Here is a 55,704-nt window from a genome sequence, read left to right as displayed (position 1 = left end):
TTCGACGACGTGCTGCCGGCCGGCGAGGTCGGCGCGGTCGAGGCGCCGGAGCAGGACGCGATGCCGATCACCCCGGCCACGACGGCCGCCGACGTCGTCCCCGGTGGGGTGGCGCACGCCGCCGACTCCGGGGCGCAGGCCGACGGGCAGCCGCCCGCGGACCCGTCGGCGGGCGACGGGGAGCCGCCCGCGGCTCCGTCCCGGCCGCGCCGCCGCCGGGCCGCCAGCCGCCCGGCGGGCCCGCCCGCCTGAGGACCGACCCCCCTCCCCGCCGTGCGGGGAGGGGGTGCCCGGGGGCACGTCGACCCGTCGACCGACCTCGGGTACGCTGGACGGGTTGCTGCGCCACCGCGCAGGCGCCTCCGGGTGCCGCCGGGAGGGTGTGGGCAACTCGTCCAAGCACCCGGCGCCCGTTCCGGTCGTGCGCGCCGGACACAGAGCTTGACGTGAAGAAGCGAACGAGGAGTCAGTGGTGTACGCAGTGGTGAAGGCCGGTGGCAGCCAGCACAAGGTGGCCGTGGGCGACACGTTCACGATCAACCGCCTGCAGGGTGCGGCGGGCGACTCGGTCGCCCTCCCGGCCATCCTGCTGGTCGACGGGGACACCGTCACCAGCGACGCGGCGGCGCTGGCCAAGGTGACCGTGACCGGTGAGATCGTCGAGCACGGCAAGGGTCCGAAGATCCACATCCACAAGTTCAAGAACAAGACCGGGTACCACAAGCGGCAGGGGCACCGTCAGCCCCTGACCAGCGTCGTGGTCCGCGACATCTCGAAGGGCTGACGCCGACATGGCACACAAGAAGGGCGCCTCGTCCTCCCGCAACGGCCGCGACTCGAACGCGCAGCGCCTCGGCGTCAAGCGCTTCGGTGGACAGGTCGTGAAGGCCGGCGAGATCATCGTCCGCCAGCGCGGGACCCACTTCCACCCGGGCCTCGGCGTCGGCCGCGGCGGCGACGACACGCTGTTCGCGCTCGCGCCCGGCTCGGTCACCTTCGGCACGCGGCGGGGACGCAAGACCGTCTCCATCACCGCGGTCGAGGTCTGATCCCCAGTAGCAGTTCCGCTCACGAGCGCACGGGCCGACCGGCCCGTGCGCTCGTGGCGCTTGACAGGTAGGTAGGAGGCGGCGCGGACCCCGGTCCGCTCGGATCACATGGCCGCTTTCGTCGACCGCGTCACCGTCCACGTCGCCGCCGGTAACGGCGGGCACGGCGTGTCCTCGGTGCACCGCGAGAAGTACAAGCCGCTCGGTGGGCCCGACGGGGGCAACGGCGGGGACGGCGGCGACGTCGTCCTCGAGGTCGACCCCAACGTGCACACCCTGCTCGACTTCCACCACCGGCCGCACCAGAAGGCGGCCAACGGCCGCCCCGGCGCGGGCAGCAACCGGCACGGTGCCCGCGGGGAGGAGCGCGTGCTCCGGGTGCCCGAGGGCACCGTCGTGAGCACCCCCGACGGCCGGGTCATCGCCGACCTCGTCGGCGCCGGCACCCGCGTCGTCCTCGCCCACGGGGGCAAGGGCGGGCTGGGCAACGCCGCGCTGGCCAACGCCCGCCGCAAGGCCCCCGGCTTCGCGCTGCTCGGCGAGCCGGGCGAGGCCTTCGACGCCGTGCTCGAGCTCAAGAGCATCGCCGACGTCGGCCTGGTCGGGTACCCGTCGGCCGGCAAGTCCTCGCTGGTCGCGGCGATGTCCGCGGCCCGGCCGAAGATCGCCGACTACCCGTTCACCACGCTGGTGCCCAACCTGGGCGTGATCCGCTCGGGCGACACGGTCTACACGATGGCCGACGTCCCCGGGCTCATCCCCGGTGCGTCCACCGGCAAGGGCCTCGGCCTGCAGTTCCTCCGCCACGTGGAGCGGTGCGCCGTGCTGGTGCACGTCGTCGACATGGCGACGATGGAGCCCGGCCGCGACCCCGAGACCGACATCGAGGCGCTGGAGCACGAGCTCGCCGAGTACGGCGGCGACGAGCTGGACCTGGTCGGCCGGCTGCGGATCGCCGTGCTGAACAAGATCGACGTCCCCGACGGCCGGGAGCTGGTCGACCTGGTGCGCACCTCGCTTGAGGAGCGCGGGCTGCAGGTGTTCGCGGTCAGCGCCGCGACGGGGGAGGGGCTGGCCGCCTTCGGGTACGCGCTGGCCGCCGCCGTCGAGGAGCACCGGGCGTCGCTGCCCGCACCCGAGCCGGTGCGGGTCACCCTCACCCCGCGCGCGGTGGACGACAGCGGCTTCACCGTCGAGCGCGACCCCGACGATGCGGACGCCTTCGTCGTGCGCGGCGTCAAGCCCGAGCGCTGGGTGCGCCAGACCGACTTCACCAACGACGAGGCCGTGGGCTTCCTCGCCGACCGGCTCAACCGGCTCGGCGTCGAGGTGGAGCTGGCCAAGGCCGGTGCGCACGAGGGCGACGCCGTCACCATCGGCGACGTCACCTTCGACTGGTCCCCGACGCTGCCCGCCGGCAGCCTCACCGTCGAGGAGTCCGCCGGCCTGGGCGGCCGCGGCACCGACAACCGGCTGGAGAGCAACGAGCGGATCGGCGCCTCCGAGCGGCTGGCCGCCAAGCGCGCCCGCCGGGTGCCGTTCGAGGTGTCCGAGGGCGGCTGGACCGACGAGGACCTCGAGGACCTGCCGGTCGACGACGACCCGGCCGACGACGAGGACATCGAGGGCGGCCAGGGCGCGGAGGACGAGGCCCGCACCGGACCCGCGGACGGCTCCCGGTGACCGCCCTCGCCGCCGCCCGTCCCGGGATCGCCGCGGCCGGGCGGGTCGTGGTCAAGGTCGGCTCCTCGTCGCTGACCACCCTGCCCGGGGGCCTGGACGTCGAGCGGCTCACCGCGCTGGTCGACGAGCTGGCCGAGGTGCGTGCCTCCGGCCGCGAGGTCGTGCTCGTCTCCTCGGGGGCGATCGCCGCCGGCCTCGCGCCGCTGGGGCTGGACGGGCGCCCGCGCGACCTCGCCACCGCCCAGGCGGCGGCCAGCGTCGGTCAGCTCCGCCTGGTGCAGACCTACGCCGACGCCTTCGCCCGGCACGGGATCACCGTCGGGCAGGTGCTGCTCACCGCCGACGACCTGACCCGCCGCAGCCACTACCGCAACGCCCACCGGACGGTGGAGCGGCTGCTGTCGCTCGGCGTGCTGCCGATCGTGAACGAGAACGACACGGTCGCCACCGACGAGATCCGGTTCGGCGACAACGACCGGCTGGCGGCGCTGGTCGCGCACGTCGCGCAGGCCGGGGCGCTGGTGCTGCTCTCCGACGTCGACGGCGTCTACGACGGCGACCCGCGCACCGGCCCCGCGCAGCTGGTCGACACCGTGCGAAACCCCGCCGACCTCGCGGCGGTCACCCTCGGGTCGGCCACCCGCAACGGCGTGGGCACCGGGGGGATGGCGACCAAGGTGGAGGCCGCCTTCATCGCCGCGCACGCCGGCGTGCCCGTCGTCGTCACCTCCACCCCGCAGGCCGGCGACGCGCTGGCCGGCAACCGCGTGGGCACGCTGTTCGCCCCGATGGGCAAGCGGCCCAGCGCCCGGCAGTTCTGGCTGCGCTACGCCAGCCGCCCGCGGGGCCGGCTGATCCTCGACGAGGGCGCGGTCGTCGCCCTCCGCGACCGGCACGCCTCGCTGCTGGCCGCCGGCATCACCGGGACCGCCGGGGAGTTCCTCGCCGACGACCCGGTCGAGCTGGTCGGTCCCGACGGCGTCGTCGTCGCCCGCGGGCTGGTCGCCTACGACGCCCGCGAGATGCCCGCCCTCCTGGGCCGCAAGACCGGTGACCTGCCGCCGGAGCACCGCCGGGAGGTCGTGCACCGCGACGAGATGGTGCTGGTCGGACGCCTGCGCTGAGCGCCGTGGCCGGGCTGAGACACTGCCCGGGTGACGATCCGCCCCATCCGCGAGCTCGGTGATCCCGTGCTGCGCACCCCTTCCGACCCGGTCCGGGCCTTCGACGGCTGGCTGGCCGCGCTGGTCCGCGACCTCGAGGACACCGTCGACCACCCCGGGCGGGCCGGTGTCGCCGCGCCGCAGATCGGCGTGAACGTGCGCGCCTTCTCGTACAACATCGACGGCGTCATCGGGCACATGGTCAACCCCGTCATCGTCGAGCGGTCCGAGGAGATCCAGGACGGCGACGAGGGCTGCCTGTCGGTACCGGGGATCTGGGCGCCGACGGTCCGGGCCCTGCGCTGCGTGGCCGAGGGCTTCGACGTCGACGGCAAGCCGCTGCGGCTGGAGGGCGAGGGGCTGATGGCCCGCTGCCTGCAGCATGAGGTCGACCACCTCGACGGCAAGGTCTTCCTCGACCGGCTCACCGGCGACGCGCGGAAGGCGGCGCTGCGGGCCCTGCGCGACCGCTGAGCCCGACGGGCGTGCTCCGTCGTAGGCCCCGCGTACCCTCGCGGACGTGTCCGACGTCTCCGGCCTGCCGCTGATCGGTGCCGCCGCGCTGCGTGCGCGGTCGGCCGCCCGGGTGCTGCGCACCCTGCCCACCGACACCAAGGACGCCGCGCTGACGGCGATGGCCGAGGCGCTGGTCGAGCGGACCGAGGAGATCCTCGCCGCGAACGCCGCCGACGTCGACGCCGCACGGGCCGACGGCACGCCCGAGGCGATCCTCGACCGGCTCCGGCTGGACCCCGCCCGCGTGGCCGGGGTCGCCGACGCGCTGCGCCAGCTGGTCGCGCTGCCCGACCCGGTGGGCGACGTCGTCCGCGGCTCGCGGCTGGCCAACGGCCTGGAGCTCAAGCAGGTCCGCGTGCCGCTCGGCGTCGTCGGCATCGTGTACGAGGCCCGGCCCAACGTCACCGTCGACGCGGCGGGGCTCTGCCTCAAGAGCGGCAACGCGGCGCTGCTGCGCGGCTCCGCGTCGGCCTTCCGGACCAACACCGCGCTGATCGCCGTCCTCACCGACGCCGGCGAGAAGGCCGGCCTGCCGGCCGGGTTCGTCGAGCTGCTGCCCGCCGACCGGGCTTCGGTGGGGGAGCTGCTGAGCGCCCGCGGGCACGTCGACGTGGTGATCCCGCGCGGTGGGGCCTCGCTGATCCAGCGGGTCGTGCGCGAGTCCCGGGTGCCGGTCATCGAGACGGGCGAGGGCAACTGCCACGTCTACGTGGACGCGTCCGCGGATCCGGCGATCGCCGAGGCGGTCGTGCTCAACTCCAAGACCCACCGGGTGAGCGTCTGCAACTCCGCCGAGACGCTGCTGGTGCACAAGGACGTGCCCTTCCTCCCGCGGCTGCTGGCCGCGCTGGCCGGCGCCGGCGTCACCCTGCACGGCGACGACACCGCCCGGTCCGCCCACGACGCGGTCGTGCCGGCCACCGACGAGGACTGGGCGACCGAGTACCTGTCGATGGACATGGCGGTGCGGATCGTCGACGACCTGCCGCAGGCCCTCGACCACATCGCGCGGTGGAGCACCGGCCACACCGAGGCGATCGTCGCCGACTCCGCCCGCGCCATCGCCGACTTCACCGATGGGGTGGACGCCGCCGCCGTGCTGGTCAACGCCTCCACCAGGTTCACCGACGGCGGGGAGTTCGGCTTCGGCGCCGAGATCGGCATCTCCACCCAGAAGCTGCACGCCCGCGGCCCGCTCGGCCTGCCCGAGCTGACCTCCACCACCTACGTCGTGACGGGGTCCGGGCACACCCGCTGACCCCGCCCGCCCCACCGAGGAGCCGCATGCCCCGCCCGCCGTCCCAGTCCCCGAACTTCTCGTCGGTCGCGGACGTCAGCAAGCGGCTGTCGACCGCCGGCTACCTGCCCGACGCGCAGATCGCGACGACGGTGTTCCTCGCCGACCGCCTCGGCAAGCCGCTGCTGGTGGAGGGCCCGGCCGGCACCGGGAAGACCGAGCTGGCCAAGGCGCTGGCGGCGGCCACCGGGTCGGAGCTGATCCGGCTGCAGTGCTACGAGGGCCTGGACGAGGCCCGCGCGCTGTACGAGTGGAACTACAAGAAGCAGCTGCTGCGCATCCAGGCCTCGCAGGCCGAGGGCGGCGCGGACTGGGACACCGTCCACGACGACATCTTCGGCGAGGAGTTCCTGCTCTCCCGGCCGCTGCTGACCGCGATCCGCCGCACCGAGCCCACCGTGCTGCTCATCGACGAGACCGACAAGGCCGACGTCGAGGTGGAGGGCCTGCTGCTGGAGGTGCTGAGCGACTTCCAGGTCACCATCCCGGAGCTCGGCACGATCACCGCGACCCGCCGGCCGATCGTCGTCCTCACCTCCAACGCCACCCGAGAGCTGTCCGAGGCGCTCAAGCGGCGCTGCCTCTACCTGGCGCTGGACTACCCGAGCGCCGAGCGGGAGCGGGAGATCGTGCTCTCGCGCGTGCCCGACCTCGCCCCGGGGCTGGCCGACCAGCTGGTCCGCACGGTGCGGGCGCTGCGCGGGCTGGAGCTGAAGAAGTCGCCGTCGATCTCGGAGACCCTCGACTGGGCGCAGACGCTGCTCGAGCTCGGCCTGGACACCCTCGACGAGCCGGCGATGGCGTCGACCCTCGGGGTGGTGCTCAAGCACGCCAGCGACCAGACCCGCGCCGCGGCCGAGCTGCGGCTGAACTGATGGAGGCGCGGGTGGTTCCCGGCGGGCGCTCCGGCGGGCTGGCCGGCCACCTGGACGGGTTCGTCCGGGCGGTCCGCGAGGCCGGCATCCCGGTGGGCATCAGCCAGGCGGTCGATGCGGCGGAGATCCTCACCGTCGTCGACCTGCTCGACCGCGAGCAGCTGCGCCACGGGCTCGCCGCGGTGCTGCTGCAGCGGGCCGCCCAGCGTCCGACCTACGACGTCCTGTTCGACCTGTGGTGGCCGCTCGGTGACCGCCCGGCCGCCGACCCGGAGGACGGCGACGGCACGGGGGAGCCGGGGCAGTCCACCCTGGACGTCCCCGACGACGCCGACCTGGCCGCGCAGATGCGGGCCGAGCTGCTCCGGCTGCTGCAGGACGGCGACCCCGAGACGCTGCGCCGGTTCGCCCGCGACGCCGTCGACCTCCTCGGGCAGGGGCAGCCGACCCCTTCGGGGCAGTCGTACTTCAGCTACCGGGTCATGCGGGCGCTGTCACCGGACACGCTGGTGGCGCAGCTGCTCGCCGGGCTGCTCGGCGACTCCGGCCGCGGCGGGCTGGCCGAGCAGGTCGCCCGGCAGACCGTCCGCGACCGCCTGGCGGCCTTCCGCGCCGCGGTCGAGGCGGAGGTGCGGCGGCGGACGGCGGCGGAGAAGGGGCGTGACCGCGTCGCCAAGAACGCGGTGCGCCCGCTCGCCGACCAGGTGGACTTCCTGCGTGCCCAGGCCGCCGACCTGGCCGAGCTGCGCCGGGCGGTCGCGCCGCTGGCCCGCCGGCTGGCCGTCCGGCTCTCCGCCCGCCGGAAGATGGGGCGCCAGGGCCGGCTGGACTTCCGCAAGACCGTGCGGGCCTCGCTCGGCACCGGCGGTGTCCCGGTGGTCACCCACCACCGGCCGCGCAAGGTGCACAAGCCCGAGCTCGTGGTGCTCTGCGACGTCAGCGGCTCGGTGGCCGGGTTCAGCCACTTCACGCTGATGCTCACCCAGGCGTTGCGCGAGCACTTCACCGGCGTGCGGGCCTTCGCGTTCGTCGACTCCACCGACGAGGTGACCCGGTTCTTCCGGCCCGGGGTGGACGTCGCCGACGCCATCGCCCGGATCGGCCGCGAGGCGCAGGTGGTCGGCTTCGACGGGCACAGCGACTACGGCACTGCGCTCGAGGTCTTCGCCGACCGCTGGGCCTCGGCCATCGGCCCGAAGACGTCGCTGCTCGTGCTCGGCGACGGGCGGACCAACTACCGGCAGCCGGGGGTCCCGGTGCTGGCCGGCCTCGTCTCGAAGGCCCGGTCGGCGCACTGGCTGAACCCGGAACCGCGCCGGCTCTGGGGCAGCGGCGACTCCGCGGCCGACCGCTACGGCGAGGTCATCGACATGGTCGAGTGCCGCAACGCCGCCCAGCTGGCGGACTTCGTCACCACGCTCTGAGCTGCCACCGGTAGACGTGCCGACGTGTCGACCTACCGGCAGGTCGACACGTCGACGAGTCGGTACGGGACCCACGGGCCAGCCGGGCGCACGGCTGCGCCCGCCCGGCCGACGGCCCGGTCGGACGGTGCCGCGGGGGCCGGGGCCGGTCCTCGCGGGGCCGCCCCCGGTGGCCCCCGGTTACGCTCGGCCGGTGGCAGGACGACGAGTGGGCGTGATGGGCGGGACGTTCGACCCCATCCACCACGGCCACCTGGTCGCCGCCAGCGAGGTCGCCGGCCTGTTCGGGCTCGACGAGGTCGTCTTCGTGCCGACCGGTGAGCCGTGGCAGAAGAGCGACCAGTCGGTCAGCCCGGCCGAGGACCGGTACCTGATGACGGTCATCGCCACCGCGTCGAACCCGCGCTTCTCCGTCAGCCGGGTCGACATCGACCGGGGCGGTCCCACGTACACCTTCGACACGCTCACCGACCTGCAGGCCCAGCGGCCCGGCGCGGAGCTGTTCTTCATCACCGGTGCCGACGCGCTGGCCCAGATCATGACCTGGCGCGACGGCGCCCGGTGCTTCGAGCTGGCGCACTTCATCGGGGTGACCCGCCCGGGCTACCCGCTGGGCGACTCGCACCTGCCCGAGGGTGGCGTGAGCCTGGTCGAGATCCCGGCGCTGGCCATCAGCTCGAGCGACTGCCGGGCGCGCGTGGGCCGGGGGATGCCCGTCTGGTACCTCGTGCCCGACGGCGTCGTGCAGTACATCGAGAAGCGCGGTCTCTACCGGGACGCGCCGCGTTCCGCTCCGGGGGAGGTCGGCGACGGCCGCCCCGCCGGGGACCGGCCCACCTACGACCGCCCACCCCCCGCCGCGACGGGGAACACCCTGCCCCGCGACGGCGCTCCTGCTGAATCCACGACTTCCCACCTCCAGGAGGTGCCCCGATGACCGCCTCGCCCGAGGCCCGGGAGACCGCTCTGCTGGCCGCCCAGGCGGCTGCGGACAAGCTGGCCGTCGACGTGTCAATCGTCGACGTCAGCGAGCGGCTCGCCATCACGGACGCGTTCGTCCTCGCGTCCGCCCCCAACGAGCGGCAGGTCCAGGCCATCGTCGACGAGGTCGAGGAACGGCTCCGGGAGCACGGCGTGAAGCCGGTGCGCCGCGAGGGCGTCGCCGAGGCGCGGTGGGTGCTGCTCGACTTCGTCGACGTCGTGGTGCACGTCCAGCACGCCGAGGAGCGGGCCTACTACGCCCTCGAGCGGCTATGGAAGGACTGCCCCACCATCCCCTTCACCGACGCCGCCGCTCCCGTTCCCGGCGGGTCGACCGACGCCGGCTCCCCGTCCGTCGCGGAGACGGCCGGCCAGTGACCTCGCCGGCCCTGCCCGAGCTGCCGGTGACCCGATTGCTGGTCTGGCGGCACGGCCGGACCGCGTGGAACGCCGCGGGTCGCTTCCAGGGGCAGCTCGACCCGCCGCTGGACGACGTCGGGCGGGCGCAGGCCGGTCACGCCGCACCGCACCTGGTGGCGGCCGCCCGCCTGGCGGGGCGGTCCACCGCGGTGGTGGCCAGTGATCTGGTGCGCGCCGCCGACACCGCCCGGGCGCTGACCGACCTGCTCGACGTGCCGCTGCAGCTGGACCCCCGGCTGCGCGAGCACGGCATGGGCAGCTGGGAAGGGCTGACCCGCGACGAGGTGGCCGGCCGCTTTCCCGAGCAGTACGCCGACTGGCTGGCCGGCGGCACGGTGCGGGGGCGCGGTGGCGAGGAGACGGCGGCGGTGGCCGAGCGGGTGCTCGGCGCGCTCCTCGACCTGCCCCCGGTCGAGGTGGCGGTCGTGGTGACCCACGGCGGCACGAGCGGCCGGCTGATCGAGCGGCTGCTCGAGCTGGGGCCGGACCACCGGCGCGTCTTCGGACCGCTGGGCAACTGCGCGTGGAGCGAGCTGGCCCGCCAGAGCGGCCGGTGGCGGCTGCTCCGGCACAACTCCTCGGCCGGACCGCTGCCCGAGGGCCTCGCCGTCCCACCGGCGGAGCGGCTGCGGGCCGACCGCCCGGCGGGTGCCCCGGCGGACGCCGGCGCCGGACCGACGCAGGACGCCGACGCCGTCTGAGCCGGGTCGGCGGGGCGCCAGGGGCTCCGGTCCGGCTCCATGCCCCGGCGGCCGCTAGCCTCGCCGGGTGCCCGTCGCCGTCCTCACCGATTCGACGGCCTACCTGCCCCGGGACCTCGCCGCCGAGTACGGCGTCCACGTGGTGCCGCTGTACGTCGTGCTGGCCGGCCGCTCGGGGCGCGAGGGCGAGGACATCAGCTCCGCGGACGTGGCGAAGGCGCTGTCGTCGCGAGGGCAGCGGGTCTCGACCTCCCGCCCGACGCCGGGTGACTTCCTCGCCGCCTACCGGGCCGCGCTCGACGCCGGCGCCGACCGGCTGGTGTCGGTGCACTTGTCCGCGGAGCTCTCCGGTACCTGGGACGCAGCCCGGGTCGCCGCCTCGCAGGTGGGCGAGCACATCGTCTCGGTCGTCGACTCCCGCTCCGCGGCGATGGGCACCGGGTTCGCCGTCCTCGAGGCCGCCCGCGCGGCCGCGGCGGGGGCGGAGCGCGACGAGGTGGCCCGGATCGCCCGGGAGGCCGCGGCGCGCACCCGCACGCTGTTCGTCGTCGACACCCTCGAGCACCTGCGCCGCGGCGGCCGGATCGGCTCCGCGGCCGCGGTGCTCGGGTCGGCGCTCGCGGTGAAGCCGGTGCTGCACGTCGTGGACGGGCGGGTGGTGCCGCTGGAGAAGGTGCGCACCTCGGCCCGTGCGCTCGGGCGCCTGGTGCAGCACGTCGTCGAGCACGCCGGGGACCGGGAGGTCTCCCTCGCCGTCCACCACCTCGCCGCGGCCGAGCGGGCGGACCGGCTCGTGTCCGAGCTCCGCGAGCGGGTGCCCCGCCTCCGCGAGCTGTACGTGAGCGAACTGGGCGCGGCGATCGGCGCGCACGTCGGCCCCGGCGCGGTCGGCGTCGTCGTCGCCACCGGCGCCGAGGCCCCGGACGAGCCGGGAGCCGTTCCCGGGGAGGACGACGACCGGACGCACTGAGCGGGAGCGGGCTGGACGCATCGGCACAGGGTGCACCGGACAGGGGCCGCAGGGCCGTCCGGCGTCCACAGGGTGGGGCGGCATCCACAGATCCGGCGGATGGGCTCCGGCGGGGAGGGGGCCTTCCTAGCGTCCCCGGGGTGCGCCTCCACCTCCGCCGCGACGACGACGCCGACGTCATCCGCGCCCGCCTGCGGGCCGTCCTGGCGGAGCCGCGCACGTCCGCGGGCGGCTGGCTGCCCGACGACGACGGGGACGGAGCCGGATGGTCGGCGCCGGCCGACGACCGGGTGACCGTGCCGATCGAGGCCGGGGGCGACGCGGAACGGCCGGAGGGTGTCGGCCGGCACCGGGCACCCGGCACGACGGTGCGCTGGCATCCCGGCCGGCCGGGCACCCGGGCGATCTGGGCGGCCGCCCTGGCGGCGGTGCTCCTGGTGCTCGGCTGGACGTGGTGGGAACGGCCCCGGGTGGAGCCGGCAGCCGCGGCGGTACCGACCACGCCCGGCAGCCCGGCGTCCCTCTCCACGCCACCCGGTGACGCGGCCGGGGAGGAGGGCACGGCGCCCGGGACCCCCTCGGGGACGGCCGCCACGGTGGTGGTCTCCGTGGTGGGCCAGGTGGCGCGCCCGGGCCTGGTCACGCTGGCCTCCGGGGCCCGGGTGGCCGACGCGGTCGCCGCGGCCGGCGGCATGCTGCCCGATGCCGACCCCGCCTCGGTGAACCTGGCCGCTCCGCTGACCGACGGGCAGCAGGTCGCCGTGGGCGTGCCCGGGGCGGTCCCGGACGGCGCCCCGGCCGGCGGTGCTCCCGCCGGGACCGGTGGCGGCCGGGTCGACCTCAACACGGCCGGGGTCAGCGAGCTCGACGCGCTACCGGGCATCGGACCGGTCCTCGCCCAGCGGATCGTCGACCACCGCGCCCGCACCGGCGGCTTCCGCAGCGTCGAGGAACTGGACGACGTCCCGGGTATCGGCCCGACCACCGCCGCGGAGCTGGCCGAGCTGGTGGGCGTGTGAGCGGCGCACCGCGCCGGGCGGCCCGTCGGGCGCCGGATCCGCCGCCCGACCGGTGGCGGTGGCTGGACCTGCGGCTGTGGCCGCTCGCCGGGGCGGTCTGGGCGGTGGGCCTGGCCGCTCCCTTCCTCGCACCGCCGGTCCTCCTCGCCCTGGCGGGCACCGCTCTGGCCGCGGCGGCGGTGCTCGCCCGTGCTCGCGGCCACCGGGCCGCCGTGGTGCTGGTCGTCCTGGCCGGGATCGCGGCCGCCTCCGTCGTCGCGGCGGCGCGGGGAGCCGCCCGCGACGCCTCACCGCTGCGGGCGGCGGCCACGGCCGGCGGGACGGCGGAGGTGGTGCTGACCGTGCGCAGCGACCCACGGCTCCTGGCCGGGCCGGGCGCCCCGCGGGTGGTCCTCGACGCCCGCGCCACCGGGTACGCCGACGGCGCCGGGGTCCACCGGCTGCACGACGCCGTCCTGGTCTTCGCGCCGGCCGAGGGCTGGAGGAGCCTGCTCCCGGGCCAGGAGCTCCGCGTGCGGGCGGGGCTCGCGCTGCCGGAGCCGGGCCGGGACGTCGTCGCGGTGCTGTCGGCGCGCGGGCCACCGGAGCGCCTGGCGCCGCCGGGAGCGGGCCAGCGGGTGGCGGGCGCGCTGCGGGAGTCCCTGGTCGCCGCCTCCACGCGGCTGCTGGGGGAGCGGGTCGGTGGATTGCTGCCCGGCCTGGTGGTCGGCGACACCCGCGCCATGGATCCCCTGCTCGAGGAGGAGTTCCGCGCGGCCGGGCTGGCCCACCTCACCGCCGTCTCGGGGGCCAACGTCGCGATCCTGATCGCCGGCGTCCTCCGGCCGTTGCGGCGCCGCGCCGTCGACCGGCGGGTGCAGGCCCTGGTCGCGCTGCTCGCGCTGGTCGGCTTCGTCGTCCTGGCCCGGCCGAGCGCGAGCGTGCTGCGGGCCGCGGCCATGGGGGCCGTGACGCTGGTCGCCCTCGCCTCGGGACGGCCGCGGGCGGCCCTGCCGGCCCTCGGTGCGGCGGTGACCGTGCTCCTCGTGGCGGAGCCCCGGCTGGCGCGCGACCCGGGCTTCGCGCTGTCGGTCGTCGCGACCGGGGCGATCGTGCTGCTCGCCCCGGCCTGGGCCCGGCGGCTGCGCCGGCGCGGCTGGCCGGCGCTGGCGGCCGACGCCGTCGCCGTCAGTGTGGCCGCCGGCCTCGCCACCGCCCCGCTCCTCGCCGGGCTGACCGGGACGGTGAGCCTGGTGTCCGTGCCGGCGAACCTGCTGGCCGCCCCCGCCGTGCCCCCGGCGACCGTCCTCGGGCTGCTGGCGGCACCGGCCGGCCTGGCCGCCCCCTGGCTCGGGGACCTCCTCGTCCACCTCGCCGGCTGGCCGGTGCGCTGGATCGTCGTCGTCGCCGAGCGCGCCGCGGGAGCGCCGGACGCGGTCGCCGGCTGGCCGGCCGGGACGGTCGGCGCGCTCGCCCTCACCGCGCTGCTGCTGGCCGCGGTATGGGCGCTGTGGCGGTTCCCCCGGCTGCGCCCCCTCGGGCTGGCGGCGCTCGTCGGGGTCGTCGTCGTGGGCTGGCCGCTGCGCCAGCAGCTGGACGGCTGGCCGCCGGCCGACGCGGTGCTCGTCGCCTGCGACGTGGGCCAGGGGGACGCGCTGGTGCTCCCGCTGGGCGCCGGGCAGGGTGTGCTGGTCGACGCCGGGCCGGAGGTCGTCCCGGTCGACCGCTGCCTGGACCGGCTGGGCATCGACGAGCTGCCCCTCGTCCTGCTCTCGCACCTGGACGCCGACCACGTGGGCGGCCTGGCGGGTGCGGTGCACGGCCGCACCGTCGGGGTGGTGGCCACCGGCACGCTGTCGCCGGCCGACGCGCGGGCCACGGCGGTCGACGCGCTGGTGCGGCGCGCCGGGGGCACCCGCGTGGTCCTCGTCCCGGGCGACCACCGCACCCTCGGCGGCGTCGAGCTGGAGGTGCTCGCACCCGACCCGCGACGGGCCACCGCAGGGGCCGAGGCCAACGACCTGTCGCTGGTCGTCCGGGTGACCGCGCCAGGAGGCCTGCGGCTGCTGCTCACCGGGGACCTGGGTGCCGAGGCCGAGACCCGGCTGCTGCGCGAGGGGGTCGACCTGCGCGCCGACGTGCTCAAGGTGCCGCACCACGGCAGCGGGGACGCCGACCCGGCCTTCCTCGCCGCGACCGGGGCCGGCACCGCGCTGATCTCGGTGGCGGCGGACAACACCTACGGGCATCCGGCGCCCCGGCTGCTCCGCTGGCTGGCCGAGGCCGGCATGCGGGTGCACCGCACCGACCGGGACGGTGACCTGGCGGTGGTGGGCCGGGCGGGGGAGTGGGGCGTCGCGGCCCGCGGCAAGGAGGCCGGTGCCCCCGCCGGGGCGGCGGGACCGACCGCCCCGGCGGCGCCCGCCGGGTCCCGGACGGGCGGCGGGAACCGTCGGCCGCGCGTGGCACCATGCAGGCGTGCCTGCCGCTGCCGTCGAGCCCACGTCGCGCCTGCGGGTGGTGATCGGCGAGGAGGAGCTGCTCCGCTCACGTGCCGTCGGCGCCGTGCGCACGGCCGTCCTCGGTCGCCACCCCGACGCGGAGCTGCACGAGCTGGCCGCTCTCGGGCTGCCGGTGGGGCAGCTGGCCGACGTGCTGGCACCGTCGCTGTTCGGCGGGCACCGGATGGTGGTGGTCACCGGGGTGCACGAGTCGGCCGGCGCGCTTGCCGACTCGCTCACCGCCTACGCCAAGGACCCGGACCCCGACCTGACGCTGGTCATCGTCCACTCCGGGGGCAAGCGCAACGAGGCGCTCGTCAAGGCCTTCAAGGCCGCCGGCGCGGCGGTCGACGAGTGCCCGAAGGTCAGCTCCGTCGGCGACCGCATCGCGTTCGTGCGCAACGAGGTGCGCCGGCTGGGCGGGCGCATCGCCCCCGAGGCGGTCACCGCGCTGGTCGACGCCATCGGCGCCGACCTGCGCTCCCTGTCGGCCGCCGCGAGCCAGCTCGTCTCCGACTTCGGCGGCAGCATCGACGCCGACGACGTCGCCCGGTTCCACCGCGGGCAGGCGGAGGTCACCGGCTTCACCGTCGCCGAGCGGGTGCTGACCGGCGACCGGGCGGGCTCGATCGAGATGCTGCGCTGGGCGCTGGACCGCGGGGTCGCGCACGTCCTGATCGCCGATGCGATCGCCGACGGCGTGCGCACCGCCGCCCGGGTGGCCTCGCTGAGCTCGACCAACCCCGGGGACCTCGCCCGCACGCTGAAGATGCCGCCCTGGAAGGTGAAGAAGGCGCAGGCTCAGGCGCGCGGCTGGAGCATCGAGGGCCTGCAGCTGGCGCTCGGCGTGGCTGCCGACCTCAACGCCGACGTCAAGGGGGTCGCCGCCAGCGCGGACTACGCGCTCGAGCGGGCCATCCGGCGGATCGTCACGATCCGCGCCGAGACCGGCCGCGGCCGGCCGGCCCGCACCGGTCGCTGAACGACGGGCGGGTCCCGGCGGCCGGCGTGTCGCGCCCTGGCTGCAGGAAATGCGACGAGCCCCCGTCCCGGCGGGACAGGGGCTCGTTCGGGACCGCGCCGACGGCGCGGCATCACCGGCTCAGAGGCCGGCGACCTGCTTGGCCAGCCCCGACTTGCGGTTGGCGGCCTGGTTCTTGTGGATGACGCCCTTGCTGGCGGCCTTGTCCAGCTGCTTGGCAGCGGCCTGGTAGGCGGCGCCCGCGGCAGCGGCGTCCCCGGCCTCGGCGGCGCTGCGGACGCGCCGGACGGCCGTCTTCAGGGCGGACTTGACCGCGACGTTGCGCTGACGCGCCTTCTCGTTGGTCTTGATCCGCTTCAACTGGGACTTGATGTTCGCCACGCGTGAGCCTCGGTGTCTCGACAGGAGGGAGTACTTCTGACAGTGCGTCCGGGCTTGCGCCACAGGACCGGCCTGCAAAGATACCAGCGTCCCGGCGCCGGCCCCAACCCGCCGTCCGGGGACGTCGGGCACACCCCGGACGCACCCGGCGACGCGCCCGCCTTCGGCCCGGGGGCGGGACGTGGGACGATGGCGGCACTGTGACGACTCCTGCTGCCACCGATCCGGCCCGCATCCGGAACTTCTGCATCATCGCCCACATCGACCACGGCAAGTCGACGCTGGCCGACCGGATGCTGGAAGTCACCGGAATCGTCGAGGGCCGGAACATGCGCGCCCAGTACCTCGACCGCATGGACATCGAGCGCGAGCGCGGCATCACCATCAAGGCGCAGAACGTCCGCCTGCCGTGGACGCCGCGGACCGGCGAGGACACCAGCACCGAGTTCGTGCTCGACATGATCGACACCCCGGGCCACGTGGACTTCACCTACGAGGTGTCCCGGTCGCTGGCCGCCTGCGAGGGCGCCGTGCTGCTGGTCGACGCCGCGCAAGGCATCGAGGCCCAGACGCTGGCGAACCTGTACCTGGCGCTGGAGAACGACCTCACGATCATCCCGGTCCTCAACAAGATCGACCTGCCGGCCGCCCAGCCGGAGAAGTACGCCGCGGAGATCGCGCACATCATCGGCTGCGACCCCGACGACGTCATGCGGGTCAGCGGCAAGACCGGGGTGGGCGTGCCCGAGCTGCTCGACCGGATCGTCACCGACATCCCCGCTCCGACGGGCGTGGCCGAGGGGCCGGCCCGGGCGATGATCTTCGACTCGGTCTACGACATCTACCGCGGCGTCATCACCTACGTGCGCGTGGTCGACGGGCGCATCTCGGCCCGCGAGAAGATCAAGATGATGTCCACCGGCGCCACGCACGAGCTGCTGGAGATCGGCGTCATCTCGCCCGAGCCCAAGCCGGTCGGCTCCCTGGGCGTCGGCGAGGTCGGCTACTTCATCACCGGGGTGAAGGACGTCCGCCAGTCCCGCGTCGGCGACACGGTCACGCTGTCGAGCAAGCCGGCGGCGGAGTCCATCGGCGGCTACCGCGACCCCAAGCCGATGGTCTACTCCGGCCTCTACCCGATCGACGGCAGCGAGTACCCGCTGCTGCGCGAGGCGCTGGACAAGCTGCTGCTCAACGACGCCGCGCTGGTCTACGAGCCGGAGACCTCGGCGGCGCTGGGCTTCGGCTTCCGCGTCGGCTTCCTCGGGCTGCTGCACCTGGAGATCGTCCGCGAGCGGCTGGAGCGCGAGGCGGGCATCAGCCTGATCTCGACGGCGCCGAACGTCGTCTACCGGGTGATCATGGAGGACGGCACCGAGCACACGGTGACCAACCCGAGCGACTGGCCCGAGGGCAAGATCGACCGCGTCTTCGAGCCGATCGTCAACGCCACGGTCATCGCGCCCAGCGACTACACCGGCGCGATCATGGAGCTCTGCCAGGGCCGTCGCGGCCAGCTCGGCGGGATGGACTACCTGAGCGAGTCCCGCGTCGAGCTCCGCTACACGCTGCCCCTCGGCGAAATCATCTTCGACTTCTTCGACGCGCTGAAGTCCCGCACCCGCGGCTACGCCTCGCTCGACTACCAGGAAGCCGGCGAGCAGGAGTCCGCGCTGGTCAAGGTGGACATCCTGCTGCAGGGTGAGGCCGTCGACGCGTTCAGCGCGATCGTGCACAAGGACAAGGCCTACAGCTACGGCGTGATGATGGCCGGCAAGCTGCGCGAGCTGATCCCGCGGCAGCAGTTCGAGGTGCCCATCCAGGCCGCCGTCGGCTCCCGGGTGATCGCCCGCGAGACGGTGCGCGCCATCCGCAAGGACGTCCTCGCCAAGTGCTACGGCGGTGACATCACCCGCAAGCGGAAGCTGCTGGAGAAGCAGAAGGAGGGCAAGAAGCGGATGAAGATGGTCGGCCGCGTCGAGGTCCCCCAGGAGGCGTTCGTCGCCGCGCTGTCCACCAACGAGTCCACGGCCTCCGCCAAGCCGAAGTGACGGCGCGGCTCGACGCCGTCTGCGTGTCCGGCCCGGACCTGCTGCCGCTGCCCGGCCGCCGGCCGGACCGCAGCGGCATCGCCAAGAAGCCGGTGGCCGGCCGGGTCGCCGTCGGCGAGCTGGGACTGGATGGCGACGTCCAGGTCAACCGCAAGTACCACGGCGGCGAGGGGCAGGCCGTGTACGCCTACGCCCAGGAGGACGCCGACTGGTGGTCGGCCGAGCTGGGCCGCGACCTGCCGGCCGGGATGTTCGGCGAGAACCTCCGGACGTCGGGCCTCGACCTCACCGGCGCCCTCCTCGGTGAGCGCTGGCGGGTCGGCACGGCCCTGCTGGAGGTCACCGCGCCGCGGATCCCGTGCGCCAACCTCGCCCGGTTCTGGGACGAGCCGCAGCTGGTCAAGCGGTTCACCGCCCACGGCGCCAGCGGGGCCTACCTACGGGTGCTGGAGACCGGGGAGATCGGGGCCGGGGACGACGTCGAGATCGTGGCCCGCCCCGAGCACGAGGTGACGATCGGGCTCACCTTCCGGGCCTTCACGACGCAGAAGTACCGGCTGCCGCAGCTCACGCCCGCACTGGCGTTCCTGCCGCTCAGGAACCAGCCGGCGATCGCCGCGAAGATCGAGGCCCGAGCCGTCCGCGGCTGAGCCGACCGGCGCGCTAGGGTCCGCCGCGACGGCGGGGGAAGTCCTGCCGCGACGGGAGGTCGCCATGCTGCTGCGCCGATCGGGCGTGCCGCTGCTCGCGCTGGCGCTGTTCGCCGCGCCGGTGCTCGGCGGCTGCGGGTCGGACGAGCCGGAGGAGTCGGCGACCGACCTGCTCGACCGGGCCAAGCAGACCCTCGACGAGGCCGAGAGCGCGCACTTCGTGCTGGACAGCGAGGGGGCGCCGACGACCGGGACCGTGCTGGTCGGCGGGGAGGGCGACATCGCCCGCCCGGCTTCCTTCGACGGCACGCTGCAGGTGCTCGCGCTCGGATCGACCCTCGACCTGGCGGTGGTGTCGGTCGACGGCACCGTCTACGCGCAGCTGCCGTTCACCAGCGGCTTCACCGAGATCGAGCCCGCGCAGTTCGGGTTCGGCGACCCCGGCGACCTGCTGGATCCCGAGACAGGCATCTCCCAGCTGCTGGCCGAGGCGGGCTCGGCCGAGCTGGGGGAGGAGCGCCGGGTCGACGGCGAGGTCGTCCGCGAGGTGACCGCCGAGCTGCCCGGCGACCTGGTGGAGCAGGTGCTCGCCAGCGAGGACCCGTCCCAGCCGGTGCAGGCCCGGTTCTCCGTGGCCGCCGACAGCGGTGAGCTGCGCCGGGCGGAGCTGACCGGCCCGTTCTTCGCCGACGGCGAGGACGCCACCTACATCCTCGAGCTCAGCGACTTCGGGGCCGATGTCGAGATCACCGCACCGGCCACCGGCTGAGACGCCCGGCGCCGCCTTCCGGCAGGCCCCCGGCCTGGCGGCGATCGCCCTCGCCACCCTCGCCGTCCTGGTCACGGCGGCCGACACCTACGTCGTCGTCCTCGCGCTGCCCGACATCCTCACCGGGGTCGGGGTCGGCCTGGACGAGCTGCAGAAGGCGACCCCCATCGTCGGTGGCTTCCTGCTGGGGTACACCGCCACGCTGCCGCTGCTGGGCCGGCTGGCCGACCTCCGCGGGCGGACGCCGGTCCTCATCGGCTGCCTGCTGCTCTTCGCGCTCGGCTCCCTGCTGACCGCGACGGCGGAGACGCTCGGGCTCGCCGTCGCCGGGCGGGGGCTGCAGGGCATCGGCGCCGGTGGGCTGGTGCCGGCCACGCTGGCGCTGGTCGCCGACCGCTGGCCGCCGGAGCACCGGTCGCTGCCCCTGGGGGTGGTCGGCGCGGTGCAGGAGGCCGGAGCCGTCCTGGGGCCGCTCGCGGGCGCCGCGGTGCTCGCGGTGGCCGACTGGCGGGCGATCTTCTGGCTCAACCTGCTGCTGGGTCTCGGCCTGGCCGGTGGCGTGCTGCTCACCGGGCGGGTGCGCCGGCCGGACCCGGTCGGCCTGGCGCTCGCCGGAGCAGCCGCCGTCGCGCTCGCCCTGCTGCTGGCCGAACCCGCGGCGCTGGCCGAGGACGTCGACCTGGGGCTGCTCTACGTGCCCCTGGTCGACGGCCGGCCGTGGACCACGCCGCTGCTGCTGGTCACCGTCCTCGCCGCCGCGGCCCTGGTGGTCCGCGGGCTGGTGCACCCGGCGGGCGCCGTCCTGCCGCTGCGTGGGCTGGGCCGGCTCGCCCGCGAGGTCGACGTCCTCGGGTCGGTGCTGGCCGTGGTGGCGCTCGGCGCGCTGGTGTGGGCCTTCGCGGCCGCCGACACCTCGCGGGAGGTGGTCGCGCACGGCTGGCTGCTGCTGCCGCTGGCCGCCGTCGCCGGGGTGCTGTTCGTCCTGCACGAGCGGCGCACGCCCGACCCGGTCCTGCCCCTGGCCGCGCTGCGGCCGGTCGGCGCCTGGGGCGCCCTGGTCGTCAACCTGTTCGTGGGCGCCGCGCTGGTCGCCGCGCTGGTCGACGTCCCGCTGTTCGCCCGCGCCACGACGGAGGCGGGGGACCAGCTGGGCGCGGCGCTCGTGCTGCTGCGGTTGCTGATCGCCGTGCCGGTCGGTGCCGTCGCCGGGGGCTGGCTGTGCCGGCTGGTGGCGCCGCGCCTGGTCGCGGGAACCGGGATGGCCCTCACCGCGGCGGCGTTCGTCGCCATGACCGGGTGGGACGAGCGCTCCTTGGACGGCGCCTGGTCGACCGTCGTCCTGCTGGCCGCCGGGCTCGGGTTCGGGCTGGCCATCGCGCCGGTGAACGCCGTCCTGCTGGCGGTCACCCCGGGTGCGGTCCACGGCAGCGCGGGCGCGCTCGCCGTCGTCGCCCGGACCGTCGGGATGCTGGCGGGGTTGTCGCTGCTGACCGCGGTGGCGCTGCGCCGGTTCACCGCCGAGGTGTCGGCGATCGGCACGCCCATGGAGCTGTGCCCGGCCACCCCCGCCGACTGCGCGGCCTACGACGCCGCGACCGAGGCCGCGGTGCTGACCCAGCTGCACACGGTCTTCGCCGGGGCGGCGATCGCCGCCGGGCTTGCCGCGGTGGCGTCGCTGGTGCTGCTGCGGGGTCAGGTCAGGAGTTCAGCGCGAGCCTGAGGTCGTCCCGCAGGGCGGGGACGTCCACGCCGCGGTCGTGCAGCACCTTCGCGGCCAGCCCCTCGCCCTCGCGGATCAGACCCAGGGCGATGTGCCCGTCGGTGATGCTCCGGGACTTCATGGCGATGGCCTCGCGCAGGGCGAGCTCCAGGACCTTCTTCGCGCGCGGGGAGAAGGGGATGTGGCCCTCGCGCACGGATCCCCGCGGCCGGTCCAGCGCGCCGGGGCCGAACGTGGCCTCGACGGAGCTGCGGACGGCGTCGAGGTCGATGCCCACGGTGCTGAGCGCCTCCGCGCCGAGCCCGCCGCCCCCCACGGCGGTGACGACGGCCGCGGCCACGTCGTCGTGCGTCAGGCCGTGCCGGGCGAGGGTCGCCGCACTGCGGGTGCCCTGCCGCAGCAGGCCGAGCAGCAGGTGCTCGGTGCCGACCCAGCCGTGGTGCAGCCGGCGGGCCTCCTGCTGGGCGTCGACGACGGTCGCCCGCGCCTCGGTGGTGAACCGCTCGAACATGGTCAGTCCTTCCGCCGGAGCGGCCCGCGGCCGCTCGCGTACTTCTTGTGCACGGCCTGCCGGCTGATGCCGAGCAGCTGGGCGATCTGCTCCCAGGTCCAGCCCTGGTCGCGGGCGTTCTGCACCTGGAGGGCTTCCAGGCGCTCCACGAGCACCCGGAGCGATCGGACGGCCGTCAGGCCGACCGCGGGGTCCTTGCTGCTGGCGGCGCCGGCGACCTGCGCTGTGTCTGCCATGGCCGTCAACCTAGGTTGCGCCGATGGAATTGTCAACATGCGTTGACGAATGAGGTGGTGGGAGACTTGCCCCGGGCCGCGACACGGCTCCCGGACGAGCGGGGCCGTACCCGGTGTGCGACAAGACGGCGCCAGAGGGGTTCGCCATGTCATGGCTGGTGCTGATCGTGTCCGGGGTGCTCGAGGCGGTGTGGGCCACGGCCCTGGACCGTTCGGAGGGGTTCACCCGCCTCGTGCCGACGGCGGTCTTCGTCGTCGCCCTGGCGGCGAGCATGGGTGGGCTCGCCTTCGCCATGCGCGAGCTGCCGCTCGGGACCTCGTACGCCGTGTGGGTGGGCATCGGCGCCACGCTGACCGTGGTCTACGCGATGGTCACCGGCGCCGAACCGGTCTCGCCGGTCCGGTTGCTGCTGCTGGCCGGGATCGTCGGCTGCGTCGTCGGCCTCAAGGTCGTGGAGTGAGCCGAAGAAGCACGAGAGGGCAGTTGTGGTCGCTCGCGCCGGAGCGCCCCCGCGGGTTGGCGACCACAACTGCCCTCTCGGGACAGTGCCCCTCGGTCAGAGGGTGAAGACGATCTTCCCGTTGGTGCGCCCCTCGAGCATCCGCTGGAAGCCCTCGCGGGCCTCCGTCAGCGGCAGCTCGACGTCGATCTGGGGGCGGATGCCGGTGACCCGGCACATCTGGATGAGGGCCTCGAGCTCGGACTTCGTGCCCATCGTCGAGCCGATGACCGACAGCTGGGTGAAGAAGACCCGGTTGAGCTCCGCGCCCGGGTTGAAGCCGGTGGTCGCGCCGGAGGTGACCAGCACGCCGCCGGGCTTCAGCGACTTGATGCTGTGGCCCCAGGTGGCCTCGCCGACGGTCTCCATCACGCCGTCCACCCGCTCGGGCAACCGCGCGCCGCTCTCGAAGGCCTGGTCGGCGCCCAGCGCCAGGGCGGCGGACCGCTTCTCCTCGCTGCGCCCGGTGACCCACATCCGGTAGCCGGCCGCGCGGCCGAGCACGACGAGCGCGGTCGCGACGCCGCCGCTGGCGCCCTGCACCAGGACGGTCTGGCCGGGGCGCAGCCCCGACTTCACGAACAGCATCCGGTAGGCGGTCAGCCAGGCGGTGGGCAGGCAGGCGGCCTCGGCGAAGGACAGCTCTTCCGGCTTCGGCAGCAAGTTGCGCCGGGGGACGGCGACCTTCTCCGCCATCGAGCCCTGGTGCACCTCCGACAGCAGCGACCGCTTCGGGTCCAGCGTCTCGTCGCCCATCCAGTCCGGCGTCGAGATGACCCCGTGGACGACGACCTCGTTGCCGTCCTCGTCGATGCCGGCCGCGTCGGTGCCCAGGATCATCGGCATCCGCTCGGCGGGCAGGCCGATGCCCTGCAGGCTGAACAGGTCGTGGTGGTTGAGCGAGACCGCCTTCACCTGGATCGTCGTCCAGCCCTCGGGCGCCTCGGGCTCGGGGCGGTCGCCGACCTCCAGCACGGAGAGCGGGTCCTTCGGGGCAGGGGTGGAGACGAAGGCAGCCAGCATGATCGGAACTTAGCCGAGTAGCCGCGCTGCTGCCGCACGTGCGGTGTCCAGGGCGTGGGGGTCGTTCCCCGCGGTGGTCGCGACCAGGGCTCCCTCGTACAGCAGGTGGATCGACGCCCCGGTCTGCTCCGGGTCGGCCGCACCGGCCTCGGCGGCGAGGGCGACGAGGCGTTGCCGCATCCACTCCTTCTCCGCGCGGATCACCGGTAGCGCCGGATGGTCGGTGCCCCCGACCTCGGCGTAGGCGTTCACGAACGCGCACCCGCGCTCCTGGCCGTCCAGCCATCGCCCGGCCGCGTCGAAGACGCTGCGCACCCGGTCCACCGGGGACCGGTCGGTGGCGAGTTCCTCGTCGAGCAACTGCTGCCACCGCTGCGCGCGGTGCGCGAGGTAGAGGGCGACCAGGGCGTCCTTGGAGCCGAACCGGTCGTAGAGGGTCTTCTTGGTCGTGCCGGCCGCCTCCGCGATGGTGTCGACGCCGACCGCGCGGATGCCCCGGGCGTAGAACAGGTCGGAGGCCGCGGCGAGCAGCCGTTCTGCGGCCGGCGTGAGCGACGTCGGTGGCGTGCGGGGCATGTGCCCTCCTCGTCAGTGGTCCACTGCGAGTATACCGACCGGTGTGGTTACCTCGGCCGGTGAGCCGGCATCGCCCCGACACCGTCGCCGCCGTGGTCCTGGTCGTCTGCTGGTCCTCCGGTTTCGTGGGCGCCGAGTTCGCCACCCGCGGGGCCCCGGTCACCACGGTCCTCGCGTGGCGCACGCTCCTGGCCGCCCTGCTGCTCGGCGGGTGGGCGCTCGCCCGGCGCGACCGCGTGCGGCCCGGGTCCCTGCTCCGCCAGGCGTGCCTGGGGCTGCTCGTCCAGGCGGTGTACCTGGGCGGGGTCTTCGCCGCCGCCGGCGCCGGGGTCTCCGCCGGGACCTCGGCCCTGGTGGCGGCGCTCCAGCCGCTGCTGGTGGCCGCGCTCGCCGGACGGTTCCTGGGCGAGCGGACGTCGGGACGACAGCGGGCCGGACTGCTGATCGGCGCCGGCGGCGTGGCCCTCGTCGTGGTCGGCGACCTCGGTGCCGGTGGCGCGCCACCCCTGGCCTTCCTGCTGCCGGTCGCCGCCCTCGCCGGCCTCTCGGCGGGCACGCTCCTGGAGCGCCGGTGGGGATCGGCGGAGTCGCTGGTCGTCTCCCTCGCCGCGCAGTCCGCCGCGGCCGCCGTCGTCTTCGGGACGGTCGCGAGCGTCAGGGGGGAGCTCGCCCCGCCGGGTGGCGGCGCGTTCTGGGGCGCGATGGTGTGGCTGGTCGTCCTCTCCACGCTCGGCGGCTACGGCAGCTACCTCTTCGTCGTGCGCCGGGCGGGGGCGACCCGGGCCAGCACCCTGCTCTACCTGACGCCCCCGGCGACGGCCGCATGGGCCTGGGCCATGTTCGGCCAGGCGCCCGGCCCGACGGCCGTGCCGGGCGTCGCCGTCTGCGCGGTCGGTGTGACGCTCGTGCTGCACCGCGCACGAGCAGCTGCTCCCGGGCGATCACCGGACGCCGAGGACCCGCGCGCGCGGCAGGAACGCGCCGATCCCGCCCGCCCGTGACACCTCTCCGACCCCAGCAGGCACCCGGGCCGATGGGTGCCATCAGCAGGAGGGCCTCGTCCTCCCGAGCCGTCGACGGGTCGGTGCGGGTGTCGCGCGACCCGTCGCGGTGGAGGTCAGCCGCAGACGATCCGCTGCTGGCGGAGGTCGTTCTCGGCGGGGTCCCCGTTGACCAGCGGGGCCACGACCACGCCGGGGACGGCGAGCACGACCCGGCCGGTCACCCGGGCGCCGCGCACGTCGAGGTGCTCGGTGCAGTCGCCGCGCTGGAAGACGAGCCGCTCGACCGGGCCCGTCCCCTGCCAGCGCAGGGCGACCAGCGCTGTGCCGGTCCGCTCCGGCAATCCTTCGGGGGAGGAGCAGGCGACCCGAAGGCGCCCCACCGCGGACGCCGAATCCACACCGTCGAGGCGGGCCCGCACCTGGTCCTCGGTGGTGCACTCGTAGAGGATGCCCTCGCCGCCGTCGGGGACGATGCCGCCGATGAAGAAGTCGGCGATGCCGAACGGCTTCTGGTCCGGTGGGTCGAAGACCTGGAAGGCGCTGTGCAGCGTCCACCCGGTCCGCGGATCCGTGCCGTCGAGCCCCGTGGTGGCGAAGCCGATCCGCTCCTCGGTGGCAGCAGCGGCGCCCGTCGCCGTCGCCCCGGACACGACCGCCAGCAGCACGACGGCGAGTGCCCGCCGAGCCGTCCTCGTCCTCATCCCGACCTCCTCGGTGCCGGACCGCGGGATCTCCGGGTCCGTCGCGGCGGCAGCGTGGCAGCGCGGCCGGACCGTGGGCGAGGGCCTGTCGCGGGCGAGAACCCGGGTCTCCGGCGTGCCGCGGCGACACGCCGTCAGCGGAGGACGACCACGAACTCCCCGCGCGGGACGAACTCGCCGATGACCGGGGCCCCGGGCACCTCCCCGCCCAGCAGCAGGCCGCCGGAGGTCTGCGCGTCGGCCAGGAGCAGCGCCTCGTCCTCCGAGACCGCCGACAGGTCGGTGTGCGGGCGCACCCAGTCCAGGTTGCGCCGGGTGCCGCCGGAGACGAACCCGTCGGCCAGCGCCTCGCGCGCGCCGGCCAGGTAGGGGACGGCAGCGGCGTCGACCACGGCGGTCACCCCGCTGGCCCGCGCCATCTTGTAGAGGTGGCCGAGCAGCCCGAAGCCGGTGACGTCGGTGCCGGCGCGGATCCCGGCGGCGACGGCGGCCTGCCCGGCGTCCCGGTTCAGCGCGGTCATCGAGGCGACCGCCTCCTCCGACACCTCGCCGGTCGCCTTCATCCGGCTGTTGAGCACCCCGACACCCAGCGGCTTGGTGAGGGTCAGCGGCGTCCCGGCCACGGCCCCGGAGTTGGTGATGATCCGGTCGACGTCGACCACGCCGGTGACGGCCATCCCGTACTTGGGCTCGGGGTCGTCGATGGAGTGCCCGCCGCCGACGTGGCAGCCGGCCTCCTGCGCCACCTCCAGCCCGCCGCGCAGCACCTCCGCGGCGAGCTCGGCGGGCAGCACGTCGCGCGGCCAGCCGAGCAGGTTCACCGCGACGACCGGGGTACCGCCCATGGCGTAGACGTCGGAGAGCGCATTGGCGGCCGCGATCCGGCCGAAGGTGCGCGCGTCGTCGACGACCGGGGTGAAGAAGTCGGTCGTGAGCACCAGGCCCTGACCCCCCGCGATCCGGACGACCGCGGCGTCGTCACCGTCGTCGAGGCCGATCACCAGCTCGGCGTTGGGGGCGGACGGGCCGGTCGCGGTCAGGCCGGCGACGACGGCCTCCAGCTCACCGGGCGGGATCTTGCAGGCGCAGCCGCCGCCGTGGGCGTACTGGGTCAGCCGGATGGTCGGGGTGGCGGTCGTCACGGCGTCGAACGTAGTCCGGCCGGCGCTCGGCCGCGGCCGCCGGGCAGCACCACCAGCCGCGGTCGCCCCGGCTCCTGCTCCGGCGTGCGGCGGGCACGTCCGGCCGGGTGCCGGGACCGCGCGCCGGACGACGCCTCGGTGGGAGGAGGCGCCCCGACCCCGGTCAGCTCGCGCGCCGCCGCGACCTCGCCGGTGGGCTCGGCGCTCTCGATGCGGTCCTCCCGGAACCAGCGGGCGGCCTGCCGCTCCCGGCACCACGCGACGAGGAACCAGTGCTCGCCGCTGCGCGCCAGGAGCTGCGGCTCCACCTCGCGGTGCGAGGACCGCCCGCGGCCGTCGCGGTACCGCAGGGCCAGGACCTGCCGGCCCGTCACCGCCCGCTCCAGCAGCCCGCGCACCTGCGCCGAGCGGCCGGCCTCGGCGCTGACCCACAGGCTCGTGGCGAGCAGCTGCGCCCGCCGCCGGGCATCGGGTTCCAGGACGGCCAGCACCTTCTCCAGGGCGCCGCGGCCCGCCTCGGCGTAGGGGCCCTCGGGCGAGGAGGCGAGGGCGACGGCGACCGCCGCGGCCTCCTCGGGCGTGAGGGTGACCGGCGGCAGCGTGGCGGGGGAGCGGGACCCGGTGCGCTTCACGGGTCGTGATGCTCGCACTCCCCACCGACAGTTCCGGGGAGACCGGCGGGGACGTAGTGTTCCCGGCGGAGGCGTCAGGGTGTCTGGTGGCCCCCGCGGCCTCTAAAGCCGACGTGGCCGAGCATCTCGGCCAGGCGGGTTCGATTCCCGTCCGCCTCCGCCACTTCCCGCACATACGCTGCGGGCGATGAACCAGGACCCGCAGCGCGCCGACCCCCGCCGGCAGGTGCCGCGCACCGACACCCTGCTCGCCGATCCGCGGCTCACCGCGGCCGGCGCGCGGCTGGGCCGGGACCTGGTGAAGGGCGCCGTGCAGCGGGTGCAGCAGCGCGTCCGGGCCGGCGAGGTCGCCCCCGGCGACGCCGCCGACGCCGTGCTGGCCGGGCTGCCCGCGACGGCGTCGAGCCTGCGCCCGGTGCTCAACGCGACCGGCGTCGTCGTGCACACCAACCTCGGCCGGGCGCCGCTGTCGCCGGCCGCCGTCGAGGCGGTGGTCGCGGCCAGCGGCACCACCGACGTCGAGCTCGACCTGGCCACCGGCCGGCGGGGTCCGCGCGGGGAGGCGGCGCTCGCCGCACTGCTCGACGCCGTGCCCGCGGCCGAGGCCGCGCTCGTGGTCAACAACTGCGCGGCCGCCCTCGCGCTCGTCGCCACCGCCCTCGGCCAGGGGCGCGAGCTGGTGCTGGCCCGCGGCGAGCTGGTGGAGATCGGTGACGGCTTCCGCATCCCCGAGCTGCTGCAGGCCACCGGCGCCCGGCTGCGCGAGGTCGGGACCACCAACCGCGTCACCCTCGCCGACTACACGGGCGCGCTCGGCCCCGGCACCGGCGCGGTGCTGAAGGTGCACCCGTCGAACTTCGTCGTCCGCGGCTTCACCCGGGCCGTGGACGCGGCGGAGCTGGCCACGGCCCTGGCGGGCACCGGCGTGCCGCTGGTGGCCGACGTCGGCTCCGGGCTGCTGCGACCGCACCCGCTGCTGCCCGACGAGCCCGACCTGCAGACCACGCTCGCCGCCGGCGCGGACCTGGTGCTCGCCAGCGGCGACAAGCTGCTCGGCGGGCCGCAGGCCGGCCTGGTCCTCGGGCGGGCGGAGCTCGTGCAGACGCTGCGACGGCACCCGCTCTACCGCGCGCTGCGCGTGGACAAGACGACGCTGGCCGGGCTGGAGGCGACGCTGCGCGGTCCGCTCCCGCCCGTGCAGGAGATGATCGCCGCCGGGGCCGAGGGGCTCCGGGCCCGCGCGCACGCCCTCGCCGCCCGGCTGTCGGCCGCGGGCATCCCGGCGGACGCGGTCGACGCCGACTCGCGCGTCGGCGGCGGCGGGGCGCCCGAGCACCCGCTGCCCGGCGCGGCGGTCTCCCTGCCGGAGGCGTTCGCCGGGCCGCTGCGCCTGGGCGCGACCCCGGTGGTCGGCTACGTCGAGGACGGCCGGACCCTGCTGAACCTCCGCAGCGTGCCGCCGGCCGCCGACGACGACCTCGCCGCCGCCGTGCTGGAGGTGGCCCGCCGGTGGACGTGATCGCGACCGCCGGGCACGTGGACCACGGCAAGTCGGCGCTGGTCCGGGCGCTCACCGGCATGGAGCCCGACCGCTGGGCGGAGGAGCGCCGTCGCGGGCTCACCATCGACCTCGGCTTCGCGTGGACCACGCTGCCCTCGGGACGCCGGCTGGCGGTGGTCGACGTCCCGGGGCACGAGCGCTTCGTGGGCAACATGCTCGCCGGTGTCGGCTCGGTGCCCGCCGCCCTCGTGGTCGTGGCGGCCGACGACGGCTGGTCGGCGCAGACCGCCGAGCACGTCGCCGTCCTGGACGCCCTGGGCGTGCGGCATGCGCTGCTCGCCGTCACCAAGGCCGACCTGGCCGACCCGGCACCGGTGCTCGCCGACGTCACCGAGCGGCTGGCCGGGACGTCGATGGGTGCGGTGCCCGGGATGGCGGTCAGCGCGGTGACCGGCGCCGGGCTGCCGGAGCTGACCGGTGCGCTGGAGGAGCTGCTCGGCGGGCTCCCGGCGCCGGACCGCACCGCGCCGGTCCGGCTCTGGATCGACCGGGCCTTCACCATCAAGGGCGCCGGCACGGTGGTGACCGGCACCCTCGCCGGCGGCTCCGCGGCCCCGGGCGACCGGTTCCTGCTCGGCGACCGCGAGGTGACCGTGCGCGGCGTGCAGTCCCTCGGCGAAGCCGTCGATCGGGCCGACGCCACCGCGCGGGTGGCGCTGAACCTGCGCGGGATCGCGGTGGAGGAGCTCTCCCGCGGCGACGCGCTGCTCACCCCGGGCGCCTTCCGGACCACCGACGTCGTCGACGTCAGCCTGACCTCCGAGCCCGGCGAGCGGTTGCCCGCCGAGCCGGTGGTGCACGTCGGCTCGGCCACGGTCGGTGCCCGGCTCCGCCCGCTGGACGGCGCGGCGGTGCGGCTGCGGCTGGACCGCCCGCTGCCGCTGCGCGTCGGGGACCGGCTGCTGCTCCGCGACCCCGGCGCCCGGCGGGTGCTCGGCGCCGACGTGCGCGACGTCGACCCGCCGGAGCTGCGCCGCCGCGGCGCCGCCCGCCAGCGGGCCGCCGAGCTGTCCGCCCAGCCGGACGGCGCGGCCGGGGCGGTCGCGGCCCTGGCGCGTCGCCGCGTCGTGCGCGCCGAGGACTTCGCCGCCATGGGCTGGCCGGTGCCGCCCGGCGCCACCCGGCACGGGCCGTGGCTGCTCGCCGCGGGGCTGGCCGACGAGCTCGCGGCCCGGGTGCCCGACGTCGTCGGCCGCTACCGGCGGCTGCGCCCGCTGGAGCCGGGGCCGCCGGCCGAGGTGGTGCGCCGGGCGCTCGACCTGCCCGACGCCGAGCTGGTGCCCGCCCTCGTCCGGGCGCCGCTGGTGCTGCGGGCCGGCCGCGTGGTCGACGGCGACGCGGACCTCCCGCCGGCGGTGCAGCGGGCGGTCGACGGGATCCGCGCCCGGCTGGCGGCCGACCCCTTCGCCGCTCCGGAGGCGCCGGAGCTCGGAGCCGCCGGGCTCGGCGTGCGGGAGCTGGCCGCCGCTGTCCGCAGCGGGCAGCTGGTGCGGATCGGCGAGGCGGTGTACCTCGCACCGGGGATCGCCGACGTCGCCCGGACGAGGCTGGCCGAGCTCCCGCAGCCGTTCACACTCAGCCAGGCCCGCCAGGCGTGGGGCACCAGCCGCCGGGTCGCCGTGCCGCTGATGGAGTGGCTGGACGGCCAGGGCGTCACCCAGCGGCTGCCCGACAGCACCCGCCGGCTGCGGTGACCCGTCCTCAGCGGTAGGGGTCGGTGATCTCGCGCAGCGCCGTGAGCGAAGCCCGCAGCTGCCCCCAGCGCCGCTCGCCCAGGTGCCTGCGCCACTCGTCCTCCACCTCGGCGACGACGGCCGCGGCCACCGGCTGGGCCGCCGTCCCGCGTTCGGCGAGGCGCACCAACCGGGCGCGCGCGTCGGTCGGGTCGGGCGTGCGCCGGACGTAGCCGGTGCGCTCCAGCTGGTCGACCAGGTGACCGGCGGTCTGCTTGGTCACCTGCGCCGCCTCGGCCAGCTCGGTCAGCCGGGTCCCGGCGGGGCCGATCCGCTGCATCAGGCGGGCCTGCGCGGGGGTGAAGTCGTCGAAGCCCGCCCGTGCGAGCGCCTCGAAGACCCGGTTCTCGAGCGCGCGGTAGGGGATGAAGAGGAGCAGCCCGAGGTTCAGCTCGTCCTCGGTCGGACCGGGTTGGGCCGTCATCGACATCCTCGTTGACCGAAGTCAGATCATCGAACTACATTGGTTCGAGGATCGTACTAGTTCCTGGGGAGCGCGTCATGGGACCGCAGCCGACCCGAAGCATGGACGTCGACGCCGTCTGGGCGGCGACCGACCGCCAGCGCCTCGACCTCGCCGACCTGCTGGACGAGCTGACCGACGAGGAGTGGGAGCACCCGTCGCTCTGCGCGGGCTGGCGGGTGCGCGACGTCGCCGCCCACCTCGCACTGGCGCAGACCGGACCGGCTCGTGCGACCGCCGATCTGGTCCGCGCCGGCGGCAGCCTGCAGCGGATGATCCACGACAGCGCCGTCCGGTCCGCCGCGGTGCCGCGGGAGCAGGTGGTCGCCCGGATCCGCGGCATGGCCGGCTCGCGACGCAAGGCCCCCGGCATCAGCCACCTGGAACCGCTGCTCGACGTGCTCGTGCACGGCCAGGACATCGCGCTGCCGCTCGGCCGTCCCCGCGCCATGCCCGTCGATGCCGCGGTGACCGCGGCCACGCGCGTGTGGGACCTGCCGTGGCCGATGTCCACCACGTTCTCCGCCCGGCGGCGGCTGCGGGGCCGGCGGCTGGTGGCGACCGACGTCTCCTGGTCGGCGGGGGAGGGTGACGTCGTCGAGGGGCCGATCGAGGCGCTGCTCCTGCTGCTCACCGGCCGGACGGCCGCAGCGCGGGATCGGCTCTCCGGCCCCGGCGCGGCCGGGCTCCGCCAGGCGCGCCGCGCACGGTAGGACCTCGCTTCCCGGCGAAGCAGGATCCGAGCTGCCGGGAAAGTCCTGTGAGCACGGTCCGTCTCTGCCCAGCCTGACTGGGCAGAGACGGACCGAGCCGGGAACCGTCCCCGCTCAGCCGGCGGAGGGCACCCAGCGGGCAGGGCGCTTCTCGCGGAACGCGGCGATGCCCTCCTGCCCCTCCTCGCCGGCGAAGAACTGCGCCGAGAGGTCGAGCACGTCGTCGAACCGCAGCTCCGGCTGCCGGGCGCGCAGCAGCCGCTTGGTCGCCGCCAGCGCGGCCGGGGCGCCGGCGGCCAGTGCGGTCAGCTGACCGGCGAGCACCCCGTCCACCTCGTCGTCGGCCGCCACGAGGTCGACCAGCCCACCGGCGGCCGCCGTCGTCGCGTCGAAGACCTCGCCGGAGAGCATCAGCCGGTGGGCGACGTGGGTCGTCATCCGGGGCAGGACCACCGCCGAGATCACCGCCGGCACCAGCCCGAGGCGCACCTCGGAGAACGCGAAGGTCGACGACGACGCCGCGACGACGACGTCGCAGGCGGCCAGCAGCCCCACCCCGCCGGCGCGGGCCGGGCCGCGGACGACGGCGACGACGGGCTTGGCCGCGGACCACACCAGCGACAGGAGCTCGGGGAACTCGCGCACCCCCTGGTCCTCCGACGAACCGCCGGAGGCCTCGGCGAGGTCCATGCCGGAGCAGAACACCCGGCCGGTGTGGTCGAGCACGACCACCCGCACCGCGTCGTCGGCCAGGGCCTCCTCGAGCGCCGTCCGCAGCTGGGCGCGCATCGCCCGGGACAGCGCGTTGCGGTTGGCGGGGGAGTCGAGGGTCAGCGTGGCGACGCCACCGGACACGGACACCTGGAGCACTCGGTCGGAGGTCACGTCCGGCATCCTGCCGCGCCCGGGCCCGCGCGCGGCACACTGGGAGCAGATGAACACCGTCCTGCCGCTGCTGAACGACGCGGGCCCGCCCCCCGGGTCGCCGGGCCCCGACCGGCTTCCCGAGAGCGCGCGTGCCGACCTGGCCACCACGCCGTTCGGGCTCTACGTGCACGTGCCGTTCTGCGCGACCCGCTGCGGCTACTGCGACTTCAACACCTACACCTCCGAGGAGCTGGGCCCGGGGGCGAACCGGAGCGAGTACGCCGGCACCGCGATCGCCGAGCTGCAGCGGGCCGTCCGGACCCTCGGGCCGGACCTGCCGACGGTCTCCACCGTCTTCGTGGGCGGCGGCACCCCCACCCTCCTGCCGGCCGACGACCTCGCCGCCGTCCTCGACGCGGTCCGGGACCTCTTCCCGGTGGCCGACGACGTCGAGGTGACCACCGAGGCCAACCCCGAGACGGTCTCGCCCGCCTCGCTCACCCGGCTCCGCGAGGCCGGCTTCACGCGGGTGAGCCTGGGCATGCAGTCCGCCGCCCCGCACGTGCTGGCCGCGCTGGACCGGCGGCACACCCCGGGCCGCGCCGTCGAGGCCGCGCACGAGGCCCGCGCCGCCGGGTTCGAGCACGTCAACCTCGACCTGATCTACGGCACGCCGGGGGAGACCGACGCCGACTGGGCCGCCTCGCTGGACGCCGTCCTCGCCTCGCCTGTGGACCACGTCAGCGCCTACGCGCTGATCGTCGAGGAGGGCACGAAGCTCGCCCGCCGGGTGCGGCGGGGCGAGCTCCCGATGCCCGACGACGACGTCCTCGCCGACCGCTACGAGCAGGCCGACGCCACCCTGAGGAGCGCGGGGTTCCGCTGGTACGAGGTGTCCAACTGGGCCACCTCCGACGCGGCGCGCTGCCGGCACAACGAGCTGTACTGGGCCAACGCCAACTGGTGGGGGATCGGCCCGGGGGCGCACAGCCACGTAGGCGGGCTCCGCTGGTGGAACGTCAAGCACCCCGCCGCCTACGCCGACCGCCTGGCCCGGGAGGAGAGCCCCGCCCAGGACGCCGAGCTGCTCGACGACGCCGACCGCGCCCTGGAGGCGGTCATGCTCGGCCTGCGGCTGCGCGACGGGCTGCCGCTGACGGCGCTGACCGCGACCGGCCGCACCCGCGCCGCCGAGGCGGTCGCGGAGGGCCTGCTGGAGGCACTGGCGCACGCCGCCGGCCGCGCCGTCCTCACCGATCGGGGCCGGCTGCTGGCCGACGCGGTGGTCCGCGACCTGACCGACTGAGCCCGCGCCGCTCCCGGAACCTCACCCGGACGGGCGGGGTCGCCGGGCCGGTTCTGGGCTATGGTCCCCGTTCCGGCAACGGCGCCGGGGGAATCGAGGGGGTGGTCGGCGGTGTTCCTGCCCGGAGTACGCCCGGCCCCGGCCCCACCGTTCGCCCTGTCCGGCGGTGTGCGGCTCGCCCTGGCGATGAACCGTCGCGCTCGCGGACTGCGCGGGCTCGACGTCCTGCGCCGCAGCCAGGACCGGGCCCCGCCGCAGCGCCGCTGACTCCAGCCGGGAGTCGCTCCCGCCCGTCCTGACGCGCCACCGACCGGTGACCGCGTCCTTCCGCGTTGCCAGAAGGAGATCCGCATGTCCGCCAGCACCGATGCCATGACCGCCTCTTCGGCGGACCGCTTCCGCACCCTGCTCGAGACCCAGCGCACCGACGCTGTCCGGCAGCGGGAGGAGGCGCTCGCCGAGTGCGCCACCTCCGTGCCCGACCCGGTCGCCCAGCGCCGCAGCGCCGACCTTCAGGTGACGATCGAGGAGATCGACGCCGCCCTCGCCCGGATCGACGCCGGCACCTACGGCCGGTGCACCGGCTGCGACGCCGCCATCCCCGAGGAGCGGCTGGAGCTGCGCCCGTTCGCCCGCACCTGCGTGGCCTGCACCGCCGCCGCCTGATCCACCGGTCGCCGGCCGGACCTGACATCCGTCAGATCCGACCGGCGACGTCCGGCACTACTGGCCCGGATCCGGCCCCGGCAGGCTCGGGAGCATGGAATCCGCACCCGCCCTCGAGATCCGCGGGCTGACCGTCCGCTACGGCAGCACGGTCGCCGTCGACGACCTCTCGCTCACCATCCCGCGAGGCCAGACCGTCGCCCTCCTCGGGGCCAACGGTGCCGGCAAGTCCACCGTCGTGAACGCCGTCCTCGGCCTGCTCAACCCGGCGGCGGGGTCCCTGCAGCTGCTCGGCCGGGACCCGCGGGACGCCGTCCGCGCCGGCAGCGTCGGCGCGATGCTGCAGCACGGCGGCCTGCCCACCGAGGCCCGGGTCGGCGAGGTCATCGACCTGGTCCGGCGCAGCTTCCCGACGGCCTGGCCGCTGGACGACCTCGTGGTCACCGCCGGCATCGACGGCCTGCTCGGCCGCCCGGTGGACGCGCTCTCCGGTGGTCAGCGGCAGCGCGTCCTGCTGGCGCTCGCCCTGGCCGGCGCCCCGCCGCTGCTGCTCCTCGACGAGCCGACCTCGGCCATGGACGTCGAGGGACGCCGCGCCTTCTGGACGACGATGCGCGGGCTGGCCGACCGCGGGCACACGGTCGTCTTCGCCACCCACCACCTCGACGAGGCCGATGCGGTCGCCGACCGGGTGGTCGTCGTCGCCGGTGGCCGGGTGGTCGCCGACGGCACCACCGCCGAGGTCAAGGCCGGCGTGAGCGGCCGCACCATCTCCTTCACCGCCGCGCCGGACCGCCGCCTCGACGGCATCCCGGCCGTCACCGCCGTCAGCCGAGAGGGCGCCACCGCGACCCTGGTGACCGCCGACGCCGACACGACCCTCCGGGCGCTGCTCGCCGACGGCGGGCTGCCCGACCTGGAGGTGCGCGGCGCGACGCTCGAGGACGCCGTCCTCTCCCTCATCTCCACCCGCGGCACGACCCCGATGGGAGCCACCCGATGAGCCCGCTGTTCGCCTTCCAGCTGCGCCGCGTCGCCCGGAACAGGCAGTTCGTCTTCTTCACCGTCCTGCTGCCGGCGCTGTTCACCGTCTTCCTGACGGAGATCATCGGTGGGCAGATGGCCGGCGCGGCCGAGCGTCAGGACGTCGCGGCGTCGATCATGGTCTCGATGATGGCCTACGGCGCCATCGGTGCCGCCCTGGGTGCGACCATCCGGATCTCGTTCGACCGGGCCTCGGGCTGGCTGCGCCAGCTGCGGGTCACCCCGGTGCCGCAGACGGAGGTCTTCGCCGTCGACGTCGTCGTCGGCGTGCTGCTCACCCTGCCGAGCCTGCTCGTCGTCGCCCTGGTCGGCCGGTTCGTCAGCGGGGTCCAGTTGGACCCCGGCACCTGGCTGGCCCTGGTGGCCGCGCTCTGGGCGGGCTCCAGCGCGTTCGTGGCGCTCGGCATCCTCGTCGGGCTGGCGCTGGACGAGAAGGCCGCCGGTGGCGCGATCGGCATCCTCGGCGTCGTGCTGGCGGCGCTGGGCGGGCTGTGGTGGCCGGTGGAGATGCTCCCCGGGGCGATGCGCGGCCTGGCGTACACGCTGCCCTCCTACTGGTACGCCGAGCTCGGCCGTGGCGTGGTCAGCGGGGGGTGGGCGATCGCCGCCGTCCTGGTGCTGGCCGCCTACACCGCCGGCTTCGGGGCGCTCGCCGTCCTGGTGGCGCGCCGGCGGCCGCTGTACGCCGTCGCCGGCTGACGTGGCTACCGTCCCCCGCATGGAGGAGCCGAGCCGCTGGCAGCAGCTGGGCTGGGCGCTGCCGTGGCTGCTGTTCCAGCTCTTCCCCGTGCTGGACCTGATCGCCACCCCGCGGCCGGCCGGCGTGCGGATCGCCGCGGCACTGCTGCTGGCCGTCTTCACCGCCGCCTACCTGACGGTGTTCGCCCGCGCCTTCGCGCCCGGCCGCTCGCCCGCCTACCGCGAGCTGGTGGTCGTGGCGGTGCTGGGCATCGGGCTCGGGTTCTGGCTGGGGACGCCGTGGGCCGGGCTGATGATCTACCTCTCGGCCGCGGTGGCCGTCACCCTGCCCGACCGCTGGATCTGGCCGGCCGTGGTCGGGGCTACGGCGGTGTGCGCCACGGTCGCCGCGCTGGAGGGCGCGCTCGGCAACGTCTTCTTCCTGCCGCTGCTGTGCCTGCTCACCGCGTTCGCGCTGCGCGGCACCCGCTACCTGATCACGGTCAACTCCGAGCTCACCGAGGCGCGCGAGGAGCTGGCCCGCCACGCCGTGGCGGGGGAGCGGCTGCGCTTCGCCCGCGACCTGCACGACCTGCTCGGCCACAGCCTGTCGCTGATCGCGCTCAAGAGCGAGCTGGCCGGCCGGCTCGCCGAGCGCGACCCGGTGCGGGCCAGGCAGGAGATGGCCGACGTCGAGGCCGCCGCCCGGCGCGCGCTCGCCGAGGTGCGCGACGCCGTCAGCGGGTACCGCCAGGTCAGCCTGGCCCAGGCGCTGGTCGAGGCCCGCTCGGCGCTGTCGGCCGCCGGCATCACGTTGCGCGCCCCGGCGCCCGGCGAGCCGCTGCCCGGGCCGGTGGACGCGGTCCTGGGCTGGGTGGTCCGCGAGGCGACGACGAACGTGCTGCGGCACAGCGACGCCCGCACCGTCGTCGTCGGGCTGACCACCAGTGCCGACCAGGTCGAGCTGACCGTCACCGACGACGGGCGGGGCAGCACCGCGCCGGCCGGGGACGGGCTCAGCGGGCTGGCCGAGCGGGTGGCGAGCGCCGGCGGGCGCCTGGCGCACGGCCCGGCCGACGGCCGCGGGTTCCGCCTCGCCGCCGTGCTCCCGACGGCCGCACCGGTCACGGCCGGGCGCGCCCCGGAGCAGGCGGTGTCCCCGTGATCCGGGTGCTGCTCGCCGAGGACCAGACGATGGTCCGCGGGGCGCTGCGCGCGCTGCTGGAGCTGGAGGAGGACATCGAGGTCGTCGCCGAGGTCGGCCGCGGGGACGCCGTCGCCGCCGCCGCGGTCGAGCACCGGCCCGACATCGCGCTGCTCGACATCGAGATGCCCGGCGCCGACGGGATCACCGCCGCCCGGGAGCTGCTCACGGCGCTGCCGTCGTGCCGGGCGGTGATCCTCACGACGTTCGGGCGGCCGGGCTTCCTGCGCCGGGCGATGGAGGTCGGCGCCGCCGGGTTCCTGGTGAAGGACGCCCCCGTCGCCGAGCTGGCGCAGGGCATCCGCGCGGTCATGGCCGGCGAGCGGGTCATCGACCGCGATCTCGCCGCCGCCGCGCTGGCGATCGGTGCGACGCCCCTGTCCACCCGCGAGGCCGACGTGCTGCGCGCCGCGGCCGGGGGCGCGACCGTCGCCGACATCGCCGGCCGGCTCTTCCTCTCGGAGGGCACGGTGCGCAACTACCTGTCGTCGGCCATCGGCAAGACCGGGGCGCGTACCCGGGTGGAGGCGGCGCGGGTGGCCGAGGAGAAGGGCTGGCTCTAGGTCAGCTGCCGCGCGGGCCGGGGACCGGGGGCTGCGCCGGGATCGAGGCGGTCGCCGGCCCCGTCTGCGTCTGCACCGGCGTGAGCGCGTCGAGGTCGAGCACCCGCACGTGGATGACGGTGCGCTGCTGCAGCGCCGCCCGCAGCGCCCGGTGCAGCCCGTCCTCGAGGTAGAGCTCCCCGTGCCACTGCACCGCGTGCGGGAACAGGTCGCCGTAGAAGGTCGAGTCGTCGGCCAGGAGGGCGTCGAGGGCCAGCTCGCGCTTGGTCGTCGTCAGGGTGTCCAGCCGGACCTGCCGGGGCGGGATCATCGCCCAGTCGCGGGGGGCGAGCCCGTGGTCGGGGTACGGGCGGCCGTTCCGCACGCCTTTGAAGATCAGGGGACCGACCTCCGTTCTCAGCCCCGTCCGGGGGCACCGACCGACCCCACCCTAGCCGCCGCCGGGACCGGCCGTGACCGGTCGCGCGGCAACGGCCGTCCGCCCCGCGAGCCGTGCGACGGCACCGTCGGGCGGACGTATGCTGGCTTGGCACTCTGTCCGTGCGAGTGCCAGGCCGGGGCCGGCCCGCCGTCGCGGGTCCGGCATCCCGGGGGTGCTGCACGGCGCGTCGACCGGTACGGGGAGGTGTCACCGTGGCGCACGACGAACGCCGCCTGGAGGTGCTCCGGGCCATCGTCCAGGACTTCGTCTCCACCAACGACCCGGTGGGCAGCAAGGCCCTCGCCGAGCGGCACGACCTCGGCGTGTCCCCGGCGACCATCCGCAACGACATGGCCGTGCTCGAGGAGCAGGGCTACATCACCCAGCCGCACACCAGCGCCGGCCGGGTGCCCACCGACAAGGGCTACCGGCTGTTCGTCGACCGGCTCTCCGCGGTCAAGCCGCTCTCGGCCGCCGAGCGGCGCGCGATCGAGCGGTTCCTCGACGGCGCCGTCGACCTGCACGACGTGCTCGGCCGCACGGTCCGGCTGCTCGCCCAGCTCACCCGCCAGGTCGCCGTCGTCCAGTACCCGACGCTCTCCCGCAGCGCCGTCCGGCACCTGGAGGTCGTGCAGGTCGCGGCCGGCCGGCTGCTGCTGGTGCTCATCACCGACACCGGGCGGGTGGAGCAGCGCGTCGTCGACTGCCCGGCCGACGTCGACGCCGGTGCCGTGCCGGAGCTGCGGACCCTGCTGAACTCCGCGTTCGCCGGGGTGAAGCTCGGCGAGGCGGGGGACAAGGTGTCCGGCCTGATGGAGACCGCGCCCCCGCACCTGCGGGGCCTGGTCGCCACCGTCGGCGCGACGCTGATGGAGACCCTCGTCGAGCCCAGCGAGGACCGGCTGGTCATCGGGGGGACGGCGAACCTCGCCCGCGGCAGCGCGATGGACTTCCCCGGCACGATGCAGCCGCTGCTCGAGGCGCTGGAGGAGCAGGTCGTCGTCCTGCGCCTGATGGGCGAGGTGGACGCGAGCACCGTGCTGGTACGGATCGGTGAGGAGAACGCCCACGAGGCGCTGTCGGGCGCCTCGCTGGTCACCGTCGGGTACGGCTCCGCCGACCGGTCGCTGGGCGGCCTCGGTGTCGTGGGGCCGACCCGCATGGACTACCCAGGGAACATGGCCGCGGTCCGTGCCGTGGCCCGCTACGTCGGCCACCTGCTGGCCGAGAGCTGAGGACGAGACCTTCTATGGCAACCGACTACTACGGCGTGCTGGGCCTGGCCCAGGGGGCCACGGACCAGGACATCAAGCGCGCCTACCGGCGGCTGGCCCGTGACCTGCACCCGGACGTCAACCCCGACCCCGAGGCCAAGGAGCGCTTCCAGGAGGTCACCCGCGCCTACGAGGCGCTGACCGACCCGGAGAAGCGGCGCATCGTCGACCTCGGCGGCGACCCGTTCGACGCCGGCGGCGGCGCCGGCGCCGGCTTCGGCGGAGCCGGGTTCGGCGGAGCCGGGTTCGGCGGCCTGGGCGACATCATGGACGCCTTCTTCGGGGGCGCGGCCACCCGCGGGCCGCGCAGCCGCACGCGCGCCGGCCGGGACGCGCTCATCCCGGTCGAGCTGGAGCTCGACGAGACGGTGTTCGGCGTCACCAAGGACCTCACCGTCGACACCGCCGTCCTCTGCGACACCTGCGCCGGCGCGGGTACCGCACCTGGCACGCACGTGGCCACCTGCGGCACCTGCGCCGGCCGCGGCGAGGTGCAGAGCGTGCAGCGGGGCTTCCTCGGCCAGGTCGTCTCCAGCCGCCCCTGCCCGACCTGCTCGGGCACCGGCCAGGTCATCCCCGAGCCGTGCCCCAAGTGCGCCGGCGACGGCCGCGTCCGGGCCCGCCGCACCCTGTCGGTGAAGGTGCCCGCCGGGGTCGAGGACGGCATGCGCATCCGGCTCACCGGGCAGGGCGAGGTCGGCCCCGGTGGCGGCCCGGCCGGCGACCTCTACGTGGAGGTGCACGAGCGGCCGCACGACGTGTTCACCCGCGAGGGCGAGGACCTGCACTGCCGGGTGACCCTCCCGATGACGTCCGCGGCGCTGGGCACCACCCTCAACCTCAAGACGCTGGACGGCGAGGAGGAGCTGGACATCCGCCCCGGCACCCAGTCGGGCAGCGTGCTGACCCTCCGCGCGCACGGCGCTCCCCGGCTGAGGGCCACCGGGCGGGGCAACCTGCTGGTGCACGTCGAGGTGCAGACGCCGACCCGGCTCGACGGCGAGCAGGAGAAGCTGCTCCGGGAGCTCGCCGCGCTGCGCGGCGAGGACCAGGCCGATTCGCACCACGAGGCCCAGGGCGGTCTCTTCTCCCGGGTCCGCGACGCGTTCAACGGGCGCTGAGCATGAGCACCCCGGGCCCGGAGCTGGACGGCGCGCCCCTCTTCCTGCTCGACGAGCTGCCGGAGACCGAGGAGCTGCTGGTCGCCGGGCCCGAGGGGCGGCACGCCGTCGAGGTGCTGCGGCTGCAGCCGGGGGAGCGGGTGCACGTCGGCGACGGCCGGGGCATCCTCGCCGAGGGCGACGTCGTCGCCGCGGGGCCCGAGGGGCTGCGGGTGGCGGTGCGGGCGCGCTTCGAGGTGCCCGAGCCGGATCCCGAGTTCGTGCTGGTGCAGGCGCTGCCGAAGGGTGACCGCGGCCCGCTGGCGGTCGACCTGGCCACCGAGCTCGGGGTCGACCGGATCGTGCCGTGGCAGGCGTCCCGCTGCGTGACCCGCTGGCGCGACGACCGGGTGGGCAAGGGCGTCGCGAAGTGGCGCGCCGCCGCCCGCGCCGCGAGCAAGCAGTCCCGCCGGCCGCGGCTGCCCGAGGTCACCGAGCCGATGACCACCCGCGAGGTGTGCGGGCTGCTGGACGACGCCGACCTCGCCGTCGTCCTGCACGAGCAGGCCCGCCGTCCGCTGGCGGAGCTCACCGTCCCGCAGGCGGGCGCGGTCGTGATCGTCGTCGGCCCGGAGGGCGGTCTCTCCGACGGCGAGGTGGTCGCCTTCCGCGCGGCCGGCGCCGAGTCGGTGCGGCTGGGGCCCGAGGTGCTGCGCACCTCCACGGCCGGCGCCGCCGCCCTCGCCGCCCTGTCCATCACGACGCGCTGGAAGTAATCACGCCCGGTGTGCCGCGACGCGGGGCCCTGTTGATCAGGTGACCTGGTCATTCCGGGTCCTGGCTCACCGTCGACGCTGAGCCAGGACCACACCAGGTGAGCCAGGACGCGGGGAGCCGGGCATCGTCCGGTCATCGCAGGGCGGCGCGGGCGCGGTCGCTGACCAGGTCCACCAGGAAGGTGAGCAGCACGATCGCGGCCAGCACGGTGGTCACGGCGGGCCAGTCGAACGCCGACGTCCGGGCCGAGAGCAGCACCCCGATGCCGCCGGCGCCGAGCAGCCCGACGAGCACGGTGTCGCGGATCGCCACCTCCCAGCGGTAGAGCGACAGCGCCAGCACCGGACCGGCGAGCGCCGGGGCGGAGCCGTAGAGCCACCGGCCGACGGGGGAGGACCCCATGGCGCGCAGCGCCTCGGCCGGGCGCCGGTCGGCCTCCTCGACGGCCTCGCCTACCAGGCGGCCGAGCACGCCGAGGGTGTAGACCCCGAGGGCCAGCGCACCGGGCAGGACGCCGGGCAGCAGGACGAACAGCAGCACCAGCGCCCACACCGGCGGCGGGACGGCGCGCAGCAGGAGCAGCGCCAGCCGGGTGAGCGCCCCCGCGGTGCGGCGGACCGGCCCGGCCGGACCATGCGGACGCGCCGCGAGCGCGGCCAGCGCCACCGCCCCGGCCGCGGCGAACGCGATCGCCAGGACCGACATCCGCAGCGCGTCCAGGGCGGTGGACCAGACGTCGCCGAGCAGCTCGCCGTCGACCGCCGGTGGCCACGCGGCCGAGCCGAGGTAGGCCAGCTGCTCGCGGGTGCGCGCGGAAACCAGCGCGGCGGGGGAGAGCGCCAGGTACCAGAGCGCCCACCCGACCCCGGCGACGACGGCGAGCACCGCGCCGGCAGGCAGCGGATCGCGCCGGTACCCCGTGCGTCGGGGCGCCGCGACCCGTCGGCGCACGGCCCGGCCGCCGACGTCGGCCAGCAGGCACAGCAGGGCGAGCGCGTAGACCGTCGTCCACACCTGCTCCCAGCGCAGCGAGGTGAACGACAGGGCGAGCTGGTACCCCAGCCCCCCGGCGCCGATCAGGCCGAGGACGACCGCCGACCGGACCGCGCACTCCAGCCGGTAGAAGGAGTACGAGAGCAGCCCGCCGGAGGCTGCGGGCAGCAGCCCGTACAGCGCCGCCGTCCCCCGCCCGGCGCCCGCCGCGAGCAGGGCGTCGTAGCTACCGCGGGGCACCTCGTCCAGCAGGTCGGCGAAGACCTTGGCGGTGATCGCCCCGTAGGGGGCGGCGATGGCCAGCACGCCCACCCACGGGTCCAGGCCGAGGACGTTGACCAGCAGCAGGCCCCACACCGCCTCGTGCAGCCCCCGGGGCAGCGCGAGCACCCCGCGGGTCAGCAGCCAGCCGGTGCGCCGTCCTCCCCAGGCCGTGCGGGAGACCGGGACCGCGGCCAGCGCCCCGAGCAGCACGGCCAGCCCGGCACCGAGGACGGCGTAGGCGAGGGTCACCAGGGTGGAGCCGGCGACGACGCGCAGGAACCCGCCGTCCAGCTCCGGGCGCAGCGCGGCGGACAGGAAGCGGCCGGCCTGACCGGCGCCGGCCGGGTTGAGCACCGGCCCGGAGAACAGCCCGCTGCCGGCCAGCGCCCAGCCGACCAGGACGACGCCGGCCAGCGCCCACGCCCACCGGCGCCGGTCCCGGTGCAGCCGGGCCGCCGGGGGCGCCGCCCGGTCGAGGACGGTCGTCACCGGGTGACCCCGTAGAACCGCTCCAGCTCCACCACCGTCAGGCTGCGGGCGGGGGCGTCCAGCACCACCCGGCCGGCGGCGAGGCCGACGACCCGGTCGCAGTGCCGCAGGGCCAGGGCGGGGTCGTGCAGGCAGGCCAGCAGCGCGCCGCCCCGGCCGGTCGCCAGGTCGCCCAGCAGGCCGAGGGCGAGGTCGGCCAGGGCCGGGTCCAGGGCGGACGCCGGCTCGTCGGCGAGCACCAGGTCGGGCTGCTGCACGAGCAGCCGGGCCAGCGCCACCCGCTGCCGCTGCCCGCCCGACAGCCGGTCGGTGCGCTCGTACATCCGGTCGGCGAGCCCCACCCGGCCCAGGGCGTCCCGCACCGTGCCCGGGTCCTGCGGGCGGAGCAGCGACCACGCCGCCCGGGAGGCCGGCCACGAGCCCAGCCGCCCGGCGTTCACGTTGTGCACCACCCGCAGGGCGCCGGTCAGCTCCAGGTGCTGGTGGACGGTGCCGGTGCGGGCCCGCAGCCGGCGCAGCTCCCGGCCGCGCAGCGCCGTCGGGTCGCGCCCGAGCACCCGCACCTGCCCCGCCGCCGGGGTCACCGCGCCGTTGAGCACGTTCAGCAGCGTCGACTTGCCCGCACCTGACGCGCCGACGACGGCGACCCGCTCGCCCGCGGCCACGGCGAGGTCCACCCCGGCCAGGGCGGGCGTGCCGCCGAAGCGGACCTCGATGCCGGTGAGCCGCGCGACCTCGGTCAGTTGACCAGCCCCAGGTCGCGGCCGATCTGCTCGATCTGGTCGTAGTTCGCCGCCTCCGTGGGCACGAAGGACCCGGCCCCGAACAGCTCGAGCACCTCGGCGTCGGCGGGGACGTCGGCGGACAGCCCGGTGAAGTAGCCCGTCAGCCGGTCGGGCAGGTCGGCGCCGAACCGCTCGACCGCGCGGGGGCCGAGCAGCCAGTGGTAGTCGTGGTAGGCCGGGGTCCGGGCGTACCGGACGACCGCCGGGTCGATCTCGCCGGCGGCCGCGCGCGACTCGTAGACCTGCTCGTTCAACACCCCGGCCTGGTAGCTGCCCGAGGCGACGAGGGACAGCGTCGCGTCGTGCGAGCCGGAGAAGCCCGGGCCGCCCGGGAAACCCTCGGGGTCGACGCCCTGCTCGGCGAGGAAGTACGCCGGCATCAGCCGACCCGAGGTCGACGTCTCGCTGCCGTAGGTGAAGCGCAGGTCGCCGAGCGGGGTCAGGTCGTCGGACGGCGCCAGGCCGGTGCCCGCGTTCACCACGAAGACGGAGTGGAAGTCCTCGTCGATGTCGCGCTGGGCGATCGGGACGGCGCCGGGGGTCTGCAGCCGGGCCTGCACGCCGGTGAGGCCGCCGAACCAGACCAGGTCCAGGTCACCGGTGCGGAACAGCGAGACGGCGGCGGCGTAGTCGGTGACAGGCACGTACTCGACGTCCAGGTCGAGGGCCGTGGAGAGCGAGTCCGCCACGGTGCCGTGCAGCCGCTGCAGGACCTCGGGGTCCTGGTCGGGGATGGCGCCGATGCGCAGCGGACCCGGGTCGTCCGTGGAGCCGGCGGCCGGCGACGTGCTGCCGCAGCCGGCGAGGACGGCGACCAGCAGGAGCGCGGCGATGCGTCGGAGGAGCGGGAGGGGAGCGGATCCGGGATCGAGGCCACCCGACCGGGCGGCGGCGGGGCCGCGCACTACGTGCGCGCAGGGGGGACGGGACGGGACACGACGGCCTCCGGCGAGAGGGGGAGAGGGGGCGACCCATCCTGCACCCGGTGTGGTGGGCCCGGCGCGCCGTGCCGCCGACGCGCGATCCCGGCGATCCGGCCGGTCACGTTCTGGGCACGCTTCCCACGCCCCTGTCAGAGGGCGACCGCGAGGTGCCTAGTGTGACGCCCGTAACCAGCCGACCGGATGCGGTCGGCCCACGACGCCCGGGTGCCACGGACCGGCCCGTCCGCCAGTGATGCGCGGCCGCCTCGTCGCGGCCGGCGCGGGCGTCGTGCTCGACAAGGGAGAGACATGCGCACCAAGCTCCACACCGTCGCCGCGGCCGGCGCCGCGGCCCTCCTCCTCGCCTCGTGCGGCTCCGGTGAGTCCGGCGGTGGCGGGGACTCTGCCGCCTCCGGCGGGCTGACCGGCGAGGGCAGCGGCGAGTCCTGCACCATCGAGGGCGAGGTGCCCCTCGGCGCGGTGCTCAGCCTCACCGGTGCCGCCGCCAGCTACGGCGAGTCGCAGCAGCGCGGCCTGGAGCTCGCCGCCGGGGAGCTGGCCGAGCAGGACGGCGTCACCTACGACCTCACGATCGAGGACGACCAGACCGACCCCCGCCAGGCCATCACGCTGTTCGAGCAGTTCGTCTCCGACGGTGCGAGCCTGATCATCGGGCCCACGCTGTCCAACGCCGCCGTCCAGGCCGACCCGATCGCCCAGGAGGCCGGCGTCCCGGTGCTGGGCATCTCCAACACCGCCGCGGGCGTCACGGAGATCGGCGACTACATCTTCCGCGACTCGCTCACCGAGCAGGCGGTGATCCCGCAGACGATCGCCCAGGCGACCGAGCAGTTCGGGCTCGAGGACGTCGTCGTCATGTACAGCAACGACGACGCGTTCACCGAGTCCGGCTACGAGGCGTTCGCCGCCGCGCTGGAGGAGGAGGGCGTGACCGTCAGCGAGACGATCACCTTCTCCAAGTCCGACACCGACTTCCGCGCGTTGCTGACCCAGGCCCAGGAGAGCGACCCGGACGCGCTGGTCGTCTCGGCGCTGATCGAGGCCGCGGTGCCGCTGGTGACCCAGGCCCGCGAGCTCGGCATCGACGTCCCGATCATCGGTGGCAACGGGTTCAACAACCCGACGCTGATGGCCGACGCCGGCGAGGCGGCCGAGGGCGTCGTCGTCGGCGCCGCGTGGAACTCCTCGTCCGACAACCCGGAGAACCAGGCGTTCCTCGAGGCCTACGAGGCCGAGTACGGCGCGCAGCCCGACCAGTTCGCCGCGCAGGCCTACACCGGGCTCAAGCTGGTCGACCAGGCGGTGCGGGCGAACTGCTCCGCCGAGCGCGACAGCATCCAGGAGGCGCTGGGCCAGATCGAGGACGTGCCCACCGTCCTCGGCGAGTTCTCCATCGACGAGAACCGGGACGCCGACCACCCGGCCGTCGTGCAGGTGGTCGAGAACGGCGCGTTCGCCGTTCTGGAGTGATCCGGCGCGCGGTGCCGGCCGGCCGACCGGCCGGCACCGCGCTGCGACCCCGCCGGGGGCCCGGTCCTCGGACCGGGCCCCCGGCGGCGTGTCGGCTACCGTGCCCGGGCACCCACGACGAGAACAGGCAACGCTGTGCAGCAGCTCCTCAACGGCATCTTCATCGGCTCGATCTACGCGTTGTTCGCCATCGGGTTCACGCTGGTCTTCGGCATCCTCGACCGGCTGAACCTCGCGCACCCCGCGGTCTTCGCCGCCTCCGCCTTCGTCGGCATCGAGCTGGTCGAGCGGGGTGGCCTCTCCCTCTGGGCCGCGCTGCCGATCGTGTTCGTCTTCGGCGCCGTCCTGGGCCTGGTCATCGAGCGCGTGGCGTTCCGGCCGCTCAAGAACCGGCCCGACGCCCACTTCGCCGGGCTGATCTCCTCGATCGCGCTCGCCGGCATGCTGATCGCGGTGCTCCAGTGGCGCTACGGCCCGGACACCCGCCGCTTCCCACCGGGCTCGTTCCCCGACACCCGGTACGAGGTGTTCGGTGCCCAGGTCACCCTCGTGCAGGTGGTGATCCTCGTGGTCTCCCTGGCCCTGATGGTGGGGCTGACCTACATGGTCACCCGGACCCGGCTGGGCCGGGGGATGCGCGCGGTCGCGGAGAACCCGACGGCGGCGCGGGTGCTCGGCGTGAACGTCGACCGGGTCACCGCGGTCACGTTCGCGATCTCCTCGGCGCTCGGCGCGGTGGCCGGCGTGCTGTTCGCCATCAACGTGAACACCGCCCAGCTGGGCATGGGCGCGGCGATCGAGCTCAAGGGCCTGGCCGTCATCATCGTCGGCGGCATGGGCTCGCTGCCGGGCGCGCTCATCGGCGGCCTGCTGCTGGGCCTGGCCGAGGTGTTCGCCGTCCAGTACATCGGCTCGTCGTGGGTGAACGTCATCGCGTTCGGCCTGCTGTTCGTGATCCTGCTGCTGCGCCCGCAGGGGCTGCTCGGCGCGCGGAAGGTCCGGGAGGTCTGATGCTGGGCCAGTACGCCACCACGCTGACCTTCATCGCCCTCGGGGCGATCTTCGCCTACTCGTTCTACGCCGTCCTGATCGCCGGGCAGCTCAGCCTCGGCCAGGCCGGGTTCGCCTCCCTGGCCGCGTTCTCCGGGGCCTACCTGGCCCCCAGCGGGGACGACGTCGGCGACGTCGCCGCACTGCTGATCGCCGTGGCGATCGGCATGTCGGTCGGTGCGATCGGCGCCGTCGTCCTCGGCCTGCCGACCATGCACCTGCGCGGGGTCTTCCTGGCCATCGCCACCCTGGGGTTCGCCGAGGCGGTCCGCGTGGTGCTGCTCAACCAGGAGTGGACCGGCGGCGCCCAGGGGCTCGGGGTGCCCCGGGTGCTCACCGTCGGCATGGCCTGGACCGCGCTCGCGCTGGTCGCCTACTGGTTCTGGCGGATGGGGCGCTCGCGCTACGGACGGGCCCTGGAGGCCATCCGCGAGGACGAGCTGGCCGCCCGCTCCATGGGCATCGACGTGGGCCGCCACCGGCTCGCCGCGTTCGTCACCGCGGGTGCGGTCGCCGGCCTGTACGGCGTCCTCTACGCCTACTACGTCCGGCTCATCGCCCCCAACGACTTCGACTTCGTCGCGGCCGTCGAGGGGCTGGTCACCGCCGTGGTCGGAGGCTCCACGATGTTCCTGGGGCCGCTGCTGGGCAGCGGGTTCCAGACGATCGTCCCGGAGATCCAGCGGGCGGTCGGGGTGGAGGCGGGCTGGATCCGGCCGTTCCTCGCCGGCCTGCTCCTGCTGGTCGTCATCCTGTTCCTGCCCGGAGGCCTGGCCAGCCTGCTGCCGCGCCGGACCCGGATGCCGTCCGGTGCGGCCGACGACGACGACACCACCGGCCTGGCCGGTCGCCGTCACCCGGCCGCCGGCGAGCCGGTGATCACCCTCGCCGGCCTCGGCAAGGAGTACGGCGGGGTGCACGCGGTCCGGGGCGTGGACCTGGAGATCCGGGCCGGCGAGGTCGTCGGCCTGATCGGCCCGAACGGGGCCGGCAAGACGACCCTGGTGAACATGATCAGCGGGCTGGTCCCGCCCAGCTCCGGCAGCGCGACCGTGCTCGGCACGGCGATCGGCAGCACCCCGGTGCACCGGATCGCGGCGGCCGGGGTGAGCCGCACCTTCCAGCACTCCAAGCTGTTCAACCGGCTGTCGGCGCTGGAGAACGTCCTGGTCGGCGCCCACCTGGTGAGCCGGCCGACCTTCCTGCGGCGGCTGCTCTGGCTGCCCTCGGCGCGCCGGGACGAACGGGCCGCGCTGCGGCAGGCGGCGCGCTGCCTGGAGCGCGTGGGCCTCACGGACCTCGCCGCCAGCCGGGCGGAGGCGCTGTCCTACGGCGACCAGCGCCGGCTGGAGATCGCCCGGGCGCTGGCCTCCGACCCGTCCCTGCTCATCCTGGACGAGCCGGCCGCGGGGATGAACCACGTCGAGGCCGGGCGGCTGTCGGAGCTGATCAGGTCGCTGGCGCTGGACGGGCTGACCATCCTGTTCATCGAGCACAACGTCGGGATGGTCCTGCAGACCTGCACCCGGGTCGTCGTCCTCAACTTCGGCGAGGTGATCGCGAGCGGCACGCCGGACCAGGTCGCCGCCGACCCGGCGGTCATCGAGGCCTACCTGGGCTCGGCCGACGACGACGCGGACGGCGGCCCGCTCGCCGGCAGCCCCCGCGCGGGCGCCACCGCTGCCGGTGCCGAGGCCGCGCCCCCGGATGCGGTCGCGAACCTGAGGCCCGGCGCCGCCGGCACCCTGGACACACCCGACTCCACCCCGAGGGATGCGACATGAGCGACCCGATCCTCACCGTGGAGGACCTGCGGGTGACCTACGGCCGGGTCGAGGCGGTGCGGGACGTCTCCTTCCGGGCCGAGCAGGGCTCGCTGGTGACGCTGGTCGGGGCGAACGGGGCCGGCAAGTCCTCGGTCATCAACGCCGTCTCGGGCATGCTGCGGCCGGCCGGTGGGCGGATCACCTTCGAGGGCCAGGACATCACCCGGACCCCGGCGCACAAGCTGGTGGGCCGGGGGCTGGTGCAGGTGCCCGAGGGCCGGCAGATCCTCGCCACGCTCACCATCGAGGAGAACCTCCAGATGGGCACGTGGCACTCGGGGGCCGGCGGTGCCCGCTCGGTGGACGCGATGTACGACCGGTTCCCGGTGCTGGCCGAGCGGCGGGCGCTGCCGGCCGGTGCGCTGTCCGGCGGCGAGCAGCAGATGCTCGCCATCGCGCGCGCCCTGGTGGCGGAGCCGACGGTGATGCTCATGGACGAGCCGTCGATGGGCCTGGCCCCCAAGATCGTCGACGAGGTGTTCCGCGTCATCGAGGAGATCCGCGCCTCGGGGACGACCGTCGTGCTGGTGGAGCAGAACGCCCGCCGGGCGCTGCGCGCCGCCGACCACGGGTACGTGCTGCAGAGCGGCGAGGTCGTGCACGCCGGGCCGGCCGGGGAGCTGCTCGCCGACGAGCGCATCGTGCAGGCCTACCTCGGCGTCGAGAGCGGCGGCTGACGGCCCGGCCCGGTTAGGGTCGGCGGCGTGACCGACTGCCTGTTCTGCCGCATGGTCGCCGGTGAGATCCCCGCCGACGTCGTCCACCGCACCGACCGGGTGCTGGCCTTCCGCGACATCAATCCGCAGGCCGCGACGCACGTGCTGGTCATCCCCACCGACCACCACCCGACCGCCGGTGCCCTGGCCGAGAAGGACCCGGCGCTGATGGGCGAGGTCGTCGCCGCCGCGCACGCGGTGGCCCGGCAGGAGGGCCTGGTCGCCGGCGACGGCGCCGAGCCCGGCTACCGGCTGGTGGCGAACACCGGTCCGGCCGCCGGGCAGACCGTCCACCACGTCCACCTGCACGTGCTCGGCGGCCGCGAACTCGGCTGGCCGCCCGGCTGAGCGGGCGCCCTCCGGGACGGCCGTGGCTGCGGCTCGAGTGGGAGGCTGAGAGGGTGGGGGCATGGCCGAGAGCACCGCACCCCTCCGCATCGAGCGCGACGGGGACGTCGCCGTCGTCGTCCTGGACAACCCGCCGCTCAACCTCTTCGACGCCGCGACGTTCGACGCGATGGAGACGGTGGCCGGCGAGCTGGTGGCCCTGACCGATCCGTCGCGGGCCGACCGGGCCCGCGCGGTGCTGGTCGAGGCGCGCGGCAAGGTGGTCTCCGGCGGGGTCGACGTGACCTACTTCCGCGACATCGCCGAGGGCCCCGAGCCGGCCCGGGTCGGCGGGGAGCTGTGGGAGCGGCTGCTGCGGGTGGCCAACACGTTCGAGGACCTGCCGGTCCCGACCGTCTTCGCCGCGCACGGCCTGTGCCTGACCGCCGCCTTCGAGCTGGCGCTCTCCTGCGACATCCTCCTGGCCGCGGAGAAGGCGTCCTTCGGCCTGGTCGAGATCGTCGTGGGTCTCACGCCCTCGATGGGCGGGCCGCAGCGGCTGGCCGAGCGCGCCGGGCCCGCCCGGGCCAAGGAGCTCGTCTACACCGGTGAGCGCTACCCGGCCGCCGTGCTCGAGCGCTGGAACGTGGTGAACCGGGTGCTGCCGGACGAGGGCTTCGCCGAGGCGGCCCGCGCGTACGCGCACCGGGTCGCCGCCGGCCCCACCGTGGCGCACGCGGCGACCAAGCAGCTGGCGAGCATCGCCGTCCGCGAGGGGGCCCGCGCGGCCGACGCCCGGGTGCCGGAGCTTTCCGGGCCGCTGTTCGCCACCGACGACCTGCGCGGCGCGGTCGCGTCCTTCCTGACCGACGGGCCGGGGAAGGCCACGTACACCGGCCGCTGACCCGGACGGGCGAGCCGGGATTCGGGTCGGCGCGCGCGGGTAGAGTCGACCGGGTCATCGGTGCGGGTCCCCGCACTTCGCCGTCGCAGGAAGGCAGGGTCGAGGGTTCTTGCCCGACACCTCCCCGAACGTCCCCGTGCCAGGTGCCCCCACGTCCCGTGAGGCATCGGCGCAGGCCGCCGCGGCGGACGGCGCGTTCGCCGATCCGTCCGCCGTCCCCGCCGCCGTCCGGGCCACCATCACCGTCCCCGACAGCGTCCCCATGGTCTCCCTGCTGGGGTCGGCCGACGAGCTGCTCCGGCTCGTGGAGGCCGAGGTCGACGCCGACGTGCACGTGCGCGGCAACGAGATCGCGGTCACCGGGCAGCCGGCCGACAACGCCTTCGCCGTGCGGGTCTTCGACGAGCTGATCGCGCTCATCGGCACCGGGCAGCAGCTGCGCCCGGACTCGGTGCGCCGGGTCATCGCCATGCTGAAGGCCGGCGGTTCCGAACGCCCGGCCGACGTGCTGAGCCTGGACATCATCAGCCGGCGCGGCCGCACGATCCGGCCCAAGACGCTGAACCAGAAGCGCTACGTGGACGCGATCGACTCGCACACGGTGGTCTTCGGCATCGGCCCGGCCGGCACCGGCAAGACCTACCTGGCCATGGCCAAGGCGGTCCAGGCGCTGACCACCAAGCAGGTCAACCGGATCATCCTGACCCGGCCCGCCGTCGAGGCGGGGGAGCGGCTGGGCTACCTGCCCGGCACGCTGTCGGAGAAGATCGACCCGTACCTGCGGCCGCTGTACGACGCGCTGCACGACATGGTGGACCCGGAATCCATTCCTCGTCTCATGCAGTCCGGAACAATTGAAGTGGCGCCATTAGCCTACATGCGCGGTAGAACGCTCAATGATGCATTCGTAATTCTCGATGAAGCGCAGAATACGACTGCTGAGCAGATGAAGATGTTCCTCACCCGGCTCGGTTTCGGCTCCAAGATCGTGGTCACCGGTGACGTCACGCAGGTCGACCTCCCCGGTGGCGCGCAGAGCGGCCTGAAGATCGTCCGCGAGATCCTCGACGGGATCGAGGACGTGCACTTCGCCAACCTGACCAGCACCGACGTCGTCCGGCACCGCCTGGTCGGCGACATCGTCGACGCCTACGAGCGGTGGGACGCCACCCGGCAGCCCCCCGGAACGTCCCGGCCGGCCGCGGGTGCGCCGGTCCGGCCCACCCGCCCGCGCCGACAGGGGAGCTGACCGCCGTGCCCGTCGAGGTCTCCAACGAGTCCGAGATCGCCGTCGACGAGGCCGAGCTGGCCGGCATCTGCCGGTTCGTCCTCGGCGAGATGAAGGTCAACCCGATGGCCGAGCTGTCGGTGCTGTGCGTCGACGTCGACTACATGAGCAGCCTGCACGAGCGGTGGATGGGCGAGAAGGGCCCCACCGACGTGCTGGCCTTCCCCATGGACGAGTTCGACACCGGGCGGCCCGACGACCCCGAGCCCGGCCCCGCGCTGCTCGGCGACATCGTGCTGTGCCCCGCCGTCGCCGTCCGCCAGGCCCGGGCCGCCGGTCACACGATGGACGACGAGCTGGTGCTGCTGGCCACCCACGGCGTGCTGCACCTGCTCGGGTACGACCACATGGAGCCCGACGAGGAGAAGGAGATGTTCGGTCTCCAGTCGACGCTCATCGATGCCTGGCGCGCCGCTCCCCGCGAGCCGGTGACCGGTGCGCCGGCAAGGCAGGAGCCCGGTCCCCGATGAGCGCCAGCGCGATCACCAGCCTGGCGATCGCCGTCCTCCTGGTCCCGCTCGCCGGCCTGTTCGGCGCGATGGAGGCGGCCCTCCAGCGGGTCTCGAAGGCCCGCGTGGAGGAGCTGCGCCGGGACGGCGTGAAGCGGGCGGCCGCCCTGGAGGAGGTCGTCGCCGAGCGGGCGCGGCACGTCTCGCTGCTCCTGCTGCTGCGCATCGTCTGCGAGATGCTCTCCGCGGTCATCGTGGCGCTGCTGTTCTTCGACCTGTGGGACAGCACGCTGCAGGCGGTCCTGGGCGCGGCCGGGGTCATGACGGTGGTCAGCTACGTGCTGGTCGGCGTCGGCCCCCGCACGCTCGGCCGCCAGCACGCCTACGGCACCGCGCTGGCCACGGCCGGCATCGTCCGGCTGCTCGGCCGGGTCCTCGGCCCGGTCGCCACCCTGCTGATCCTCGTCGGCAACGCGATCACCCCCGGGCGCGGCTTCCGCGACGGCCCGTTCTCCTCGGAGGTGGAGCTGCGCGAGCTGGTCGACATGGCCGAGGAGCGCGGCGTCGTGGAGTCCGGCGAGCGGAACATGATCCACTCGGTGTTCGAGCTCGGCGACACGATCGCCCGCGAGGTGATGGTGCCGCGCACCGACGTCGTCTGGATAGAGCGAACCAAGACCGTCCGCCAGGCCCTCGCGCTCGCGCTGCGCAGCGGCTTCAGCCGGATCCCGGTCATCGGCGAGAACGTCGACGACGTCGTCGGCGTCGTCTACCTCAAGGACCTCGTCCGCCGGTCGCAGCACAGCGCCGACCAGCGCGGCCCCCGCGTCGAGGAGCTGATGCGCACCCCGACGTTCGTGCCGGAGTCCAAGCCGGTCGACGAGCTGCTCCGCGACATGCAGGCGCAGCGGATCCACATCGCGATCGTGGTCGACGAGTACGGCGGCTTCGCCGGGTTGGTGACCATCGAGGACATCCTCGAGGAGATCGTCGGCGAGATCGCCGACGAGCACGACCGGTTCCAGCGGCCCGAGGTCGAGCAGCTCGACGACGGCTCAATGCGGATCACCGCCCGCCTGCCGGTGCAGGACCTCGCGCAGCTGTTCACCGTGGAGCTGCCCGAGACCGACGACGTCGAGACCGTCGGCGGGCTGCTCGCCCGCGAGCTCGGCCGGGTGCCCATCGAGGGCGCCTCCGCCGAGGTCGGCGGCCTGCGCCTGGTCGCCGAGAGCACCGGGGGCCGGCGCAACCGGATCGACACCCTGCTGGTGTGCCGGCTGCCCGAGCCGTCGGAGGACGGCGACGAGGACACCGACGAGCAGCAGCCGTCGGGGGCCACCCGCGCGGAGCTGCCCGCCGCCGTGGAAGGCTGACGCCCCGTGGCTGAACTGCACCCCGAGGACGCGAAGCTCGTCACCCTGGCCCGGTCGGCGCGCGGCCGCACCGGCGCCGCCGAGGGCGCGGCGGTGCGCGACACCGACGGCCGCACCTACGTGGCGGCGAGCGTGGCGCTGCCCTCGCTCCGGCTGTCGGCGCTGCAGGCCGCCGTCGCGGCCGCCGTCTCCAGCGGGGTGGAGGGGCTGGAGGCCGCCGTGGTCGTCTCCGCCGCCGACGCCGTGGAGCAGGAGGGGCTGGCCGCCGTCCGCGACCTCACGCCCACCGCTCCGGTGCACCTGGCCGGCCCCGACGGGGTGCTGCGGGCCTCGGTCTAGCGGGTCAGCGGGACGCCGAGGGCGTCCGCGAGGGCCTCCGGGTCGCGCGCCCACAGGGTGAGCGCCTGCTCGCCGTCGTCGGTCAGGTACCGGACCGCGACCCGGGTGCGGCCCGGCCACCACCCGCCCCGCTTCTCCGGCTGCGGCCAGCCGGCCGGCGGCCGGCCGGTGCGCACCGCCTGCACCAGCACCGACGGGATCACGGCGGACGGGTCGGTGCGGCTGCCGGCGACGTCGAACGAGAGCCCGTGGTCGGAGACGGTCGTCCGGCGGGTGTTCACGGCGTACACGACGACGCCCGCGACCAGCGCCAGCGGCAGCTCCTCCCAGGCGGCTGACTCGCCCCCGAGCCAGGCGAACAGCGCCACCCAGACCACGACGACCGCCACGGCCAGGGCGAGCGCCACCAGGCCACCGGGCCGGTACTGCCAGTAGCGCAGCGGAGCGGGGACGACGGTCGCCGAGCGCTTGGGCCCCCAGCCGACGACGAAGCGGTGGCCGTGCACCTGCTCCACGTGCAGCCGCCGCTCGCGGTCCGCCGCGGTCCGGGGCGGCCGCGACCGGTTCCGCTCTCGTCCTGGCACGACGGCGATCATCCCAGCCCGCCGCCCCGGGCTCCGGCCCGAGGTCCGTGCGACGTCCGGCGCGCTGGCAGGTTTCT

General features: G+C 75.4%; 58 protein-coding genes, 1 tRNA gene, 1 pseudogene and 1 riboswitch (1 of these 61 only partly in view). Of the genes and pseudogenes, 45 read left to right on the top strand and 15 right to left on the bottom strand.

Going from position 1 to position 55,704, the window contains the following annotated elements:
* The 16 genes and pseudogenes from O2W17_RS02435 to holA form a co-directional block, all read left to right on the top strand.
* On the top strand, positions 1-252 hold the end of the coding sequence (locus O2W17_RS02435) for an Rne/Rng family ribonuclease (protein WP_269190801.1). Its footprint begins 2,976 nt before the window's first position; 252 of the gene's 3,228 nt are visible here — the last part of the coding sequence; the start codon falls outside the window, past its left edge; the stop codon is at positions 250-252.
* 220 nt (positions 253-472) lie between these two features.
* Positions 473-784 carry a 50S ribosomal protein L21 gene (gene rplU / locus O2W17_RS02430; RefSeq protein ID WP_135129918.1) on the top strand — a complete coding sequence of 104 codons (312 nt, stop codon included), beginning with the start codon at positions 473-475 and terminating at the stop codon, positions 782-784.
* 7 nt (positions 785-791) lie between these two features.
* Positions 792-1,049 carry a 50S ribosomal protein L27 gene (gene rpmA, locus O2W17_RS02425; RefSeq protein WP_269190800.1) on the top strand — a complete coding sequence of 86 codons (258 nt, stop codon included), beginning with the start codon at positions 792-794 and terminating at the stop codon, positions 1,047-1,049.
* Between the two features lie 108 nt (positions 1,050-1,157).
* Positions 1,158-2,732, top strand: a complete 1,575-nt coding sequence (obgE, locus tag O2W17_RS02420; protein WP_269190799.1) for a GTPase ObgE — start codon at positions 1,158-1,160, stop codon at positions 2,730-2,732.
* Positions 2,729-3,856 carry a glutamate 5-kinase gene (gene proB, locus O2W17_RS02415; RefSeq protein ID WP_269190798.1) on the top strand — a complete coding sequence of 376 codons (1,128 nt, stop codon included), beginning with the start codon at positions 2,729-2,731 and terminating at the stop codon, positions 3,854-3,856. The genes obgE and proB overlap by 4 nt, the downstream gene beginning before the upstream one ends.
* A 30-nt stretch (positions 3,857-3,886) precedes the next feature.
* Complete coding sequence (locus O2W17_RS02410) at positions 3,887-4,369, top strand: peptide deformylase (RefSeq protein WP_269190797.1); 483 nt, start codon at positions 3,887-3,889, stop codon at positions 4,367-4,369.
* 46 nt (positions 4,370-4,415) lie between these two features.
* Positions 4,416-5,669: a glutamate-5-semialdehyde dehydrogenase gene (locus O2W17_RS02405; protein ID WP_269190796.1), complete on the top strand. Its 1,254-nt coding sequence runs from the start codon at positions 4,416-4,418 to the stop codon at positions 5,667-5,669.
* Positions 5,670-5,695: 26 nt separating this feature from the next.
* Positions 5,696-6,583, top strand: coding sequence for an AAA family ATPase (locus O2W17_RS02400; RefSeq protein ID WP_269190795.1), 888 nt, complete (start codon positions 5,696-5,698; stop codon positions 6,581-6,583).
* A gap of 11 nt (positions 6,584-6,594) precedes the next feature.
* A complete protein-coding gene (locus tag O2W17_RS02395; RefSeq protein ID WP_269190794.1) occupies positions 6,595-8,007 on the top strand; it encodes a vWA domain-containing protein in 1,413 nt (470 codons plus the stop codon).
* Between the two features lie 193 nt (positions 8,008-8,200).
* The gene (nadD, locus tag O2W17_RS02390; protein WP_269190793.1) at positions 8,201-8,944 is read left to right on the top strand and encodes a nicotinate-nucleotide adenylyltransferase; all 744 of its coding nucleotides are present in this window, start codon (positions 8,201-8,203) and stop codon (positions 8,942-8,944) included.
* Positions 8,941-9,366 carry a ribosome silencing factor gene (rsfS, locus tag O2W17_RS02385; RefSeq protein ID WP_269190792.1) on the top strand — a complete coding sequence of 142 codons (426 nt, stop codon included), beginning with the start codon at positions 8,941-8,943 and terminating at the stop codon, positions 9,364-9,366. Before nadD ends, rsfS begins: the two co-directional genes overlap by 4 nt.
* The gene (locus O2W17_RS02380) at positions 9,363-10,109 is read left to right on the top strand and encodes a histidine phosphatase family protein (RefSeq protein WP_269190791.1); all 747 of its coding nucleotides are present in this window, start codon (positions 9,363-9,365) and stop codon (positions 10,107-10,109) included. Before rsfS ends, O2W17_RS02380 begins: the two co-directional genes overlap by 4 nt.
* Before the next feature lie 67 nt (positions 10,110-10,176).
* Positions 10,177-11,079 (top strand): DegV family protein, encoded by a 903-nt coding sequence (locus O2W17_RS02375; RefSeq protein WP_269190790.1) that lies wholly within the window; start codon positions 10,177-10,179, stop codon positions 11,077-11,079.
* A gap of 140 nt (positions 11,080-11,219) precedes the next feature.
* Positions 11,220-12,098: a ComEA family DNA-binding protein gene (locus O2W17_RS02370; RefSeq protein WP_269190789.1), complete on the top strand. Its 879-nt coding sequence runs from the start codon at positions 11,220-11,222 to the stop codon at positions 12,096-12,098.
* A pseudogene (locus tag O2W17_RS02365) lies at positions 12,095-14,182 on the top strand (ComEC/Rec2 family competence protein); the annotation flags it as partial. The gene O2W17_RS02370 and the pseudogene O2W17_RS02365, both read left to right, overlap by 4 nt.
* Positions 14,183-14,555: 373 nt before the next feature.
* A complete protein-coding gene (gene holA / locus O2W17_RS02360; RefSeq protein WP_269190788.1) occupies positions 14,556-15,560 on the top strand; it encodes a DNA polymerase III subunit delta in 1,005 nt (334 codons plus the stop codon).
* A gap of 120 nt (positions 15,561-15,680) precedes the next feature.
* Here holA and rpsT read toward each other — a convergent pair whose 3' ends face one another.
* A complete protein-coding gene (gene rpsT / locus O2W17_RS02355; protein ID WP_269190787.1) occupies positions 15,681-15,941 on the bottom strand; it encodes a 30S ribosomal protein S20 in 261 nt (86 codons plus the stop codon).
* Between the two features lie 200 nt (positions 15,942-16,141).
* On the opposite strand from rpsT, the gene lepA reads away from it, so the two are divergent.
* The 4 genes from lepA to O2W17_RS02335 all read left to right on the top strand — a co-directional run bounded on the left by lepA (position 16,142) and on the right by O2W17_RS02335 (position 21,131).
* Positions 16,142-17,992, top strand: a complete 1,851-nt coding sequence (lepA, locus tag O2W17_RS02350; protein ID WP_269190786.1) for a translation elongation factor 4 — start codon at positions 16,142-16,144, stop codon at positions 17,990-17,992.
* A 23-nt stretch (positions 17,993-18,015) separates the two neighbouring features.
* Positions 18,016-18,642, top strand: coding sequence for an MOSC domain-containing protein (locus O2W17_RS02345; RefSeq protein WP_269190785.1), 627 nt, complete (start codon positions 18,016-18,018; stop codon positions 18,640-18,642).
* A gap of 64 nt (positions 18,643-18,706) precedes the next feature.
* Positions 18,707-19,411 (top strand): LppX_LprAFG lipoprotein, encoded by a 705-nt coding sequence (locus tag O2W17_RS02340; RefSeq protein WP_269190784.1) that lies wholly within the window; start codon positions 18,707-18,709, stop codon positions 19,409-19,411.
* Entirely contained in the window at positions 19,380-21,131 is a 1,752-nt protein-coding gene (locus O2W17_RS02335; protein ID WP_269190783.1) for an MFS transporter, read from the top strand. Before O2W17_RS02340 ends, O2W17_RS02335 begins: the two co-directional genes overlap by 32 nt.
* Here O2W17_RS02335 and O2W17_RS02330 read toward each other — a convergent pair.
* A complete protein-coding gene (locus O2W17_RS02330) occupies positions 21,109-21,642 on the bottom strand; it encodes a Clp protease N-terminal domain-containing protein (protein WP_269190782.1) in 534 nt (177 codons plus the stop codon). The genes O2W17_RS02335 and O2W17_RS02330 overlap by 23 nt on opposite strands.
* Before the next feature lie 2 nt (positions 21,643-21,644).
* Positions 21,645-21,878, bottom strand: coding sequence for a helix-turn-helix domain-containing protein (locus O2W17_RS02325; protein ID WP_269190781.1), 234 nt, complete (start codon positions 21,876-21,878; stop codon positions 21,645-21,647).
* Positions 21,879-21,948: 70 nt separating this feature from the next.
* Positions 21,949-22,013: riboswitch (guanidine-III (ykkC-III) riboswitch) on the top strand.
* An 11-nt stretch (positions 22,014-22,024) separates the two neighbouring features.
* On the opposite strand from O2W17_RS02325, the gene O2W17_RS02320 reads away from it, so the two are divergent.
* Entirely contained in the window at positions 22,025-22,339 is a 315-nt protein-coding gene (locus O2W17_RS02320) for a DMT family transporter (protein ID WP_269190780.1), read from the top strand.
* Between the two features lie 96 nt (positions 22,340-22,435).
* On the opposite strand, the gene O2W17_RS02315 is transcribed toward O2W17_RS02320, so the two are convergent.
* On the bottom strand, positions 22,436-23,401 hold the full coding sequence (locus tag O2W17_RS02315; RefSeq protein WP_269190779.1) for a zinc-binding dehydrogenase: 966 nt from the start codon (positions 23,399-23,401) through the stop codon (positions 22,436-22,438).
* Between the two features lie 9 nt (positions 23,402-23,410).
* Positions 23,411-23,977 (bottom strand): TetR/AcrR family transcriptional regulator, encoded by a 567-nt coding sequence (locus tag O2W17_RS02310; RefSeq protein ID WP_269190778.1) that lies wholly within the window; start codon positions 23,975-23,977, stop codon positions 23,411-23,413.
* Between the two features lie 59 nt (positions 23,978-24,036).
* Here O2W17_RS02310 and O2W17_RS02305 point away from each other — a divergent pair, with 59 nt between their 5' ends.
* Positions 24,037-24,978: a DMT family transporter gene (locus O2W17_RS02305; protein WP_269190777.1), complete on the top strand. Its 942-nt coding sequence runs from the start codon at positions 24,037-24,039 to the stop codon at positions 24,976-24,978.
* Between the two features lie 116 nt (positions 24,979-25,094).
* On the opposite strand, the gene O2W17_RS02300 is transcribed toward O2W17_RS02305, so the two are convergent.
* The 3 genes from O2W17_RS02300 to O2W17_RS02290 form a co-directional block, all read right to left on the bottom strand.
* Entirely contained in the window at positions 25,095-25,682 is a 588-nt protein-coding gene (locus O2W17_RS02300) for a hypothetical protein (protein WP_269190776.1), read from the bottom strand.
* Positions 25,683-25,816: 134 nt separating this feature from the next.
* Complete coding sequence (selD, locus tag O2W17_RS02295) at positions 25,817-26,824, bottom strand: selenide, water dikinase SelD (protein ID WP_269190775.1); 1,008 nt, start codon at positions 26,822-26,824, stop codon at positions 25,817-25,819.
* Entirely contained in the window at positions 26,821-27,456 is a 636-nt protein-coding gene (locus tag O2W17_RS02290) for a helix-turn-helix transcriptional regulator (RefSeq protein ID WP_269190774.1), read from the bottom strand. The genes selD and O2W17_RS02290 overlap by 4 nt, the downstream gene beginning before the upstream one ends.
* 67 nt (positions 27,457-27,523) lie before the next feature.
* On the opposite strand from O2W17_RS02290, the gene O2W17_RS02285 reads away from it, so the two are divergent.
* The 3 genes from O2W17_RS02285 to selB all read left to right on the top strand — a co-directional run bounded on the left by O2W17_RS02285 (position 27,524) and on the right by selB (position 30,711).
* Positions 27,524-27,619: transfer RNA gene (locus O2W17_RS02285), tRNA-OTHER, on the top strand.
* 24 nt (positions 27,620-27,643) lie between these two features.
* A complete protein-coding gene (gene selA, locus O2W17_RS02280; protein WP_269190773.1) occupies positions 27,644-28,975 on the top strand; it encodes an L-seryl-tRNA(Sec) selenium transferase in 1,332 nt (443 codons plus the stop codon).
* Entirely contained in the window at positions 28,966-30,711 is a 1,746-nt protein-coding gene (selB, locus tag O2W17_RS02275; RefSeq protein ID WP_269190772.1) for a selenocysteine-specific translation elongation factor, read from the top strand. Before selA ends, selB begins: the two co-directional genes overlap by 10 nt.
* 7 nt (positions 30,712-30,718) lie before the next feature.
* Here the strand turns inward: selB and O2W17_RS02270 are convergent, their stop codons facing one another.
* Positions 30,719-31,174 (bottom strand): MarR family winged helix-turn-helix transcriptional regulator, encoded by a 456-nt coding sequence (locus O2W17_RS02270; protein ID WP_269190771.1) that lies wholly within the window; start codon positions 31,172-31,174, stop codon positions 30,719-30,721.
* Between the two features lie 77 nt (positions 31,175-31,251).
* Here O2W17_RS02270 and O2W17_RS02265 point away from each other — a divergent pair, with 77 nt between their 5' ends.
* Complete coding sequence (locus tag O2W17_RS02265) at positions 31,252-31,926, top strand: maleylpyruvate isomerase family mycothiol-dependent enzyme (RefSeq protein WP_269190770.1); 675 nt, start codon at positions 31,252-31,254, stop codon at positions 31,924-31,926.
* A gap of 114 nt (positions 31,927-32,040) precedes the next feature.
* Here O2W17_RS02265 and O2W17_RS02260 read toward each other — a convergent pair whose 3' ends face one another.
* Complete coding sequence (locus O2W17_RS02260; protein WP_269190769.1) at positions 32,041-32,811, bottom strand: enoyl-CoA hydratase-related protein; 771 nt, start codon at positions 32,809-32,811, stop codon at positions 32,041-32,043.
* A gap of 49 nt (positions 32,812-32,860) precedes the next feature.
* Here O2W17_RS02260 and hemW point away from each other — a divergent pair, with 49 nt between their 5' ends.
* The 6 genes from hemW to O2W17_RS02230 all read left to right on the top strand — a co-directional run bounded on the left by hemW (position 32,861) and on the right by O2W17_RS02230 (position 38,254).
* The gene (gene hemW / locus O2W17_RS02255) at positions 32,861-34,099 is read left to right on the top strand and encodes a radical SAM family heme chaperone HemW (protein WP_269190768.1); all 1,239 of its coding nucleotides are present in this window, start codon (positions 32,861-32,863) and stop codon (positions 34,097-34,099) included.
* A gap of 351 nt (positions 34,100-34,450) precedes the next feature.
* Complete coding sequence (locus O2W17_RS02250; protein ID WP_269190767.1) at positions 34,451-34,765, top strand: TraR/DksA family transcriptional regulator; 315 nt, start codon at positions 34,451-34,453, stop codon at positions 34,763-34,765.
* Positions 34,766-34,859: 94 nt separating this feature from the next.
* Positions 34,860-35,768, top strand: a complete 909-nt coding sequence (locus O2W17_RS02245; protein ID WP_269190766.1) for an ATP-binding cassette domain-containing protein — start codon at positions 34,860-34,862, stop codon at positions 35,766-35,768.
* Positions 35,765-36,508, top strand: a complete 744-nt coding sequence (locus tag O2W17_RS02240; RefSeq protein ID WP_269190765.1) for an ABC transporter permease — start codon at positions 35,765-35,767, stop codon at positions 36,506-36,508. Before O2W17_RS02245 ends, O2W17_RS02240 begins: the two co-directional genes overlap by 4 nt.
* Positions 36,509-36,527: 19 nt before the next feature.
* Entirely contained in the window at positions 36,528-37,652 is a 1,125-nt protein-coding gene (locus O2W17_RS02235; protein WP_269190764.1) for a sensor histidine kinase, read from the top strand.
* Positions 37,649-38,254 carry a response regulator transcription factor gene (locus tag O2W17_RS02230; protein ID WP_269190763.1) on the top strand — a complete coding sequence of 202 codons (606 nt, stop codon included), beginning with the start codon at positions 37,649-37,651 and terminating at the stop codon, positions 38,252-38,254. Before O2W17_RS02235 ends, O2W17_RS02230 begins: the two co-directional genes overlap by 4 nt.
* Before the next feature lies 1 nt (position 38,255).
* Here O2W17_RS02230 and O2W17_RS02225 read toward each other — a convergent pair whose 3' ends face one another.
* Positions 38,256-38,630 carry a type II toxin-antitoxin system VapB family antitoxin gene (locus tag O2W17_RS02225; RefSeq protein WP_442864532.1) on the bottom strand — a complete coding sequence of 125 codons (375 nt, stop codon included), beginning with the start codon at positions 38,628-38,630 and terminating at the stop codon, positions 38,256-38,258.
* Positions 38,631-38,887: 257 nt separating this feature from the next.
* Between O2W17_RS02225 and hrcA the strand changes: the two genes are divergently transcribed.
* From hrcA to O2W17_RS02210, 3 genes are read left to right on the top strand one after another with little or no spacing between them, the layout of a single operon-like run.
* A complete protein-coding gene (gene hrcA / locus O2W17_RS02220; RefSeq protein ID WP_269190762.1) occupies positions 38,888-39,910 on the top strand; it encodes a heat-inducible transcriptional repressor HrcA in 1,023 nt (340 codons plus the stop codon).
* A 14-nt stretch (positions 39,911-39,924) separates the two neighbouring features.
* The gene (dnaJ, locus tag O2W17_RS02215) at positions 39,925-41,070 is read left to right on the top strand and encodes a molecular chaperone DnaJ (RefSeq protein WP_269190761.1); all 1,146 of its coding nucleotides are present in this window, start codon (positions 39,925-39,927) and stop codon (positions 41,068-41,070) included.
* Between the two features lie 2 nt (positions 41,071-41,072).
* Positions 41,073-41,825 carry a 16S rRNA (uracil(1498)-N(3))-methyltransferase gene (locus O2W17_RS02210; protein WP_269190760.1) on the top strand — a complete coding sequence of 251 codons (753 nt, stop codon included), beginning with the start codon at positions 41,073-41,075 and terminating at the stop codon, positions 41,823-41,825.
* 133 nt (positions 41,826-41,958) lie between these two features.
* On the opposite strand, the gene O2W17_RS02205 is transcribed toward O2W17_RS02210, so the two are convergent.
* From O2W17_RS02205 to O2W17_RS02195, 3 genes are all read right to left on the bottom strand, one after another.
* Positions 41,959-43,572, bottom strand: coding sequence for a PhnE/PtxC family ABC transporter permease (locus O2W17_RS02205; RefSeq protein ID WP_269190759.1), 1,614 nt, complete (start codon positions 43,570-43,572; stop codon positions 41,959-41,961).
* On the bottom strand, positions 43,569-44,249 hold the full coding sequence (locus O2W17_RS02200; protein ID WP_269190758.1) for a phosphonate ABC transporter ATP-binding protein: 681 nt from the start codon (positions 44,247-44,249) through the stop codon (positions 43,569-43,571). Before O2W17_RS02200 ends, O2W17_RS02205 begins: the two co-directional genes overlap by 4 nt.
* 62 nt (positions 44,250-44,311) lie before the next feature.
* Entirely contained in the window at positions 44,312-45,262 is a 951-nt protein-coding gene (locus O2W17_RS02195; RefSeq protein ID WP_269190757.1) for a putative selenate ABC transporter substrate-binding protein, read from the bottom strand.
* Positions 45,263-45,589: 327 nt separating this feature from the next.
* Here O2W17_RS02195 and O2W17_RS02190 point away from each other — a divergent pair, with 327 nt between their 5' ends.
* From O2W17_RS02190 to O2W17_RS02145, 10 genes are all read left to right on the top strand, one after another.
* On the top strand, positions 45,590-46,771 hold the full coding sequence (locus tag O2W17_RS02190; RefSeq protein WP_269190756.1) for an ABC transporter substrate-binding protein: 1,182 nt from the start codon (positions 45,590-45,592) through the stop codon (positions 46,769-46,771).
* 135 nt (positions 46,772-46,906) lie between these two features.
* The gene (locus tag O2W17_RS02185; RefSeq protein ID WP_269190755.1) at positions 46,907-47,782 is read left to right on the top strand and encodes a branched-chain amino acid ABC transporter permease; all 876 of its coding nucleotides are present in this window, start codon (positions 46,907-46,909) and stop codon (positions 47,780-47,782) included.
* A complete protein-coding gene (locus O2W17_RS02180; RefSeq protein ID WP_269190754.1) occupies positions 47,782-49,605 on the top strand; it encodes a branched-chain amino acid ABC transporter ATP-binding protein/permease in 1,824 nt (607 codons plus the stop codon). Before O2W17_RS02185 ends, O2W17_RS02180 begins: the two co-directional genes overlap by 1 nt.
* Positions 49,602-50,324: an ABC transporter ATP-binding protein gene (locus tag O2W17_RS02175; RefSeq protein ID WP_269190753.1), complete on the top strand. Its 723-nt coding sequence runs from the start codon at positions 49,602-49,604 to the stop codon at positions 50,322-50,324. The genes O2W17_RS02180 and O2W17_RS02175 overlap by 4 nt, the downstream gene beginning before the upstream one ends.
* Before the next feature lie 27 nt (positions 50,325-50,351).
* Complete coding sequence (locus tag O2W17_RS02170; RefSeq protein WP_269190752.1) at positions 50,352-50,711, top strand: histidine triad nucleotide-binding protein; 360 nt, start codon at positions 50,352-50,354, stop codon at positions 50,709-50,711.
* Between the two features lie 61 nt (positions 50,712-50,772).
* Complete coding sequence (locus O2W17_RS02165) at positions 50,773-51,594, top strand: enoyl-CoA hydratase/isomerase family protein (protein ID WP_269190751.1); 822 nt, start codon at positions 50,773-50,775, stop codon at positions 51,592-51,594.
* A gap of 136 nt (positions 51,595-51,730) precedes the next feature.
* Entirely contained in the window at positions 51,731-52,843 is a 1,113-nt protein-coding gene (locus tag O2W17_RS02160) for a PhoH family protein (RefSeq protein WP_269190750.1), read from the top strand.
* Positions 52,844-52,848: 5 nt separating this feature from the next.
* Positions 52,849-53,352 (top strand): rRNA maturation RNase YbeY, encoded by a 504-nt coding sequence (gene ybeY / locus O2W17_RS02155; RefSeq protein ID WP_269190749.1) that lies wholly within the window; start codon positions 52,849-52,851, stop codon positions 53,350-53,352.
* Positions 53,349-54,704, top strand: a complete 1,356-nt coding sequence (locus O2W17_RS02150; RefSeq protein WP_269190748.1) for a hemolysin family protein — start codon at positions 53,349-53,351, stop codon at positions 54,702-54,704. Before ybeY ends, O2W17_RS02150 begins: the two co-directional genes overlap by 4 nt.
* 6 nt (positions 54,705-54,710) lie before the next feature.
* Positions 54,711-55,043 carry a cytidine deaminase gene (locus O2W17_RS02145; RefSeq protein ID WP_269190747.1) on the top strand — a complete coding sequence of 111 codons (333 nt, stop codon included), beginning with the start codon at positions 54,711-54,713 and terminating at the stop codon, positions 55,041-55,043.
* On the opposite strand, the gene O2W17_RS02140 is transcribed toward O2W17_RS02145, so the two are convergent.
* The gene (locus tag O2W17_RS02140; RefSeq protein WP_269190746.1) at positions 55,040-55,627 is read right to left on the bottom strand and encodes a hypothetical protein; all 588 of its coding nucleotides are present in this window, start codon (positions 55,625-55,627) and stop codon (positions 55,040-55,042) included. The two genes, O2W17_RS02145 and O2W17_RS02140, sit on opposite strands and share 4 nt — an antisense overlap.
* Between the last annotated feature and the right edge of the window lie 77 nt (positions 55,628-55,704).

This window comes from Blastococcus sp. VKM Ac-2987 (assembly GCF_026967805.1).
Classification (GTDB): Bacteria; Actinomycetota; Actinomycetes; order Mycobacteriales; family Geodermatophilaceae; genus Blastococcus.
Note: the sequence above shows the minus strand (reverse complement) of the source record. Positions and strands in the feature narration are given on the sequence as shown.

Coding starts and splice junctions, on each gene's coding strand:
- rpmA (WP_269190800.1), top strand. CDS start 792: ATGGCACACAAGAAGGGCGCCTCGTCCTCCCGCAACGGCCGCGACTCG.
- obgE (WP_269190799.1), top strand. CDS start 1,158: ATGGCCGCTTTCGTCGACCGCGTCACCGTCCACGTCGCCGCCGGTAAC.
- O2W17_RS02400 (WP_269190795.1), top strand. CDS start 5,696: ATGCCCCGCCCGCCGTCCCAGTCCCCGAACTTCTCGTCGGTCGCGGAC.
- rsfS (WP_269190792.1), top strand. CDS start 8,941: ATGACCGCCTCGCCCGAGGCCCGGGAGACCGCTCTGCTGGCCGCCCAG.
- O2W17_RS02340 (WP_269190784.1), top strand. CDS start 18,707: ATGCTGCTGCGCCGATCGGGCGTGCCGCTGCTCGCGCTGGCGCTGTTC.
- O2W17_RS02335 (WP_269190783.1), top strand. CDS start 19,380: ATGTCGAGATCACCGCACCGGCCACCGGCTGAGACGCCCGGCGCCGCC.
- O2W17_RS02330 (WP_269190782.1), bottom strand. CDS start 21,642: ATGTTCGAGCGGTTCACCACCGAGGCGCGGGCGACCGTCGTCGACGCC.
- O2W17_RS02325 (WP_269190781.1), bottom strand. CDS start 21,878: ATGGCAGACACAGCGCAGGTCGCCGGCGCCGCCAGCAGCAAGGACCCC.
- O2W17_RS02320 (WP_269190780.1), top strand. CDS start 22,025: ATGTCATGGCTGGTGCTGATCGTGTCCGGGGTGCTCGAGGCGGTGTGG.
- O2W17_RS02315 (WP_269190779.1), bottom strand. CDS start 23,401: ATGCTGGCTGCCTTCGTCTCCACCCCTGCCCCGAAGGACCCGCTCTCC.
- O2W17_RS02310 (WP_269190778.1), bottom strand. CDS start 23,977: ATGCCCCGCACGCCACCGACGTCGCTCACGCCGGCCGCAGAACGGCTG.
- O2W17_RS02300 (WP_269190776.1), bottom strand. CDS start 25,682: ATGAGGACGAGGACGGCTCGGCGGGCACTCGCCGTCGTGCTGCTGGCG.
- selA (WP_269190773.1), top strand. CDS start 27,644: ATGAACCAGGACCCGCAGCGCGCCGACCCCCGCCGGCAGGTGCCGCGC.
- O2W17_RS02270 (WP_269190771.1), bottom strand. CDS start 31,174: ATGACGGCCCAACCCGGTCCGACCGAGGACGAGCTGAACCTCGGGCTG.
- O2W17_RS02265 (WP_269190770.1), top strand. CDS start 31,252: ATGGGACCGCAGCCGACCCGAAGCATGGACGTCGACGCCGTCTGGGCG.
- hemW (WP_269190768.1), top strand. CDS start 32,861: ATGAACACCGTCCTGCCGCTGCTGAACGACGCGGGCCCGCCCCCCGGG.
- O2W17_RS02250 (WP_269190767.1), top strand. CDS start 34,451: ATGTCCGCCAGCACCGATGCCATGACCGCCTCTTCGGCGGACCGCTTC.
- O2W17_RS02245 (WP_269190766.1), top strand. CDS start 34,860: ATGGAATCCGCACCCGCCCTCGAGATCCGCGGGCTGACCGTCCGCTAC.
- O2W17_RS02240 (WP_269190765.1), top strand. CDS start 35,765: ATGAGCCCGCTGTTCGCCTTCCAGCTGCGCCGCGTCGCCCGGAACAGG.
- O2W17_RS02235 (WP_269190764.1), top strand. CDS start 36,528: ATGGAGGAGCCGAGCCGCTGGCAGCAGCTGGGCTGGGCGCTGCCGTGG.
- dnaJ (WP_269190761.1), top strand. CDS start 39,925: ATGGCAACCGACTACTACGGCGTGCTGGGCCTGGCCCAGGGGGCCACG.
- O2W17_RS02210 (WP_269190760.1), top strand. CDS start 41,073: ATGAGCACCCCGGGCCCGGAGCTGGACGGCGCGCCCCTCTTCCTGCTC.
- O2W17_RS02190 (WP_269190756.1), top strand. CDS start 45,590: ATGCGCACCAAGCTCCACACCGTCGCCGCGGCCGGCGCCGCGGCCCTC.
- O2W17_RS02180 (WP_269190754.1), top strand. CDS start 47,782: ATGCTGGGCCAGTACGCCACCACGCTGACCTTCATCGCCCTCGGGGCG.
- O2W17_RS02175 (WP_269190753.1), top strand. CDS start 49,602: ATGAGCGACCCGATCCTCACCGTGGAGGACCTGCGGGTGACCTACGGC.
- O2W17_RS02165 (WP_269190751.1), top strand. CDS start 50,773: ATGGCCGAGAGCACCGCACCCCTCCGCATCGAGCGCGACGGGGACGTC.
- O2W17_RS02150 (WP_269190748.1), top strand. CDS start 53,349: ATGAGCGCCAGCGCGATCACCAGCCTGGCGATCGCCGTCCTCCTGGTC.